The sequence below is a fragment of the Ectopseudomonas composti genome, from assembly GCF_900115475.1.
GTDB lineage: Bacteria > Pseudomonadota > Gammaproteobacteria > Pseudomonadales > Pseudomonadaceae > Aquipseudomonas > Aquipseudomonas composti.
Window position 1 is genome coordinate 1 of the sequence record NZ_FOWP01000002.1, and the last position, 54,370, is coordinate 54,370.

Genomic DNA, 54,370 nt, shown 5'->3' on the forward strand with positions numbered 1-54,370 from the left:
CCAGTCCTGGGACTGACGCCATACCGGCGACAAAGCTCCCGCACATTGCTTTCGGGTTGCCCCGCCAACAGAACAAATTCACGCCTTATCGACATAGTGCTGCGCTCCGGCCACGGCATCACTCGATCTCCCGATTCGATGAACCCCGTAAGCCTAAATGCGTTACCTATGTCTCCCGACACCCGTTACCTATGTCCCCCGGCTGAACACATGGCGCACCCTACGGCGTATCGCGGTTTGGGTAGGGGGCGCCGCGCGCACCGGATGTTTGCCTCAGTATCCTAGAACCGGGTGCCGACTCGCTCCAGCGGTCGGTAATGCGGAGGGAAGAGGGCCACTATTTCTTCCAACGGTACCGGTTTGCTGAACAGATAGCCTTGGACCTGATCGCAGTCGCGCTCCTGTAGGAACGCCAGTTGCTCGGCGGTTTCCACGCCTTCGGCGACGACCTTCAGGTGCAGGGCATGGGCCATGGCGATGATGGCGTGGACGATCTCGCGGTCCTGATTGGAGTTGGCCACGTCCTGAATGAAGGAGCGGTCGACCTTCAGCGTATCCAGCGGTAAGCGGCGCAGGTAAGCGAGCGAGGAGTAACCGGTGCCGAAGTCGTCGATGGACAGGCTGACACCCAGTGCGCGGATGTTTTCCAGCAGACCGATGGCGCGGTTGATGTTGCTCAGCAGCGCGCTCTCGGTGACCTCCAGCTCCAGGCAATGAGCAGGGCAACGCGTCGAATTCAACAACTGCTCGATACGGCCAGGTAATTGATCATTGGCCAGGTTCAGCGCTGAGCAGTTGACCGCGATCTTCAGCCCCGGATAGCCCATGTGATCCAGGCTGTTGAGGTCGAGACAGGCGCGGCGCAGCACCCAGTTGTCGAGCTGATCGATGAAGCCGTTGGCTTCGGCGATGGCGATGAAGCGTTCGGGGGTCAGTAGACCGTGCTGAGGGTGATTCCAGCGTACCAGGGCTTCGAGCTTGCTCAGTGCACCACTGCGCAGATCGATGATCGGCTGGTAGTAAAGCATCAGGCCATTGTCCTGCTGCAGAGCCTGGCGCAGGTCTTCTTCCAGCTGCAGTTCGATCGAGGCTTTCTGCTTCAGGTGCGGGTTGAAGAAATGCACCACGTTGCGGCCGCTGCCTTTGGATTGATACAGCGCCAGGTCGGCATGCTTGAGCAGTTCGTCGGCGCTATTGCCGTCCTGTGGGAACAGGCTGATACCGACGCTGGTGGTCATCACGATCTTGCGCCCCGCCAGGCCGATGGGTTCCTTCATATGCTCCAGCATGCGCGCCGCCAGTGCGCGCGGGTCGGCGTTGCTGTCGAGGCTGGCAACCACGCAGAACTCGTCGCCGCCGAAGCGCGCGATGATGTCGCGCTCACGCAGCGCGCTGCGGATACGCTGCGCCACCACACGCAGCAGCTCGTCGCCAGCATCGTGGCCGAGACTGTCATTGATGCGCTTGAAGTGATCGATATCGAGAAACATCACCGCCAGGCTGCGGCCGGTCACCGCGTGCTCCTCCAGGGTGGCGGCGAATACCCGGTTGAAACCGCGGCGGTTGAGCAGCTCGGTCAGGGGGTCGAAATGTGCTGCCTGTTCCAGCGAGGCCTTGGCCTGGTCGAGCTGCACCAACAACGTGTTGACCCGCTGCAGGTCGCGCTCCTTGTCGTCGAGCTTGCGCCCGATCCAGGCCGCGACCAGGCTCAGGCTGAGAATCAGCAGGGTGATGGAGGCGACGATCAACACCAGTTGCACGCTGTTGTCGGCACTGCGCATCTGCAGCGGCGTGCCGTCCGCCACCACCAGGTTGAGCGCGGCCATGCCGGTGTAGTGCATCGAGGCGATGGCAGCGCCCATCACCAGCGCGGCCGAATATTTCATCCAGCGCTGACGCCGCTGCGAGCCGTGGCGCACATAGCGGTTGAGCAGCAGCGCGGCGAAGCTGGCGCTGATGGCGATGACGATGGACAGGGTGAACAGGCCGCCGTGGTAGTAGGCCTGAGTCTCCGAGCGGATCGCCGCCATGCCGGTGTAGTGCATGGCGCTGATGCCCAGGCCGATGATGACTGCTGCCAATAACTGGCGTCCCAGGCCCGGGCGCGGCATAGCCATGTAGTAGAGGGCGAGGAGGGCGGCTGCCAGAGCCACCAGCAGCGACAGTACCGTGGTGGCGAGGTCGTAGCGGATGGCGACCGGCGCCTGGAACGCCAGCATGCCGATGAAGTGCATGGACCAGATGGCACCGGCCAGGCACAGCCCGCCGAGCAACCCCCAGACCAGACGCATGCTGCGCCTTAGCACCTGATCGAGGTGTTTGGCGATGGTCAGGGTGCTGAGGCTGCCGACGCTGGCGATGACGTATGACAGTGTCACGAGCCAGGGATCGTGTTCGCAGTTGAGCAGCATCTGGCCCTGCTCGGGCAGATCCGCGAGAAAGCGAATCGAGAGTCCGTCCATAGTCACCCTGCTTGGCGGCGGCTAGCGTGCCTTTTTCAGTGAAGCACAGGCACGCCAGTTCCACCTATTTTCCGTAATCGTTGAGCGAGATCACTCGGGTCTTGCCGATGCGATGGCGGTAGATCTCGCGCAGGTACTTGATCGCCTGCTTGACGCTTTCGCGCGACAGGCGGATGTCGTTGATCGAGACGAACTTCTCGGCGTCGTGGATCAGCTCACGGTACTTCTTCTCGTACATCGGCTTGATCGCATACCAGTTGGTATCGAGGATCTTCGCCGGGTCTTCGTGCTCGTTGAGCATGGCGTCGAGTTGCGCCTCGTTGAAGCGCTCGGAGACGATAAATTCGAGCATGGCGTCGTCCAGGCTGTCGTCGAAGCGGTACTGGTCACGGGCGAAGCAGCGCTTGATGTAGGCGACGATCAAGGTCAGGAAATCGTCCGACAGGCACGGGCTCTTGACGATCAGGGTGGTCAGCGACAGGTTCGCCGAGGCGCCGATCACCAGTGCGTAGCGCTTGAGTGTGGTGTTGGGGAAGAGGTTGTTGAGGTGGGTCTTGAGCCGGTTCAGGTCCATGTAGGACAGCTTGTAGTCCTTGGGCAGCGAGACGATCGACACCACCGAAGAGCAGTTCTTGAAGAAGTGCAGGTCGCTCAGTTGGGCGGCGTCGTAGCCGCTGGCCTTGTATTGCTCCAGCGCCTGGCGATAGCGCTTGGACTCGATCGGCAGCAGGCTGATGCCCTCGATGGCCTGGGTGACCTTGTTGTAGTGCGGCAGGTCAATGGAGCGGAAGAACAGATCGTCGATGTTCAGCCGTGGCGGGTGCTGTTCCTTGTCCAGCACGCGGAATTTTTCCGAGAGCTGGGCCGCCTGCTCGGGCACCACGGATTCTGCGTAGGCCACGGCTACCGGGCCGGCCAGGCTCATGAACAGGTCGTTGGCGTCGAGGCGGATGGTCTCGCCGATATCGATACCGGCGCGGCGGAAGTAGTTCTGGTCGTAGTCGCTGGTCACTGCCTGGGCGGTGAGGATGTTGAAGATCTGCTGCGAGATGTACTGGTTGGCGTGGCGCTCCATGGCGGTCACGTCGATGTTGTGGATGCTGCCGTCACCGCTTTCTTCGGCGTAGCGCATGATGTCGTTGGAGATCAGCATCATCGCGTTCCATGGGCGTATGCGGCGCATCACGCTTTCGGCGCTGTTCTGCTCGTTGTCGAAGTTGTAGGAGAAATCCCATTCCTCGGCCAGGTACTTGCACAGCAGGCGCCCGGCGTTGATGTGCAGGGCTTCGGACATTTCGCTGCGCTGGTCGGAGATGTTCGGCAGGATGCAGATGCCGCTGGTGAAGATCGGTTCGAAGACGAAACCGCGGTCGCGCTCGGCTTCGCCGTCCTCCGGCGGCTTGCTGTCGAAGGTCTTGCTCATGTAGGCGAACTGCTGCGCCAGGCCGAATTCCGACGCCATGCCCGAACCCGTGCCACCGCCGGCACTGAAGATATAGAAGTACAGCCGCGACTGGTTGGCCTTGATGCCGCACGAGTCGATCAGGTAGCTGTGGATGAACTTCCAGTCTTCGTTGGAGAAACGCTGGGTGTCCTTGTTGAGGATGATCTTGGCCAGGTACTGACCGAGGATCGGCGCGTTACCGGCACCACCGGCGTGCACCTCGGACAGGTCCATGATCTTCATCTTGCTGTAATCGTCGAGAAAGCCGCTCACTTCGCCTTTGCGCGAGAAGCGAATGCGCCCGGCGATGTCCTTGTCCAGATCGCCCAGCATCACCAGCGGCTCGATCAGAAACACCGGCTTGCTGCTCTTGCGCGGGGCGCGCAACAGGTTGCTGCGAATCCAGCGGCTGGGACGCGAGGCCTGCTCGATGGCGGCGGTGGCCTCGCTGTGGAACTCTTCCAGATAGAACTGCCGGGCGTTGTAGACCAGGGAGGCGACGTCCAGGGCGATGTTCGAGCCGCAGCGGCCAAGGCCGATCAGGCACACCGAGGGAAATTGCTGGATACGGCTCGACTCGCCTTCGTCCAGTGGCTCGCCCAGCGGAAACACCATGTTGCGCAGGCCGTCGAGGTTATCGAGGATGCGTTCGATATCGCGTTCGGTGAAATACAGATACTGCTCGCCGGTTTCACTCGACACCGGCAGCGCGGGCGGCGCCAGCAGGTTGTCGGCGAGATCGGCCAGGGTGGCTTCCTTGGTGGGGGCTACGGCGTCTTTTTTTGTTTTCATCAGTGACAGTCCGGCGAGTCAGTGGGGTATTGGCCATTGGCCACAAAATGACCAACCCCATTGGTTCTAGCACGGAAAAAAGCACTTTGCCTTATTCCCGCCGGATATGAGGCAGATTGGCATCTAGCGCCATCCATCTGCATAAACCAAGCGAATGGTCGCAGACAAAATCGGGCAAAGGCTCTAGATTGCGCGTCACCCAGCGTTCGGTGGGGGGGCCAAGGTAGGCGCCACCGCAGTAGGCCGCACGCGGATAACAAAAAGGAGACCTTGTCGTGCAGCCCAACCAGCAAGCCTCGAATGCCTGGCGCATTCTTTTCCTGCTTTTTCTGGCCAACCTGTTCAACTTCTTCGATCGCACCATCCCTGCCATCATCATCGAGCCAATCCGCCTGGAATGGGGCCTGAGCGACCTGCAGCTCGGTCTGATCGGCACGGCTTTCACCATCGTCTATGCCCTGGCCGGCATCCCGCTCGGGCGCATGGCCGACACTGGCGCACGGCGCAAGATCATGGGCTGGGGCCTGGCAGCCTGGAGCGGCCTGACCGCGCTCAACGGCCTGGCCTGGAATTTCTGGAGCTTCCTGCTGATTCGCATGGGCGTCGGTATCGGCGAGGCCAGTTACGCGCCGGCGGCCAACTCGCTGATCGGCGACCTGTTCCCGGCGCACAAGCGCTCCCGGGCCATGGGCATCTTCATGCTCGGCTTGCCGCTGGGGCTGCTGCTGGCATTCTTCACCATTGGTGCCATGGTGCAGGCCTTCGGTAGCTGGCGCGCGCCGTTTCTGATTGCCGCTGTGCCGGGACTGATCCTGGCGCTGTTTCTGTTTTTCATCCGTGAGCCGGCGCGTGGTGCCGCAGAGGCCGTACGCGTCAGCAGCGCGCCGGTGGACAAGCCGCTGCGCAAGGTGCTGGCGATCCGTACCTTCTGGTGGCTGGTGCTGGCCGGGCTGGCGTTCAATTTCGCCTCCTATGCCTGCAACTCCTTCATGGTGCCGATGCTGCAGCGCTATTTCGGCCTGGGCCTGCAGAATGCAGCCATGGCCACCGGGGTGATCGTCGGGCTTACCGGGTTGCTCGGCCTGACGGCAGGTGGCTGGATCGCCGACAAGGTGCATCAGCGCTGGGGCAATGGTCGGTTGCTGTTCGCGGCTTTCAGCATGTTGGTGGCCTGTGTGTGCACGGGCTGGGCGCTGAGTGCCGGGCGGATCGAGACCGCTGTTTTCGTCGGGGTATTCAGCCTGGGATGGCTGTTCTCCTACAACTTCTATACCTGCGTCTATACGGCGATTCAGGACGTCATCGAGCCGCGCTTGCGGGCCACGGCCATGGCGTTGTTCTTCGCCGGTCTGTATCTGCTGGGCGGTGGCCTTGGCCCACTGGCAGTCGGTTGGCTATCGGATCACTACGCGCAGGCCGCGATGCACGCGGCGGGCGCGAGCGAGATGACCGAAGCGTTCAAGGCCGTCGGGCTGCATGACGCCATGATCCTGATTCCGTTGGCGCTGTTCCTCACCCTGCTGGCGCTGCTGCAGGCGGCACGTTGCTTTCAGCGTGATGCGCTGCGTATGCGTGAGGGCTTGGCAGCAGCTGTGGCTTGATGGCGGGACGATGCACCCTACGGGAGTAAGGCCAGCGTGCTAGCAGGTAGGGTGCGCAGTGCGCACCAGTTGCTGAAATCCCAGGTTGCAGGAGCTCGGGCCGCTCTGTTCGTGGTAGGCATTGGTGCGCGCAGCACACTCTACGGCTTCAGAGTGAGGCCGTAGGACGGATGTCGTTTTTTACATCCACCAGCGCCGTGGGTCGGTAACGCGTGATCTACGGCTCTGGGTGGGTGCGCAGTTATTACTGCAGGCCTCAGGGCACCAGCAGGATCTTGCCGTCACGCTCGCCGCTGGCAGCAGCGGCCACGGCATCCTTGATGTGCTCCAGGTCGTAGGTGGCCGCGACGCGGGTCTTCAGTTTGCCGCTGGCGATCAGTTGTACCAGTTCGCCGAACACTTTCATCTGTTGCGCCGGGCTGGCCTGCTGGAACCACTTGGCCAGCCAGAAACCGCGCAGGGTCACGTCACGGAACACGAACGAGGAGGGCGAGACCTGGCAGGACTGGCCGCTCATCATGCCGTAGTTCACCAGTACGCCGCCGTTGGCCAGGGTCGCTGCCAGGTTATCGGTGCTGACGCCGCCGACGGCATCGATACCCAGGCGGACTTCGGCGCCGCCCGTGGCTGCACGCACTCGCTTGGCCAGGTCCGGGCCATCGACCAGCACCAGATCACCACCTTCGGCCTCTACGCCGGCGATAGCCGAGTCACGGCGTACCACGTTGATGGTCTTGAAACCACGCAGCTTGGCGAGCTGGATCAGGTAGCTGCCGACCCCAGAGTTGGCGGCGTTCTGGATCACCCAGTCGCCCGGCTTGAGGTCGACGAACTCGCTGAGCAGCAGCGAGGCGGTTGGCGGGTTGACCGTGAGCATGGCCAGTTGCAACGGGTCGGCATCCGGCAGCGGGATGAGTTTTTCCGCCGGAGCATTCAGGGCCGTGACCCAGGTACCGCAACCGACTGGCAGCAGCACGGTCTGGCCTACCTTGAAGTTGCTCACGCCTTCACCGAGCGCCTCGACCTTGCCCACACCTTCGTTGCCGCCCACGGCCGGCAGCGGCGGCAGCATGCCGTAGGCGCCGGTCAGGGTCAGCACGTCGGACGGATTGATCGGCGCAGCCAGCACCTTGACCCGCACCTGCCCGGCAGCGGGCGCCGGCAGTTGCAGTGGCACCGCGCTGATCACGTCCTGCGGCACCGGGCCACGTTGTTGGTATTCGGCTTTGAGCATGGTCTTGATCTCCTGAAGGCAGGCGCAAAATGCGTGCAGCCAGTCTAGCCTCGATAGGGCAAAGCGGAATGAATCGGCCGGCATCCACTCTGGTTATGAAGGTGGCCAGGCGTCTATGCTCTGGCGGGTCCGATAACGGGGTAGATGATGGTCAGATGGTGGCTGGGACTGATGTTGGCGTGCCTGAGCGCGACGGCTGCGGCGCAGGTGCTGCACGTCGGCTTCGGCACGCACAAACCGCCCTATGTCTTCGAGGGTGAGCCGCGTGGCCTGGAATATGAGCTGGTGGAGCGCGCTGCGCATAACGCTGGTTTCGAGCTGACCGCCTATTACGCGCCAATCGAGCGTCTGCATCTGATGCTGCGTCGCGGCGAGATCGACGCCATCACCACCACTCACGAGCGCAGTGGCGTGCAGGCCTTCTACTCGGACGTCTACATCCATTATCAGAATGTGGCGGTGGCGCTGGCCAAGCGTGGTTATCACATCGAGCAGATCGCTGATCTTGGCAATTACTCCGTCAGCGCCTTTCAGCGCGCGCGACTGCTGATGGGGCCGGAGTTCGAGAGCATGGCGATGAACAACCCGCGCTATCGCGAGGAGGCGCTGCAGATCAATCGTAACCGCCTGCTCTACAGCGGCCGCACCGATGTGGTGGTGGGCGACAAGCGCATCATCCGCTACCTGGACCGCGAGGTTGACGATCAGGTCGACGTGACCCAGCCACTGGCCTGGTTCGAGATCTTCCCGCCCACGCCCTACCGAGTCGGCTTTCGCCGTGACGAACAACGCCAGCGTTTCGACGAGGGGCTGCGTCTGTTGCGTGAGTCTGGCGAGTACCAGCGCATCGAGCAGCGTTACCTGACGGACTGAAACCTGAGGAAACTTTTGCGAGGCTGCCACGGCGGAGGTGCTGTTGCACTATGGTCGCTTGTCTGACGCTTGGAGACTTCACGATGCCGCGCCTGAAACCCCTCGCCGCCTTCGGTCTGGTCGCCTTGTTCGGCTATCAGCACAGCTTCGCCGAAGACCGGCAACTGAGCTCCGAACTGGGGCCATTGACCGTCCACACCGTCGCTGAAGGCCTGGCCAACCCCTGGGCCGTCGCCTTTTTGCCGGACGGGCAAGGCTACTTGGTCAGCGAGCGGCCGGGTGCGTTGCGCCGGGTAAGCGCCGAGGGTGAGGTATCCGCGCCACTGCGCGGCGTGCCCGAGGTGTTCGCGGTTGGTCAGGGTGGTTTGCTCGACGTGGTGCTATCGCCTGACTTTGCCGAGGACCGCCTGGTCTATCTGTCTTACGCCGAGGAGGGCGATGGCGCCGCCGGCACGGCTGTCGGGCGCGGCAAGCTGTCGGCTGATGCCTCTGCCCTGGAAGGCTTCGAGGTGATCTTCCGCCAGCAACCCAAGCTGTCCAGCGGCACGCACTTCGGTTCTCGCCTGGTGTTTGACCGCGACGGCTATCTGTTCATCGCCCTGGGCGACAACAACAATCGCCCCACCGCGCAGGACCTCGACAAGCTGCAGGGCAAACTGGTGCGTATCTTCCCGGACGGGCGCATCCCCGAAGACAATCCTCTCGTCAGTCGTGACGGCGTGCGTGAGGAAATCTGGTCCTACGGCCATCGCAATCAGCAGGGCGCAGCGCTCAACCCTTGGAGCGGCCACTTGTGGACTCACGAGCATGGCCCGCGTGGTGGCGACGAAATCAACATTCCCGGGGCCGGCAAGAACTACGGCTGGCCGCTGGCGACCCACGGCATCAACTACTCGATGCTGGCGATTCCCGAGGCCAAGGGCAAAACTGTGGAAGGCACCGAGCCGCCGCATCACGTCTGGGAAAAGTCACCGGCGATCAGCGGCATGGCTTTCTACGATGCTGAACGTTTCCCTGCTTGGCAGCACAACCTGTTCATCGGCGCGCTTTCCGGCCAGGCGCTGATTCGCCTGCAGCTCGATGGCGACAAGATCGTGCATGAGGAACGTTTGCTGGAGTCGTTAAACGCACGGGTACGCGACGTACGGCAGGGGGCGGACGGCTATATCTATGTGCTGACGGATGCGCCGAAAGGGCAATTGCTGCGCCTGGGTCTGGCGAGCGAGTAACGCGGAGGAGTAACGCGAGTAAAGCGGGGGAGAGGCTGGGTGCGCGATGCGCACCCGAGGCGATCACTTCTTGCTGATGGTGATCTGACGCGTGCCGCCATAAGTCTGGCCGCTGACGCCCTTGGCGATCTGCTGGATCTCGCCGCCGCCCTGCAGGAAGGCAGCAATCTGCGCCTCGATGGACTCGCGGGTTTCCACGGCAGGGGCTGGTTTGCTGACTTTGCTGGAGGAAGACTTCACGCGCAGGGTGGCCATGACCTTGATCTCTTTCAGAAGGGCGGCCGGCCATTATGCCTCATTGAGCCTCGTTCTGCTTGGTTAATCGCCCTGATGCATACCACAACGCCGCGCATGGGCGGCTTTTCGCAGCATTTATGGCTTGTTTCCCAGGCACTTACGCCACCGCACGACCGGCCGTCGATTCGCCACGCCGCCAGCCCGGTCGCCGATTAACTCGGGTAGAATGGCCGGCTGTTTTGGTGAGGTGAAACGCGATGGCCTTGATTGGGCGGATGAATTCTTTGCAGGTGGTCAAGCACACCGACTTCGGTCTGTACCTGGACGGTGGTGCGGACGGCGAAATCCTCCTGCCCAAGCGCTACATCCCCAAGGACACGCCGAGCGAAGTCGAAGACTGGCTCAACGTGTTTCTTTACCTCGACAGCGAAGACAAGCTGATCGCCACCACGCTGAAGCCGAAGATCCAGCTTGGTGAGTTCGCCAGCCTCAAGGTGGTGGACATCAACCGCGTCGGCCTGTTCTTCGACTGGGGCCTGCCCAAGGATCTGCTGCTGCCACACTCCGAAGAGAAGCGCCCGCTGCAGATCGGCGACTACTGCGTGATCTACCTCTACCTGGACAAACGCACCCGCCGCCTCACCGCTACCGCACGCCTGGATCGCCACCTGGACAAGGTGCCGGCCGACTATCAGGTGGGTCAGGAAGTCGATCTGTTGGTGGTCGAGCGTACCGATCTCGGTTTCAAGGCCATCATCGATGGCAAGCACTGGGGCCTGATCCACAAGAACGAGCTGTTCAAGTTCATCCGCAGTGGCATGCGCGAGAAGGGCTACATCAAGGAACTGCGCGCCGACGGCAAGATCAGCCTGAGTTTGCAGCCCATCGGTCATGAAGCCGCCAGCGGCCTGGCCGAGCAGATCATCGAGCGTTTACGTGCGCAGAATGGCGTGCTGGCACTGGGCGACAAGAGTCCGCCAGAGCTGATCTCCGAGCATTTCCGGGTCAGCAAGGGCAACTTCAAGAAGGCCATCGGCGGCCTCTACAAGCAGGGCCTGATCCGCATTCACGACGACCGTATCGAACTGCTCGACAGTTGATGTTGCAGTGACTTGAGCGCAAGCGCGGCAACTCGCATAATGCCGGCGTTTCCCGCCGGTGTAGCTCAGTCGGTAGAGCAGCGCACTCGTAACGCGAAGGTCGTAGGTTCGATTCCTATCTCCGGCACCATTTCCAGCAAAGGGTCAGCTTCGGCTGACCCTTTGTCGTTTCAGCGCTGAAAATTCTCTCGCGCTGTTGTCAAAGCCGGTGTGATGATGATTTTCGGGTTTCAGGCGTGAGACGTCTGGCCCTGGCTCAGATGGGAGTTGCTCATGTTCATTCGTTCGCTTGTGTTGATCTTGGCTGCGACGTTGGCCAGTGTTGCGTTCGCCGACCAGCCGCAGACCATTCGCGTCATTCCCAAGGTCTACGTCAGCCCAGGAGCCAGCGGCAGCGTTTCGGGTTCGTCGAGCTATGAGCAGCACAACCTCTATGGCGGGCAACGTCTGCCGCAGGGCAGTGTGCGCCAGGAAAGCAGCTATGGCAGCTATTCCAGCGAAACCCGTGGTGGTATCCGGCAGAGCACGGAGTATCCGGGCGGGCTGATCATCGAACGCCAGCCTGGCGGCGGCAGTTATCAACAACAACGCAGCCGCTGACGCCTCAGTGGCTGGCGGTAGTCTTGCTCTGGCCGCTGGGGGTGTCTGCGATCACCGCGCGATTGCGCCCCTCGCTCTTGGCTCGGTAGAGACATTCATCGGCGCGTTGCAGCCAGCTTTCCCAGTGCTCGCCACCGTGCAGGATGGCGCCGCCGATGGAGACGGTCACGGGGCCGCCCGGGCTTTCCAGCTCATTGGCTACCCTGCTCAGCAGGTTCTGCGCTGCGGCGCGCAGGCCCTCGGCCTCGGTGTTGGGCAGCAGCAGCAGGAATTCCTCGCCGCCGAAGCGGAACAACCGGTCTTGCTTGCGTGAACAGCGCATGATCAGTTCGACGAACGCCACCAGCACTTGGTCGCCGACGTGGTGGCCGAAGCGGTCGTTGATCTGTTTGAAATGGTCCAGGTCCATCACCAGCAGGCCGTAGCTATCGCTGTGGCGGCGATGGCTGGCCATGGCGATCTTCAGTTCTTCGTTCATCGCCCGGCGGTTGCGTGCGCCGGTAAGCGGGTCATGAATGGCCAGCAATTGCAGTTGATCGCGCTGGGTGCGGGTGCGGAAGGCGAAGATGAAGCTGAGCACGCTGGCCATCATGCAGGTGACCAGGAACGACACCATCTGGTAGTGGCTTTCGAACACGCTGTCGGGCACCAGCAGGGCGTGGCTGACCAGGCAGGCCAGTACCAATGACGTCGCCAGCAGGGCCTTGCCGGGCGTGACCATGAAAAAATTGAAGAGGATCAGCGGGTAGATCCAGAACAGGCCGTTGACCCCGAGGTTGATGGCGATCAGCGTGGAGCCGACGGAGAACACCGCAGCCAGGTAGATACCGGGTTTGACCGTGTCACGGGTGAACCAGGCGTAGAGCACGGCAAACAGTGTGGAAAAGACGATAACGGTGTCGGCGATGCCGACCAGATAGTTGCCGTTGAGCAAGCGGTAGACGGCGTAAGGAGAGATGCCGATAACGCCGAACAGCCCCATCAGGGTGATGATCGATAGCTGGAAATCATTGCGCAGGCGCTTCAGCAAGCGAGCAGTCTGGGTAGCCATAGCGTTTCTTTTCGTTGTTATGGAACAAGCATGCAGAGCTTTGACCGCTAATGGCAAGGGGCATTCCTGAGCAAAGTGCCAGTATTTTTGCCCAAGGCGACAGACTGCTTAGTGGGCGCGCAACGATAGTAATGACTTGCTGCGTTGATAGCGGGCCAGCCGTTCGGCTAGTTCGGCCGGAAGGGGTTGGTCGGCCCTGAAACCCAGGTGCTGATAGAAGCTCTGCAGGTCAGGGTGGCAGAACAGCCAGATCGGCTCGGGATGCTGGGCCAGGGCGTGATCGAGCAAGGCTGCGGCCACACCCTGGCGGCGCCGCGCGGGGGCGACGAACAGACCGGTGAGCCACTGCCCGTCTGCTACTGCCCGCAGGCTAAGAGCCGCAACGATTTCCCCCGCCAGCTCGGCGACCCAGATCTCGTCGCCAGCCTGGCTGCGCATCGGTGAGCGTTGGCTGCGGTAGAACTTGTCGACCAGTGGGCGCAGCAGGGGCGGAAGGCGGCGATAACAGAGTGGGCTCATCGGCACAGGGCAAGCGGGGCAATGGGCTATTTAAGCAGAATCAGGCAGTAGGGTGCGCCGTGCGCACCGAGGTTTTTGGCGCGCACCGGTGCGCGCCAAGAACCCTACCGGGCGATTCAGGCTGGCGCCAGGCGGCGTCGCTCGGCGCGGATCTCCGGCAGGTCGCTACGGCGCAGATAGACGCGCAGCGGCTCGCTGAGATTCACTCGATCATCGATGCGCTGATCCTGCAACCAGGCCAGGCGCTGGCGATCCAGGCGCATCAACTCGCCTTCGTCTGCGTGCCAGACGTACTCGCAGGTGGGCGTGATGGTGTCGGCCGGTACATCGAGGCCGAAGCTGTCTTCGGAGAAACGCAGCAGGTACTGCTCGGTCTTGGCGTTGTAGCCGACGAAGCCTTGCAGTTGGTCGGCGGCCTGGCAGATCTGGGCGGACGTGATACTCATGGCAAACCTCGTTTCCTGTGGGGTTTGCAGACAAGGCGAATGGTTCTGTTTATCGGCGCAGCCTAATCGCTGGCGATGTCACCCGCGTTGTCGTGGATCAAGAAACTACCGGGAGCGATTCTGACGTCACGTGCGACGGCCCTACAGGGTTGGCAGGCCACAGTGACGCCGTGCCAGCGCCGGCAATACCTGATCGCGCAGTAGCGGTGCCAGGTCGTCGGGCAGCGGTGCGGTGGTGTCGAGCCAGCGCAGTTCTTCCAGCTCGGCGGCGGGCTGAACGGCATGAGGCAGGGCGGCGCGAAAGATGTCAGCCTGCACCCAGGTGTCGGCCTCGTTGGCGGCGGGCGCCTGGAACTGGCCGACAGGCTGCAACGCTTCGGCGTGTAGTCGCAGCTCAAGTTCTTCGAGCAACTCTCGTTCGAGCGCTGACAGTGCGTCTTCGCCCGGCTCGCGTTTGCCTCCAGGTAGCATGAAGAAGCGTGTGTTGCGCTTGCGCACGAGCAGCAGGCGGCCTCGCTCGTCGAACAGACAGGCAGCGGCGATATGCAGGGTGGTTTTCATGGAGGCAGCTGTAGGCGCCCGATCCGGGCGCCCCATGCACATTAGCCGGCCAGGCCGACATAGACGTTCTGCACGTCGTCGTGACCGTCGATGGCTTCGAGGAAGGCCTCGACTTCTTCCATCTGCTCCGGCGTCAGGTTGCCTACCGGGTTCTTCGGACGGTAGCCGAGCTTGGCCGAGTTGACGGTGAAACCCTGCTCCGGCAGCGCCTTGCACACGGCGTCGAGGTCGGTCGGGTCGGTGATGAACAGAGTGGCACCCTCGTCATCAGGTACGAAGTCCTGTGCACCGGCTTCGATGGCGGCCAGTTCCGGGTCGGAGTCATCTTCGCTGCTGGCTTCGATCAGGCCAACGTGGTCGAAATCCCAGCTGACCGAGCCGGACGCACCGAGCTGGCCCTTGCGAAACAGCACGCGGATTTCGGCGACAGTGCGGTTGACGTTATCGGTCAGGCACTCGACGATCACCGGTACCTGATGCGGGGCGAAGCCTTCGTACTGGGTACGTTCGTAGTTGATCACCTCACCAGACAGCCCGGCGCCTTTCTTGATGGCGCGCTCCAGGGTGTCCTTGGGCATCGAGGCTTTCTTGGCTTGATGCACGGCCAGGCGCAGCTTGGGGTTCATGTCCGGGTCGGCGCCGTTACGCGCGGCGAGCATGATTTCCTTCACCAGCTTGCCGAAGATCTTGCCTCGGGCATTGGCGGCGGCTTCTTTGGGTTTGGCTTTCCACTGGGCGCCCATCTGGGGTCTCCTGGCCGATAGGTGATACGGCGTCGCGCCAGTCGAGGCGTGACGATCGGATAGGCTGCGGATTCTAGTGCGTTGTGCGGTCGACGGCACCTGCAATTTCCGTCGACGCTGATGCAGAGCCCGGCACAGTGGACCTGTACCGGGCGAAGGGGGCGGTCAGGCTTGGGCCGAGTGGCTACCCAGCAAAGTCTGGCCCTGTTTCTTTGCACGCTTGGCTTCGCGTTTTTCGTGCGCATTCTTCTGCGGCTTCTTCTTGCTTTCCTTGTGCGAATCTTGACTCTTGCTCATGGTGGTTACTCCGGAAAATGGATCATTGACTGGACATATACGTACTGGTCACTACCACCTCCTCGGCCACCGGGCCGTCTGCAGAGCACATTCACTGTATGCAGCATAGTTGCTGGAGAGTAATAGGTTGTAGCGAATCGTCGGTCGATATTTGGGCGGGCTTCTCTATGCTGATGTTTTCGCCTGGAGCAGGGGGCTGCCATGTTTCGTCTCGTTCATCGTCTGGGCGTCGTCCTGGTCTGTTCATGGCTGCTGCTGGGCGCCGGGTCGAGCCTGGCGCAAGAGGCGCCACAGCGTATCGGTATCATCGGTGCCGGCAATATTGGCGCTCCGTTGGCACGGCTGTGGGTCGAAGCTGGGCATGAAGTGATGATCTCCTCGCGCCATCCGGAGCGTCTGCAGCCGTTGGCCGACGAGCTGGGTGAGCGGGCGAAAGTGGGAACACCACGCGAGGCGGCGGCCTTTGGCGAGGTGATCCTGCTGGCGGTGCCTTATGCGGCAACGCCGCAGGTCGGCCGTGACTACGCCACGGAGCTGGCTGGCAAGGTACTGCTGGACGCTGGTAATCCGCGGCCTGGGCGTGACGGGCCGATGGCCGAAGAGGCTGTCGAAATGGGCGCGGGGTTGGCCTCGCAGCAGTTTTTGCCCGGCGTGCGCCTGGTGCGCGCCTTCAACGCCATCGCCGCCTACAACCTGCGCAGCCAGGCTCATCGTCAGGGTGAGAAGCTTGCCATTCCGCTGGCTGCCGATGATCAGGCGGCGCTCGAAGTGGCGGCACGCCTGGTGACGGATGCCGGCTTCGACCCGGTGATCGTCGGGCCGCTCTCCAGTGCCAAATCCTTCGACTTCAACAGTGGCGTGTCGGCGCGCATGCCCACGGCCCGAGAGCTGCGCGAGCTGCTTGATCTCTGACGAGGCTTGCCTGGCACGGCCTGGCGCAGGAACATGGCGACCCTGCGCATTCGTCAGAAGGAGTTGCTCATGTCGCGTTGGACGCTGATCAGCGGGTTGCTGCTGGTCTCGGGGGCCGCCCAGGCGGCCCCAGAACAGGTGCCGCTGTACCGGGAAATCAAGGATTGGGTAGTGGCCTGCGACAACCTGCGTGGTTGCCAGGCACTGAGCGCCCGCGACAGTTTCGAATACACCCCTCTGGTTCTGCACTTGCAGCGTGACGCGGGTGCTCAGGCACCGGTGCGGCTGTATGTGCGTGACGTCGAGCAGCGTGGCTTCTCGCCACTGCTGCTCGATGGCAAACCCCTGGCGAACGCCAAGGCCTTGCAGCGGGTGGAACAGAGCGACGAGACGTTGCTGGTCGCCGAGGGTGTCGATGCGCAGGCGCTGTTGGCCGAGTTGCGCAATGGTGAGCAACTGCGCATGCCGGCTGAGCGTGAATATGACGCCGTGGTGTCGCTCAGCGGACTTTCCGCTGCCTTGCTGCTGATGGATGCCGTACAGGGGCGGGTGGATACCCGTGGTGCGCTGTATCGTCCGGGAACACGGTCGGACAGCGAGGTGCCGCCTGCACCCTCGGCACCGCTGCTGCCTGTCTATCCAGGCACCACGCCGCTGCAGGAGGCCGAGAGCCAGGCCATCGCCCAGGCCGTGATGGCGCAGACGCGCGATGCATGGAGCGAGGAGGACATGGGCGGCGAGCCGGAGGCCGAGGCCTTCGCCCTCAACGACCGCGAGGCGTTGGTGATCATTCGCACCTGGTGCGCGGCCTACAACTGCGATTTCGCTGTCTATCGTGTCGACCGGCAACCGCCCTATGCCGAGCACGACCTGCAACTCGATGCTCTGCCGCTGGGTCATGAAGGCTTGTCGGGCTGGGTCAGCTATGCGTCGGACACCGGTGAGCTGGGCTATCTGTACAAGGGACGGGGGATTGCCGACTGCGGCGAGACGGGCGCTTGGCGCTTCGATGGCGAGCGTTTTCAGCTGGCCTCGTTCAGCTACATGGGGCGCTGTGCGGGCGGCAACCCGGGTGAGTGGCCTGAGCTATGGCGCGTGGCTGGGCCCTGATCTGGCGTATCGGGAGCGCTGGTGTGCATGGCGCGCCCTACCAACCGGTGTTTACAGGTAGCGCCAGATCAGTTGGATACCGGCCAGCAGAATGCCCAGTCGGGCGATGCGGTAGAACCACAGGTGGTTGACCCGCGACTGCAGCCACAGGCCGCTCCACACGCCCAGCGGCACGATGGGCGCGAGCATCAGGCTGAGCAGCAGGTTTTCCTGGGTGAACTGGCCCAGAGCCGCGTAGGGAAACAGCTTCGCGGCGTTGGTCAGCAGGAAGAACAGATTGATGGTGGCGACGAAGCGCACCTTGTCCAGTTGCTGCGGCATCAGGTGCATCATCACCGGCGGGCCGCCGGCGTGGGCGACGAAACTGGTGAACCCGGCCAGGCTCGACAGCAGTGTGCCACGCCCCTTGTGCAGCGGGCGTGGCGCCTGGTTGCCGAGCAGCAGTCCGAGTCCGACGAAGAGGATGGCGATGGCGCCGATCAACAAGCCAATGGCACGTTCGTCGAACAAACCGAAGGTCAGCGAGCCGATGGCGATGCCGATCACCGCGCCGGGCAGCATGACCTTGAGGTTGGCCGTATCCCATTTGCCCCAGTAGGCCTTGAGGCCCACCACATCGGCCAGGCAGAGAATCGGCAGCATCACTGCCACCGCCTGTTTCGGTGACGTGGCCAGTGCCAGCAGCGGCACGGCGATGCCGCCCAGGGCGCCACCGAAGCCGCCCTTGGACAGCCCGGTGAGAAACACCGCCGGCAGGGCGAACAGAAGGAAATCGTGCAGGGTCATGGGCTTGGCGTAACGCGACAGAAGCGCGCAGGTTAGCAGCCGCACGTGGCTGTGTGGCTTTTTTCCTCGGTCTCTGTGTCTGTCTGCTGCGCTGGGAGGCTGCTCTAATGCCTGCTCACTCAAGGCGAGGTTTGTGCTCATGTCACCCAAGGATCTGCTACTGGCGCTGCTGGTGATCGTCGTCTGGGGGCTGAACTTCGTGGTGATCAAGGTCGGCCTGCACGGCATGCCACCGATGCTGATGGGGGCTCTGCGTTTCATGCTCGCGGCATTCCCGGCGATCCTCTTCGTGCGTCGGCCGCAGGTGCCGCTGCGCTGGATGCTGGCCTATGGCATGACCATTTCGCTGGGGCAGTTCGCCTTTCTCTTCTATGCCATGTACGTCGGCATGCCGGCTGGGCTGGCATCGCTGGTGCTGCAGTCGCAGGCGTTCTTCACCCTGTTCTTCGCCGCGCTGTTTCTCGGCGAGCGTCTGCGCGGCAGCAACCTGTTCGGTTTGCTGGTGGCGGCCAGCGGCCTGGTACTGATCGGTTTGCAGGGCGGGCAGGCGATGACCCTGGCCGGCTTCGCCCTGACCATCGCTGCCGCCTCGATGTGGGCACTGGGCAACGTGGTGACGCGCAAGTTGGGCAAGGTCAACCTGGTCGGGTTGGTGGTCTGGGGCAGCCTGATCCCGCCGCTGCCGTTTCTGGCCCTGTCGCTGTGGCTGGAGGGGCCGGCGCTGATCAGCCAGTCGTTGCGCTCGCTCGGCCTGGATTCGATGCTGGTGCTGGCCTACTTGGCGTTTGGCGCCACCATTCTCGGCTATGGGCTATGGAGTCGCCTGCTGTCGCGTTATCCAGCCAGCCAGGTGGCGCCATTTTCGCTGCTGGTACCGGTGGTGGGCATCAGCTCCTCGGGGCTGTTGCTGGGCGAGCGTCTTGGCGCCTTGCAGATGGCCGGCGCGGCGCTGGTCATGGCCGGCTTACTGATCAACGTCTGGGGCGGGCGCCTGCTCGATAGCTGGCGCCAACGCGAGCCGACGCTGCCGTAGGGTGTGCTGCGCCCCTGGCCTGATCATGCCTGGCGCTCTGGTGCGCACGGCGCACCCTGCGGTGCAAATGCGCTCCGTGTCGGCTCAGTCTTGCGGGCGTTTTTCCGGTAGGCGTTCGAGAATCTGATCAAGGCGTTGCTGGATGCGTTGGTCGATCTTCTCGTGCAGGCGCATGATTTCCAGCTCGGCGCGCAGGTTAACCTCGAAGTCCAGACTCGCGGCCAGGCGATCCTTCGCCGCCTGGCGGTTCTGGCTCATCATGATGATCGGCGCCTGGATCGCGGCCAGGGTCGACAGCATCAGGTTGAGGAAGATGTAAGGGTAGGGGTCGAAGGCCATGCCGAAGTGCGACAGCACATCGGTGTTGATCAGCATCCAGCCAAGCATGGTCAGCGCGAAGCAGATGATGAAGGTCCAGGAGCCACCGACGGCCGCGACCTTGTCCGACAGCCGTTCGCCGAAACTCGACTGTTCGTCCGAGGCATCGGCGACGTCACGGCTGATGGGGCGGCGCTGGTGGATCTGTTCGAGCACATGGCTTTCTTCCGGCTCGAGTTCGTGGATTGCCTTGCCAAGTAGGTTCTGGGCAAGTTGTTGTAGCGTGTGTGGGGTGTTGTTGCTCATCGTGGCCATTCATCCGAGGCAGAGACGTCGAAGCGATGCTGAACCGCTTCAGGTGTCTTGTCATCCCTGATGTTGGCTCTCGACCTCGGTGCTTTTCATGCAGTTACGGCCGTTACTCTTGGCCCGATAAAGGGCTTGATCAGCTGCTTCGATCAACGCCAGCGCCAATACCGAGCTGTCCCGTTGATCCGGCGTCAGGTTGGCTACGCCAGCACTGACGGTGACCCTTGCGAAAGGGCTCGCTTCATGACGTAGGTGGCGCTGCTCCAGCGCCTGCATGAACGCTTGTGCCACGGCCGTGGCACCTTCGCCCGTGGTGTTCGGCAAGATCACCGCCAGTTCCTCGCCGCCGTAGCGTGCGGCCAGATCGCCGGGCCTGCGCACGCATTGTTTGAGCAGCGCCGCCACCGTGCGCAGGCAGTCATCGCCGGCTACATGGCCGTAGCGATCGTTGTAGCGCTTGAACAGATCGATATCGAGCAGCAGCAGTGACAGCGAAGAGCCACGGCGCTGGGCACGGCGAATCTCCACTTCGAGGGTCTGGTCGAAACTGCGGCGGTTGGCCAGGCCAGTCAAGCCGTCCTGGGAGGCAAGCACTTCCAGTCGTGCATTGGCATCGAGCAGTTCTTCCTTGGCGCTGAGCAACTGGCGCTCGGCGCGCATGCGGCGGCGGATGTCGACGATCAGGCGCTGGCCGATGATCCCGACGGCCACCAGCAACAGCAGAATCAGGCTGGCGAACAACTGGGCATTGTGGCGCCAGGGTTCCAGAGCGTCTTCTCGGCCAAGGGCGACGATGGTGATCAGCGGCAGGCGATCATTGCGCCGGAAGGCGTAGACACGCTCGACACCGTCGATGCGGGACGTCTGTACGATAGTACCTTCACGGTGGTCGTGCAGCCTTTGCAGAATGGGCGATTCAGACCAGTCCATGCCGACATCCTGCTCACGGAATGGTTGGCGAAACAGCAGCTTGGCGTCGCCGGTAGAAAGGCTCATCGAGCCGTGCTCGCCAAGATCCAGGCTGCCGAAGAAACTCAGAAAGCGCTCGACGTCCAGCGTCACCGCGACCACACCAGCGAAGCGCCCCTGACCATCGTTCAGCCGCCGGCTGACGGTAAAGACCCAGTCACCGGTGATGCGGCTTTTGATGGTGGGGCCAATGAAGGTGTCGGTAGAGGGATCGTCGCGGTGATGAATGAAAAAAGCGCGATCAGCGGCGTTAAGGCCCTGTTCGGGAGGGAGGGGCGATGACAGTTGGCGATTGCCTAGCTGGTCATAGATGACGATGGCATTGGCCAGGCCAAGCACTTCACTCTGCTTCTGCAATAGCGCCTCGAGGCGCTCTGGTTGTTGAGTCGCCGGGCCGTTCTGCAGGCGATCGCTCAACTCGATTAAGACCAGTTCGGATTGCCGAATGACCCCTTCCGCGTAGTTGTCCAGCGCCTGAACCAGGTTGAGGTTGGCGACGTTCAACTCATGCAACGCGCGCTCACGAGAGAACCAGACCTGCCAGGCGGTGAGCAACGCCAGCGACAGGCAAATGAATACCAGCAGAATGGAGGTGAGCCGAATACCGCGTTTCATGTCTGAAACCCAGAGCCCTACTGCAGGAATGTTGGAAAAGGCTTGGGAAAAAGAAGAGCCGCAGTGGCGGCCCTTCCGTTATGTACCATCAGTCCTGGCGGCTGGTGACTTCCAGCAGGTGATAGCCGAACTGGGTCTTCACCGGACCTTGCACCACGCCAACCGGCGCGCTGAAGACCACGGTGTCGAATTCCTTGACCATCTGGCCGGGGCCGAACGAGCCCAGGTCGCCGCCGCTACGGCCGGACGGGCAGGAGGAGTTGTCTTTGGCCAACTGGGCGAAGTCGGCGCCGCCTTCGATGGCGGTTTTCAGTTCGTTGCACTTGTCTTCGCTGGCAACCAGGATGTGGCGGGCAGTGGCGCGGGCCATGGGAGTACCTCCTATCAATGAAGGTGCAGAGCCTAGCGCAATCGCCTCGACAAGCAAACGGTAGGCCGTTCGTCCATCTGTCAGGAGTCGTTTCGGCATCCGGCTTGTCCCAACTTCTGTAAGCGGGCATTGGCCCTTAACTCAGGCTCCACCGAGGAGACTTGCAGATGAACACCCTGAGCATCGACGGTTGGCGCAAGGCCGATAACGACAGTAAATCCGTCCCCATCGGTACCCTGCAGTTCCATGTCAGTGAGGCGGAGCACCTGCGCCTGGAACAGACCGAGGAGGAGCTGCAGCGCAGCGGGGTCAGAGACGCGATGATCGACGCCGACATGCAGACCTTGGCGCTGGTCATGCCGGATGGCTTCGGCCCGCTAAGTGAATGCAAGTGGCGCGTGTACATTGGCGGCGAGGCGTCGCGTGGCCAGTTTCATCTGCTCGGCTACAGCGCCGCAGATGGCTGCCTGATCTACAGCAACGCGGTAATGGTCGATCTGCTGGGTTGACCGCCGCGGGCAAAACCTTGCCTCGGAGTGGCAAGCCGCTGCCACGATGTACTGCGCAGGCCTCGTATTCACTGGCCTGCAGCGGCTGGCCCGGAATCTGCTTTGCATGAGCAAACGGATTTCGCGGAGGCCCCATGACCAGTATCAACAACAGCACGCCTGCCATGCTCAGTTACTACGGCAGCCAGCTCAACAATCGTTCGAGTTCGACCAGCGGCGAGGCCGATGGGCAGGCCAGCCAGGATCCGATTGCCGATCTACGGCGTTTTGCCAAGCAGGTGGTGGCGCGCAGCGAGGGCGGCTTGTTGCGCGCCATGAACGGTGGCGCATCGAACTCCAGCAGCGCCGTGCAGCGCAGCGCCGACAGCCAGCCGGCGAAACCTTCGGTGATTCAGTTGCCGGACGTGATGCAGCTGGATCGTGACGATGCCGCCAAGCTGCTGCAGCAGGTGCAGAAGATGGTGGATGCCGGTCTCGATGGCAGTGTGCGCATCGCTGGGCACAATGGCGACCAGCAGACCGACTCGCTGGAAACCTATCGCCAGTGGTTGCAGGAAAAAGGCGGAGTCAGCGTCTACGCCTGATCTGCCTCCGCTCAGTCCAGGGCGGGCGCCATGTTCTCTTGAGTGATCACCCGGTTACGCCCGGCGCGCTTGGCCGCGTAGGTGCGCCTGTCTGCCGCTTGCATCAGCTCGTCCAGTGATTGCCCGTCCACCCCGAAACAGGCCACGCCAGCGCTCAGCGTCATGTGCAGTGTGCTGTCATCCACGACCAGCGGCTCGGCAGCCAGGCGCTCGCGCAGGCTCTCGGCAATGTCACGCGCCTGCGCCGTCTTGCTGCCTGACAACAGCACGGCAAACTCCTCGCCGCCCAGGCGACAGAACAGATCATTGATGCGCAGGCGCTGCGCCAGCACCTTGGCGAAGTGAGCCAGGGCGCGGTCGCCGACTTCATGGCCGAAGCGGTCGTTGATCTGCTTGAAGTGATCGATATCGATGAACACCAGCGAAAGCGGCGTACCGTTGCGCAGGGCGTGGGCGCGCTCGCGCTCGAAAACCTCCGCCAGCTTCAGCCGGTTCGGCAGGCCGGTCAGGGCATCGGTAGTGGCCTGCTCGGTCAGGCGTTTTTCGTTGAGAATGCGGCTGCGTTCATAAATGTGCGCGAAGATCATCACTGCCAGACTGGCCAGGCCGAGGTTGGCGATGATCTCCACGTTCTGCAGGATTTCGTCGGAAGAAAACCGCCGACTGAAGACGAACAGGCCGATGCCCACGAACAGAATCGAGCCGTACATCCCCAGGCGCAGCCCCAATAGCAGGTAGCAGATGATCGGAATTGTCTGTATCCAGGCGAACACCGCGAAGCTAGTGGTGGTCTGAGCCAGCGCCACAATCATGATGCTGAAGAACGGCAGCAGGTAAATCGCGGTCAATAGCTGCAGATTGCTCGTTTTATCGATGATGGTCAGCAGATACAGCGACACGCCGGCGTAGCCGATCTCCAGACCAGCCAGCAGCCAGTTGTCGTGCATCAGATTGACCACCGAGAAGAACAAACCGCCGATCATGGTGATCCATAGCAAGGCTTTGAGGACCAGGCGGCGATGTTGTTCGGTCTTTGCGAAGTAACCGGGCATCAGTGTTCTCGAGCGGGAGAGGCGAGTGCGTAAGGTGTGTGATGACGATAGATGGCGTCATGCAGGAACCCTGCCGTTCGTCCGCGATGCCAGTGCACGCGGGCGTTCGAAGGGACTAGGAAGCCGGCAGTGATCCTGTGCCGGGAAATGCGTCAGAATCACGACGTTAGTTGGGAGAGGGCTGTATGACAACAACAACGAGCAAATGGGGATGGCAAGCCTGCCTGCTGGCGCTGCTGTTTATGGGCGTATGGAGCGCGGCTCAGGCCGCTGAGGATCAGGTGCTGATCGAGACGATCAACGCCTATCGCAGTGAGGTGCAACGCTGTGGCGTGCAGGCCTCCGAGCCTCTGCCGCCGTTGGCCAACGACCCACGCCTGATACTGTCTGCCAATGGCACTGCAGATCTGCAGGATTCGTTGAGCGCTGCCGGTTATCCACTGGTCAACGTCCAGGCCATCACGCTCTCGGGGCCGCGCAACGCACAGGCCGCCATGCAGGCGCTGAGCGAAAGCTTCTGCCGTGTGCTGCTCGACCCGCAGTTCATCGATATTGGCGTCAGCCAGCATGACCGCGACTGGCGCATCGTTCTCGCCCGCCCGCTGCTCAGCGGGCGCCTGCAAACCTGGCAGACCGAGGGGGAAAGTCTGTTGCTGCAGATCAACTCGGCCCGCGCCGAGGCACGCCAATGTGGTGACCAGCGCTTTGCTGCCGCCGCGCCACTGGTATGGAACGCCGAGTTGGGCAGCGCCGCCGAGAGCCATAGCCGGGCTATGGCCAACGGCAACTTCTTCGCTCACCAGGGGCCTGACGGTCTGACGCCGGGTGACCGAGCCGAGCTGGCGGGTTACAGCGGTACCAAGGTCGGTGAGAACATCGCTGCCGCACTGGATACCACCGCCAAGGTGGTCGAGGGTTGGCTGGCCAGTTCCGGGCACTGCGCCAACATCATGAACCCGGAGTTCAGCGAGCTAGGCGCCGCCTATGCCAACGACCCGCAGAGCGACGCTGGCATCTATTGGACGGCGTTGTTCGGCGGTGAGTGAGTGTTTGCGTCAGTTGACGCCGAACACCTTGGCCAGGTGCTGTTCGTAGCGCGCCACGTCGTGCTCGATGCTCGGCACTTTCATCACGTCATTGCAGATGAAGGTGGGCAGGCCAGTCATTCCGAGGAATTCGTTGGCCTTGTGGAAGGGGAAGTACACTGCATCCACGCCTTTGCCTTCGAAGAAGTCGGTCGGGTCTTCGAAGGCCTGCACCGGGGCGTTCCAGGTCAGCGACAGCATGTACTGTTTGCCCTGGATCAGCCCGCCGCTGCCGTACTTCTGCGACGCATCGGAGCGGGTACGGCCGTCGTTGGCGTACAGGCTGCCGTGGCCTTCGGTGAACACCTCGTCCAGATACTTCTTGACCGTCCAGGGCGCCCCCATCCACCAGCCGGGCATCTGGTAGATCACCACGTCGGCCCAGAGGAATTTCTGCACTTCTTCTTCCACGTCGTAGCCACCGTCGATGAAGGTGGTCTTGACGTCGAAACCGGCGCGATCGAGAAAGGCCACCGCCGCATCATGCAGGGTGGTGTTGTATTGGCCGTGGGAATGGGCGAATGCTTTGCCGCCGTTGAGCAGGAGGATCTTTTTCATCGGGGTTCTCCAGAAAATGTGGCGGCAGGTTATCGAGCCCTGCGCGTGCGAAACACCCCGGAACGGTCAAATCATTGTTGACTGAAAGTCATGAAAGGTTCGGCGAATGCTGCGATATGGTGAGGCATCTTCCCATGTCGAGAAACCTACCTCATGTACGGCTTCATCCTTCACGCCCATACCAAGCCCGAGCAGGCTGATGCCTTCGAGCAGCTGTTTCGCAGCTATGTCGAACCCAGCCGCGCCGAGCCCGGCTGCATCGAATATCACATGCTGCGCGATGCGCAGGATCCGACGCTGTTCATCTTCTACGAGGTGTGGGCATCACCGGAGGCTTTCGAGCTGCACGTGGCCCTGCCGCATATGCGCGAATTTCACGACAAGCGCATGGACTACCTGCGCCGTGATTTCGAGATCCGCGAGATCGAGATGCTCAGCCCGGCCCGTCGAGTGAGTCGCTGAAAACCCGGTGCGCATGGCGCACCCTACTGGGTACATCGTTCTTGGTGCGCACGACCTGGGCGGCCCCGCGACACCCTACGGTGCGCGTCGCTGTTGTAGGGTGCGCTGTGCGCACCGAGGCCAAGACGATGCAGCCGCAGGCCCGAGCGCAAGCCGGCAACACCGGCACTGCGGCCGTTCAAGCCCGTTCGGCAGCGGCAGGGCGCTTTCGGCCCATCTGCTTGCTGGCCAGGCTCATCAGGCGCTGGAAGGTGGGGCAGCTCAGGTGGTTGTCGGCCGGGCACAGCGCCGCATGGCGCAGCCCGTCGCGAATGGCGGATAGGCGGCGAATAGTGTGATCCAACTGCTCTGCCTTGCGCTCCAGTTGCTCACGGTCGATGGCAGGGCCGCCCTCTGCCGCCAGCATCTCCGCGATAGCGTCCAGCGAGAAGCCAGCCGTGCGCCCGAGTGCGATCAGCGACAGGCGCTGCAGCACCGACTCGGCGAAGACCCGCTTCAGGCCATTGCGGCCGATGGAGTGGATCAGCCCTTTTTCTTCGTAGTAACGCAAGGTCGAGGCCGGCAGACCTGACCAGCGCGCGACCTTGCCGATATCCAGCTCTTTCATGCTTGACCTCAAGTCGACTTTAACTGGCAGCCTTGTTTTGAAAGCTTTCCAGATAGGGTAGATGGAGGTGTGTATGGCAGTCGAGATCATCATGCTGGGTATTGGCGCAACGCTGTTGATGGACCTGTGGGCGCTGGCGCGCAAACGCTGGTTCGGTGTGGCGGCGCTGGATTACGCCTGGGTCGGGCGTTGGCTGGGGCACATGCGTCATGGGCAGTTGCGCCATGCGGCGATTGGCGAGGCGCCCACAGTGCGCGGTGAGCATGCGCTGGGCTGGATCTTTCATTACCTGACCGGATTGTTGTTCGCCGCGTTGTTCCTGGCCTGGGTTGGCGACGCTTGGCTGCAGCGTCCCACGCTTGCACCGGCGCTGGCCTTTGCTGCGCTCAGCGTCGCCGCGCCACTGCTGCTGATGCAGCCTGCGTTCGGCATGGGCATGGCCGCTTCACGCACGCCGCAGCCCTGGCGGGTGCGTGTGCGTGCGTTACTGACCCATCTGGTATTCGGTCTGGGCCTGTACCTGATGGGCCTGTTGGCTCAATGGCTGTAACCCGGCTTCTGGCGAATGGTCTTGAGCAGGTCGTCCGGGCTGATCTGGCCGACCACCTGGGTTGCCGCGCTGCCTGGGTGTGGCAGGTCAAGGATGTGGCCCTTCATCTTGCCGATCACGTGCATCTCGCACGGCTTGCAGTCGAACTTCAGCGTCAGCACTTCATCGCCATGTACCAGCTGCATCGGTGCGACCTTGGTCTTCACGCCGGTCACGCCCTTGGCCTGTTTCGGACACAGGTTGAAGGAGAAGCGCAGGCAGTGCTTGGTGATCATCACCGGCACTTCGCCTTTTTCTTCGTGGGCCTCGTAGGCGGCGTCGATCAGTTGCACGCCATGGCGATGGTAGAAGTCGCGGGCCTTCTGGTTGTAGACGTTGGCCAGAAACGACAGGTGCGACTCCGGGTACACCGGCGCCGGGTCGGTCTCGGCCTTGCGGCTGCCACGTGGGTGGGCGGTAATGCGCGCTTCGGTCAGCGCCTCGATGGCCTCGCGGCGCAGCGCCTTGAGTTGCGAGTTGGGCACGAAGAACGCCTGCGGCGCGTCGAGGGTGACGCCCTGGGCGTGGTAGATGGTGGTGCCAAGCTGGGTGAGCAGGTCGCGCAGGCCATCGAGCGCCTGTTCCGGCTTGTTGGCGGCGCCGAACGGGCCGGGCAGGGCGACCTCGACGCTGATGCCTTCTTCGCTGGTGGCCGTCAGCGTGAGTGCGTTCTCGCGCAGCACGGCCTTCCAGCTCACACCGATGCGGCGTTCGGCGCTGGTGCGTTGCAGCGCCTGCTGCCAGTTGTGGTCGAGGTTGCGCGACAGCGGATGATTCGGGCGCAGGCGGAACAGGCCTTCGGGCATCTCGTTGGGCTCGACGCGGTAGCGATAGCGCTTCTCGCCGTCTTCTTCGAACTCACCCTTGAGTTCGGCGATGTTGGCGCGGAAACCCACCACTTCACGCTTGACCAGCACATTGAGGCCGTCGCCGTTGGACAAGGGCTCATGGGTGACGGCGATCAGGTCGCGCTTGTTGACCTTCTCGACATGGCCGACGGAAAGCCCGGTGAAGGTCGGCGAATCGAAGGCGCCGATGTCCACCTTGCGCTCGGTGACGAAGTAGTCGGTGCTGCCACGGTGGAAGGTCTTGTCCGGATCGGGCACGAAGAAGTGCGCGGTACGGCCGCTGGAGGCGCGGGCCAGGTCCGGGCGGTCTTCAAGAATGGCGTCGAGCTCGCGGCGGTAGTGGGCGGTGATGTTCTTCACGTAGGCCACATCCTTGTAGCGGCCCTCGATCTTGAACGAGCGCACACCGGCCTCGACCAGAGCGCGCAGGTTGGCGCTCTGGTTGTTGTCCTTCATCGACAGCAGGTGTTTCTCGTAGGCGATCACGCCGCCTTGCTCATCCTTGAGGGTATAGGGCAGGCGGCAGGCTTGGGAGCAGTCGCCGCGGTTGGCGCTGCGCCCGGTCTGCGCATGGGAAATGTTGCACTGGCCGGAGAAGGCCACGCACAGCGCGCCGTGGATGAAGAACTCAATGGCCGCGTCTGTGGCATCGGCAATCTGGCGGATTTCCTGCAGGTTCAGCTCGCGCGCCAGCACCAGTTGGGAGAAGCCGGCCTGGTCGAGAAATTTGGCTCGTGCCAGGGTGCGAATGTCGGTCTGGGTGCTGGCATGCAGCTCGATGGGCGGAATATCCAGCTCCATCACCCCCATGTCCTGCACGATCAACGCATCCACGCCTGCGTCGTAGAGCTGGTGGATCAGCGTGCGCGCCGGCTCCAGCTCGTCGTCATGCAAGATGGTGTTGATCGTGGTGAATACCCGCGCATGGTAGCGGCGGGCGAACTCCACCAGGCTGGCGATATCGCTCACTTCGTTGCAGGCGTTGTGCCGCGCGCCGAAGCTCGGGCCGCCGATATAGATGGCGTCGGCGCCATGCAGGATGGCCTCGCGGGCGATTTCGACGTCACGCGCAGGGCTGAGCAGTTCCAGGTGGTGTTTGGGCAGGGACATGATTTTTTCTTTATCAGGCGGCACGGGCAAGCTGCGCATTGTACCGGCGCTGCGCTGGTTCGGCATCCGCCACTAGTCCCGCTGGCGGGCCTTCAGCGATAAAACGTCGAGGGTGCCACGCCGAACTGGCGGCGGAAGGCCGCGGCGAAGGCGCTCTGACTGTCATAGCCATGCTGCAGCGCCACCTGCAGCACCGGCAGGCCCTGCGCCAATGCCTCCAGCGAGAGCAGTAGGCGCGCCTGCTGGCGCCAACGGCCGAAGGTGATGCCGGTGCTGCGCTGGAAATGGCGGTGGAAGGTCTTGCTGCTCATCGCCAGTTGCGCCGCCCAGTGTTCGGCCGAGTCGTTCTGAGCCGGGTTGTCCGCGAGGCTCTGGCACACCCGGGCGATGCGCGAGTCACTCGGCCAGGGCAGGTGTAGCGGCAGCACCGCCAGGCTGCTCAGTTCATCCAGCAGAAAACGCATCAGGCGGCCGTCGCGGCTGTCGGTGCTGTACTGCGCCGGCACCAGGGTGGCGGCCTGGATCAGCTCGCGCAGCAGAGGGTTGACGTCAATCACGCGGTTGCCAGCCGGCAGCCCGGGTGCGGCGTCGGGGTTGACGAACAGGCTGCGCACTCGGGTGACGCCGCGCATGTGCAAGGCATGTTCGCAGCCGGCCTGCAGCCATACGCCGCGGTTCGGCGGCGTCACCCAGCGCCCGGCCGGGGTATCGACCACCAGCACGCCTTCGATGGCGTAGATCAGTTGCGCGCGCGGGTGGCTGTGCGACGGCACCCGGTGGCCGCTGGGGTAGTCGACGGCCACGCCGGTGACCGGCATGGCCAGTGATTCATAGGGCAGTTCGGTGTGATCGACCATGGCGGGTTGTGCGGCTGGAGGGCGAGTCAGCCTAGCGCTGCGGCGCCAGGTTGTCCATTTCGCGACAGTGATAGGCCATTTGGCGTGAGGTGGTCGATATCGCGCGCACTAAGCTGAGCACTCATTCATGCAGGTATCGCCATGAGCATCTTCGCCCAGCTTCTATCCGCCCTGAGCCTCGGCCGGGGTCCGATCCGGTGTGTGATCGTCACGCACCGCTGATCTCCCCCTGATCCCGGCCTCGATCAGCCTGCTGCGCAGGCAGGGGAGATCACCTTGTTCTGCTCCCTATCGAGGCTTTGTCATGTTGCGCAATCCGCACACCAAGTACCGCGCGTTTCCCCCTGTCGATCTGCCCGAGCGCCGCTGGCCACAGCAGCGTTTGCAGCAGGCACCCGTGTGGCTGTCCACCGACCTGCGTGACGGCAACCAGGCGTTGTTCGAGCCGATGAACCGCGAGCGCAAGCTGCGTCTGTTCGGCGAGCTGGTGCGCCTGGGCTTCAAGGAAATCGAGGTGGGCTTTCCTGCTGCCTCGCGCACCGATTTCGACATCATCCGCCAGCTTATCGACGAGGGCGGCATCCCGGACGACGTCACACCGATGGTGATGACCCAGCTGCGCGAAGATCTCATCGAACAGACCGTGCAGGCAGTAGCCGGCGCGCGGCGGGTGATCGTGCACCTGTACAACGCTATCGCCCCGGTGTGGCGCGAGGTGGTGTTCAAGCTCTCGGTCGATGAGATCGAGGCGTTGGTGGTGCGCCACATCCAGCTGTTGAAGACGCTGGCGGCGGCCCATCCCGAGACCGAGTGGGTGCTGCAGTACTCGCCGGAAACCTTCTGCATGGCCGAACTGGAGGTGTCGTTGCGCATCTGCAACGCCGCCATACGCGCCTGGGATGCCGGCCCCGAGCGGCCGATCATCATCAATCTGCCGACTACCGTGGAAGTCAGCACGGCCAACGTCTTCGCCGACCAGATCGAGTGGATGCATCGGCGCCTGGCGCGGCGCGAGCACGTGGTGCTATCGGTGCATCCGCACAACGACCGTGGCACCGGCGTGGCCTGCGCCGAGCAGGCGCTGCTGGCCGGTGCGCAGCGGGTCGAGGGGTGTCTGTTCGGCAATGGCGAGCGCAGCGGCAATCTCGATCTGGTGACGTTGGCGCTCAACCTCTACACCCAAGGCATCGATCCGGGGCTGGATTTCTCCGACATCGCTGGCGTGGCGCGCATCGCCGAAGCCTGCACCGGCTTGCCGGTTCATCCGCGCCATCCTTATGTCGGCGACCTGGTGTTCACCGCGTTCTCCGGCTCGCATCAGGACGCCATCGCCAAGGGCTTTGCCGCGCAGAATCCTGAGGGCTTGTGGCGGGTGCCGTACCTGCCGATCGACCCGCAGGATCTCGGCCGCACCTACGACAGCATCGTGCGGGTCAACAGCCAGTCCGGCAAAGGCGGAATCGCCTATCTGTTGCAGCGTGATCACGGCGTGCAGATGACGCGTCGGCAGCAGGTGGAGTTCAGCGCCGTGGTGCAGAAGCAGGCCGACAGCAGCGAGACCGAGCTGTCTTCGGCCGAACTGTGGCAGCTGTACCAGCAAACCTATCTGGCGCCGGCGCAGGTGGGTGGCACGCTGGTCTATCGCGGTCATCGTCTACAGGACGAAGGCGAGCGGCAGCACATCGAATTGGAAATCGAGTTGGCCGGCCGCCGCCTGATGCTGCATGGCGCTGGCAGCGGACCGCTGGCTGCGGCGGTGGCCGCGCTGGATCTGCCGCTGCGCATCGACGATTACCACGAGCACAGCCTCGGCGGCGGTAGCGAGGCCAGTGCGCTGGCGCTGGTGGAAGTCAGCTGGCGGGGGCAGAGCGGCTCGCGCTTCGGTGCCGGGCGCGATGGCAATCTGCTGCGCGCCTCGCTGCAGGCGCTGCTGGCGGCGGTCGCACGCTTTACCCCGGCGCAGGCACAGTTGCAGGCCCGCCTGGGATGAGCGCGAAGGCTGGCGGTGAGCTCAGGCTGTCTGCCGCCGGCCAGATATGGGAAAATAGCGCCCTTTTCAGTGGGAACATGGCGATGGACAACAGAGGGTTGGAGAAGCTCGATCAGTGGCTGCTCAAGTACGGCAACGATGACTCGATTCTGTCCGCCAGCGAGCTGGACGGTTTTTTCGCCGCCATCGTCTCCGGCCCGCGCCAGGTTGCGCCTGCCGTCTGGTATTCGGCGATCTGGGCCGACCAGCCGCCGCAATGGCCGAGCGACAAGGATGGCGAGCGCTTCATGAAGCTGGCCGTCGAGCTGATGAGCGAGGCGGCCTACATGCTCAGCGAGGAGCCGGATGATTACGAGGCGATCTTCCTTGCTGACAGCAACGGCAAGGGCGAGAAGTTGATCGTCTCCGAGTGGTGCGCGGGCTATCTGCGCGGCGCTACGGTTGCCGGTTGGCTGGAGGAAGCACTGCCAGAGTCGGTGGCAGCAGCCCGTGCGCTGATCACCCTGCACGGCGATGAAAGCGGCAGCGCGACGCTCAAGGCCATGTCCGACGCCGAGTATGACGCCAGCACGGCGCTGCTCGAACCGGCGGCTGTCGAGCTTTACGAGTACTGGCAGCAAAACCTGCAGCCAGTACTGCCGGTACGCCGTGATGACGCCAAGGTGGGTCGCAACGACCCGTGCACCTGCGGCAGTGGCAAGAAATACAAACAGTGCTGCATGCGCTGAGCTCAGCGCTGCAAGAGTGGTGTCGCTGGCGATGGACGCATTCAGGCCATCGCTGCTCAAGTGACTATCAGTACACCAGCCCGGACGGGCTGGTGTACGGCAGTAGTGCTTACTGAAGCGGCGCCACGCTGGTTTCACCTGCGGCGGACCACACGCGATAGCGCACTTCGACATCCTTGGGTGCGTAGATCACCAGCGGCAGCTTGCTGTTGTAGCGCACCAGTTGCGGCTCACCACCGACGCGCACGAACGCTGGCTTGCGGCTGCCATCCGGGCAGGCCATCAGGGTGCTCATGGCCGGGCCGACCTGGCCCAGTTCGTAGTAGTTATAGCCCCAACCTTCCACGGTTTTTTCCTGCCACTGGCCGCCCAGGCGTTGCTGGTTGCAGTCCACTTCCAGGGTTTTGCCGGCGATGATTTCCACCTTGTGCTCGGCTTCGTTGGCCTGTGCCGGTAGCTCGATCACGTGGCGGCTGTAGCCGTCGGCAGCGGCGGGGTAGGGCTTGAGCGCCTCGGGCGTGGCTGCGCAGGCGGCCAGCGGCAGGGCGCAGACGAGGGAGAGCAGTGGCAGTTTGAGTCGGTTCATGAGAGTTCCTTGCTGAAAGACCTTGTGGGTCGTCCGTGGTTGGGAAACCGCCGGATCGGCGGCGCAGCACTGACCGTTGTGGATAGGCCAAGTTCCTGCGTTTTACAAGCCATCTCAGCGCGCCTCGGTTGAGGGTTGCAACTCGGCGGGCAGGGCGTGTTGCAGGTAATCGATGAACAGACGCACCTTGGGCGTCAGCTCATAGCGGTCACGCACACACAGGTAAAAGTCCAGTGGTGCGCTGCTCGCACGGCTGTCTGTGGGCGTGGCCGAAGAGAACAGTTCGACCAGGTCACCGCGGGCCAGGTAGGGATCGGCGACAAAGGAAGCCAGGCGGGTGATGCCGCCGCCTGACGCAGCGCACTGTGCCAAGGCATCGATATCGTTGCTGCTCATGCCCACTCTGACCTGAGCATCGAAGTGCACGTCGTCGCGAACGAAGCCCCAGCGCAAGAGGCGCCCGTCGGTGGCGAAACGAAACAGCAGGCAGTCGTGGTCGCGCAATTGTTCGGGTTCGCTGGGGTGCCCGGCGCGTTGCAGGTAGGCAGGTGCGGCGCAGAAGCGGGTCTGTGCAGTGGCGATGCGTCTGGCCACCAGGCCGCTCTGCAGTTGCTGCTCGATGTGGATACTGATGTCCACGCCTTCCTGCACGTGATCGACGCTGCCGTCGGTGGTCAGCAGTTCGCAGCGGATGCGCGGGTGCTGCGCCATGAAACCGGGAATCAGTGGAGCCAATACATGACGACCGAACGCCGCACTGGTAGCGATGCGCAACTGCCCGCGTGGCTCGTCCTGCAAGTCGGCGATGGCGGCGCGGGCGAGTTCCAGCTCCTGAAGGGCAGCCTGCACGCGTTCGAAGTACAGCGAGCCGGCGTCGGTGAGTGCCAACCTTCGAGTGGTACGGGTGAGCAGGCGAAGGCCCAGGCTCTGCTCCAGGCGGGCGATATTCTGGCTCGCTGCGGCTGCGCTGATACCCAGCAGGCGTGCGCCGGCAGCGATGCTGCCGCTTTCTACGGCCTTCACGAAACTCTCCAGGCCGCGCAGGGTATCTGTGCTTTTACTTTCCAATGTGCCATTCATTCGTAAGTTGATCTTGATATTCAACTTACCTTCCACCCTCTACCGCTGCAATCACCTTCATCGCTAGAGTGTTCGGTACTTTCATCGAACAGAGAACCTGAGCAATGTCCGATCTCGACCTCGCTGCAACCGCCACGCGCAGCTGGAAGCTGCCTGCCCGTGCCATGCCCGTGGCCTTCGCCTTCTTCATGTCGAGCATCATGGCCATGCTCATGACGCTGTTGATTACCGCAGCAAACCGGGGCATCGGCCCGGGTTATCTGCAGGCGGTGCTGAGTGCTTACTGCCTGGCGATGCCGGTAGCGTTCGTTTGCGTGATGCTGGTGCGGCCGATCGTGCTCAAACTGGTGAGCCTCACGGTGCGGGCGCCCTGAAGAGCGTTACGCAGCCATCCAGAGTGAGGGCTGCAGGATTGACGCGGTAGCGGGTTGCCTGGCCTTCGAACAAGGCAAGGGGGTTCGGTGGGCGCCGTAGTGGACGCGCACCGATACGAGGTGCTGCGATCAGGCGAACACGAAGTACTTGCGCACCGTTTCCACCACTTCCCAGGTGCCCTTCATGCCCGGCTCGACCACGAAGATGTCGCCGGCCTTGAGATGGATCGGCTCCATGCCGTCCGGGGTGATGATGCAGTAGCCCTCCTGAAAGTGGCAGTACTCCCACTTCACGTACTCCACGCGCCATTTGCCGGGCGTGCAGATCCAGGTACCCATGATCTTGCTGCCGTCTTCGGAGGTGTAGGCATTGAGGTTGACGGTGTGCGGGTCACCTTCGATGCGCTCCCACTTGCAGGCATCGACGACGGGCATCGGCTGGGTATCGCGCAGAACGGTGATCGGTTTGTTGGCCATGGGGCGCTCCGGTGAATGATCAAGAGGGGCGTTCACCATAGAGCGGGGGCGGGGTGGTCGATTGCCTGGGGTCGACACGGGGCTACTCATTCGCGCAGTGAGCGCACGGTTTCTTTACCCCTGAAAAAGCCAAGGCCGGCTTATCAGGCCGGCCTTGTGGGGCTGTGCTTGCCATCGAGTCATACGACGTTCTCGATCAGGTCATCAGGAAGGTGTCAGGCGGTGCGGTTTTCGATCAGGCGATCCGAGCCACCTTCGGCAACGCGGTTTTCGATCAGACGGTCGGAGCCACCTTCGGCAACGCGGTTTTCGATCAGACGGTCGGAGCCACCTTCGGCAACGCGGTTTTCGATCAGACGGTCGGAGCCACCTTCGGCAACGCGGTTTTCGATCAGACGGTCGGAGCCACCTTCGGCAACGCGGTTTTCGATCAGACGGTCGGAGCCACCTTCAGCAACGCGGTTTTCGATCAGACGGTCGGAGCCACCTTCAGCAACGCGGTTTTCGATCAGACGGTCGGAGCCACCTTCAGCGACGCGGTTTTCGATCAGGCGGTCCGAACCACCTTCGGCGACTACAGGTTGGGTGGAAGAAGCGGCGAATACGTTGGCTGCCAGTACGGAGAAAGCGAAGCTGAGGATGAGTTGGCGTTTCATGATGTTTTGCTCCAGCGGTGTTGTGGTTGGGTATGGAGCAGATGTTACGCACTGGATTTTTTCAGAGAACTTCATTGGCATGATGGTGAACATCGATGCGACTGATGCTTGCTGTAATGACCGAGATAGAAGGGTTTAAGCGCATTTTGGGGCTGTCCGGCCCTGAGGCAGGGAAGGCCACGGCCGGATCGGCCGTGGCGCATGGGTTACCTGACGAAGGTAGCACCGCGTGCGTTGACGAACAGGGAATAGATGCCGTGGCTGCTGGCCATGAACAGGCGATTACCTTTCTCGCCGCCAAAGCACAGGTTGGCGCAGCGCTCTGGCAGTGAGATATGGCCGATGGCCTTGCCCTGTGGGTTGAACACGCGCACGCCATCGAGCTTTTCCGGGTCGCTCTCGGCTGAACCGTTGCTGCCCCAGCCGCACCACAGGTTGCCGAACTCGTCGCATTTGATGCCATCCAGCGCGCCGGTGTCGGTGGCTTCGATGTGTTTGCGGCGTTGGCCGAGGCTGCCGTCATCGTTCACCTGATAAGCCCACACCAGGCGATGCGGCTTGGCGCGGCCCTCGACGATGTACAGGGTCTTTTCGTCCGGCGAGAAGCACAGGCCGTTAGGGCCGGCCAGATCGTCGATCACTCGGGTGACTTGCTGCGTTTCGCCGTCGATGCGGTAGACGCCGTGGGGCAACTCCGGCTCGATCTTGTAGCCTTCGTAGAAATTGCCGGTCTGGAAGGGCGGGTCGGTGAACCACACCGAGCCGTCGCGCTTGACCACCAGGTCGTTCGGCGAATTGAAGCGCTTGCCCTCGAATTTATCGGCCAGCACGGTGATGCTGCCGTCGTGTTCGGTGCGGGTGATGCGCCGGCCAACGTCTTGAGTGGTCGATCCTTCGCAGGCGATCAGCCGGCCCTGGCGGTCGCGCACCAGGCCATTGGAATAGTTCGATGGCTGGCGGTAGACGGCCAGCGACTGGCTGATTTCGTCCCAGCGCATGATGCGGTTGTTGGGGATGTCGCTGACCAGCAGGTAGCGACCATCGCCGAACCACACCGGGCCTTCGGCCCAGCGGATGCCATCGGCGAGCTTTTCGACACTGGCGTTGAACAGGCGCAGTTGCAAGAAACTGTCATCCAGCGCCTTGACCGCACCGGATGGATAGCGCATATCCAGAGGCTGCGTGGCGTTGGCCAGTTGCGGCAGCAGCGAGGCAGCGCTGGCGGCAGCAGCGGAATAGACCAGCGATTGCTTGAGAAAATGACGGCGCGAACCGTCGGGGCGTTGTTCGTCATTCATCGTGAGGTTCCTTGTTGTTCTTGTTGATCGCAGATGCGACTTCGTGAACTTATACGATGTGTGATGACTGTGAAAGTGCTTCAGCGCTGCCGTAACAGTTTAACTGCGCAAAATCATCTGCCGCACGCGCACCAGGCGGGTCAGGCATTGGGTGGAGGCGGCTGTGTTTCTATGGTGTCGTATGATGACTGGCTCGAGGTGCCTGCTTGCTTGAATGAAAGTGGCTGATTCAAGGCATGCCACGTCAAGTCAATGCTCAGCGGCATCGGTCATGAGCTATGATGCGCGCCCTCCGTCCTCGTGCCCCTGTCATCATGTCCGGCAATGCTCTCTATACCGACCTGTCGGGTTACTACGATCTGATGTGCGCGGACATCGACTACGCCGCCCAGAGCCATTGCGTGCACCGCCTGCAACAGCTGTTCGGCAACGGTGGCAAGCGTCATCTCGATCTGGCCTGTGGCACCGGCCCGCATGTGCGCCACTTTCTCGATGCCGGTTATGTCAGCAGCGGCCTGGACATCAACCTGCCGATGCTCGACCGCGCCGCTCAGCGCTGCCCAGAGGCGCGCTTTGCCCGGCAGGACATGTGTGGCTTTCAGGTTGACGAGCCGCTGGACCTGATCACCTGCTTTCTCTACTCCATCCACTACAGCGCCAGCATCGAGCGTCTGAAAGCTTGCATCGTCAGCGTGCACGAGGCCCTGGCGCCGGGCGGGGTGTTCTGCTTCAACGCCGTGGACAAGCAGCGCATCGACAACGCCTCGTTCGTTTCCCACTGCGCGCAGCATGCCGACGGGCAGTTCCGCTTCAGCTCCGGCTGGTACTACCGCGGTGAAGGCGAGCAGCAGGCGCTGCGCCTGCGAATCGAGCGCACCGTCGCCTCGCAGAGCGAGGTCTGGCACGACGAACACCCGATGGTGGCGGTGAACTTCGCCGAGCTGCAGAGCCTGCTGGCGTCGCACTTCGAGGTGCAGGTGCTGGAGCACGACTATCAGCGGCTGGCGCCGTGGGATGGCAGCTCCGGCAACGCGCTGTTTGCCTGCACCAAGCGCTGACGCGAGGCTGCGTCACCCTCAGCCTGGCCATTGCCTCATGCCGGCTCCTCGACGCGCTCGGTTTGCAATGAACGCTGCAGTTCGGCCACCAGCGCATCGACCTTGGCCAAGGCCTGTTTGACTGATGCGGCGAGCAGTTCACCGCCGACTTCCTGGCCCTCGATGGCAATTTGGTGCACGCGGGTGATGCCGATGAAGCCGAGTGCAGTGATCAGGTTCGGCTCCAGATGGTTCATATGCGCCATCTCGCCACCCAGGTCGAAACCGACACCGCCGCGCGCCGTGAGGATTACCGCATGGCGTGGCCGGTCGGCCAGCTTGGGAATGTATGGATCGAGCGGGTTGCTTTCATCCACGTCCACGGTGCGGCCGGGGCGCACCACCTGGTCGACCCACGCCTTGAGCGCGGCGGGCATGCCGAAGTTGTAAAGCGGCGTGCCGATCACCACTACGTCGGCGGCGATCAGTTCATCCACCAGGCGATCACTTTCGGCCAGGGTGTCGTGCATCCAGGCTTCGCGTTTCGGCTCGGGCGTGAAGGATGAGGCGATCCAGTCATGACTGATGATCGACGGCGGGTTCTGACCGATGTCGCGGTAGGTGACGACGTCCTGTGGGCGGCGCGCCTGCCACTGGCTGATGAAACGATGGCTGAGGTTGCGGCTGTGCGAACCGTGCAGGTCCTTGCCGGCGAGGCCGGGACGGGCGCTGGCGTCGAGATGCAGAATATGGGTCATGATGAGTCTCCTGCTTGAATTTGAATTCATCTGTGATTAGCAACAGACTCAGGCTAAATTCGCCCAGTGCGGGCGACAAACGATCAATATTTTTCGCAATGGATGAGGAATATTCAGGCATGAGCCGGCGCCGACTCCCTCCGCTGTCCGCCTTGCGCGCCTTCGAGGCGGCCGCCCGTCACGAAAGCGCCAAGCAGGCCGCGGAAGAACTTTCCGTTACCGCCACAGCGATCAGTCACCAGATTCGCGCGCTGGAAGACGCCCTCGGCGTTGCGCTGTTCGTGCGCAAACCGCGTCAGTTGGAATTGACCATGGCCGGGCGTGAACTGCAGCAGGTGCTGGAGAGCGCCTTCGACAGCATCGGCGCCACGGTCGAACGGCTCAGCGCAACGCCCAGCCGACAGGCCATTACCCTCAGCACCACGCCGGCCGTGGCCGTACGCTGGCTGCTGCCCTGGGTGTGCATGCTGCGCGACTCCCACCCCACTATCGACCTGCGTATCCACGCCTCGCACGAGCCGGTGGCACTCGATGGCGTCACGGCGGATATCGCCATTCGCTACGGCGACGGCCGCTGGCCCGGCCTGGTCGCCGAAAAACTCTTCGACAACACCTTCGTTCCGGCCTGCAGCCCGCTATTGGAGCTGCACGATGCTGCTGAGCTGCCCAGGCATACGCTGATTCACTTTCGCAACCAGGCAGTGATTTCCTCACCGATGGATTGGGCCGTCTGGCAGAAAAAAGCTCAGGTGCCGGGGCTGGATGTCGGTGCCGGATTGGTGTTCTCCGACGAAACCCACGCCGTTTCGGCGGCCGTTGGCGCCCAGGGCGTGGCGCTGATGAGCCGGCAACTGATCGAGGATGAGCTGAGAGAGGGACGACTGGTGCAACCCTTCGGCCCGGAACTGGAAGGCAAGCCGTTCTTTCTGGTGTACCCGGAGAGCCGCAGAAACGATCCGACCATTCTCGCGGTGCGGGAGTGGGTCATGGCGGTGCCGGGTGGGTTGTGTTCGGTGTGACGACTGTCCAAGGAGCCGCAGTCGTGGCACCCGCTAAGCATCCGTGCCAAGATTTGCCGGTACACAAGCGAGAGGTGAAGCCATGGATCTGCAAAAGATCGAGGATGAAGCCCTGCATCTTTCCAAGAAGGAGCGGGCATCGCTGATCCAGTCAATGCAACGCGCGTGAAGGCAGGCGTTCGTCGACCAGTTGCTGCGCCTGGAGCGCGAGCGCATCGAGGTGCTGGTCGCGCTGCTTTTCCGCCTGTTGCATGGCGCGCTGGCCGTGCTGCTTGAGCAAGTAGGCGTGAATCTGCCTGACCTCGGTGGAGGCAAACACCGGCGCCAGGTCGGCGACCGCGACCATGCCGCTGGAGCGATAGTCGCGGCTGCTCATCAGCACCTGCGCACCCTGAGCAGCCAGCACCTGCAAGCCTAGGGCCTCGAACAGCGGCACCTTGTCTGCTGCACAGGCCAGCTCCAGGTGCGGGCGATGTGCCAACACGCGTTGCAGCAGCGCTCGACCGATGCCCTGACGGCGGTGTCCGGCATCTACCGCCAGGTAGGCGAGGGAGCAGGCGGCCGCATCATCCGGGCTCGGCAGGTACAGGGCAAAACCCAGCACGCGGGACGGGTCTTCATCGTCCAGCGCCAGCAGCAACTGCACCGGGCCTTCGGTCTCAGCGTTCATGCTCTGCAGGTGCAGATGCACCTCGTAGCCGATCACATACTGGTACAACTGATACAGCGGGTTGCTCGGCAGTAGCGGCACCACGCTGACGTCACCGAAGTAGTCCACCACCATCTGCAGCACCTGGCTCTTCAGGGACTCGGGCGGCGTGCTGTTGAGGTGGGAGAGGGTAAACATCGGCAGGTGGGCTCCGCTGGGCAAGTGGGCCAGGATTGTAACCCGTGGGCCGCCTTGCTCGGGCGTCGCGATTGCCAGCGTTCGCCTCGGGTAATATGACGGCGCCCCGAACGCCGAGCTGGAAGAACCCTATGCCATCGCCGAAACGAAAATATTCAGGCATCGAGCGCGAGCTGATTCGCGCGCTGACCCAGGCCTGTGAAACGGCGAAAAGCGAAATCGTCGGCTTCCAGTGGTTGACCCATGAGGTGGACTACGAGCGGTTTCCGCAGAGCCTGCGCGTGACCTGGATGTTCGATAGCGAGGCGAGCAGGGCGCGCGCACTCGCCAGTGCGGACAAGGCGCGAATGCTGGCGCTGACCCAGGCCGCTTTCGAGGACGTGGGCATCAGCGTTTCCAGCATCGCTGAACATGTGGCGTTTTCGGTCGAGCGGCAGGCAAGGGGCAAGCGTGGCCAAGGACATTGAGAACCCCTGCGTGTCGCTGTGCCAGCTCAACAGCGAGCTGTGCGTCAGTTGTGGGCGCACGCGCGAGGAAATCCGCAAATGGCGCGGCATGAAACGGCCCGAGAAGATGGCCGTCGTGCAGAAAGCCGCAGCGCGAATGAAGGCGATTGCCAAGAAGAAAGGCAAGGGTTAATGGCTAGGCTCTGTACGAAAAGTCGTCGAGCGAAGGTCAGGCAAGGCGAAATCGCTCGAAGAAGCGCAGTTTACGTGCTGTAAATGAGCATTCTGAGAGTGATTTCAACGCAGTATCACTGAGCGCAGGCACTTTTCGTACAAAGCCTAGCCTCGTAGGCTGGATGACGCTCTTTGCATCTACCCTTGCGGCGGTTGTCCGGCTACTCGCTTGTCGTAAAGGCGAAATCAGTGGTCTTGGGCAACGAGGATAATAAATCTGCCCCCTTTTCGCATGGGGGGGTGAGAAATTAGTAACCAGATGCCGAGCTTTTCAACGTGGCTGAGTGTTTTTAGATTTTAGTATTAGCCGTTTTTATTTTTGAGTGAATTATGATTAATCAACTGCAGCAAAAATATCAGCTTTCGATGTTGGCGTTACTCGGTGCAGTTGCTGTGTTGGGTGTTTCGCCCTTTGTGGTTATCCGGTATCAGGAAGGTGACTTCATTGCAATGCTCGTTGATGTGCTGCTGATTGTTGGGCTCATAAGTATTGTTGCTTGCGCGTACTGTTTCAAAAAAATTCGAATTGTTAGTGCAATAGCTGCCGTATTTATTAACGCTGGCGCAGTGACCGTTGCTATTAATAATGGGGTGGATGGTGTTTTGTGGGTTTACCCCGTATGCGCCAGTACGTTTATTCTCGTAAGGCCTGTTGAAGCCCTGTTTATAAATGCAGTCGCCGGTGCAGTGGTGGTGGCTTTGGCAGATGTATTTAATATTGTCTCGCTGAATTCTTTTATTGTCACAAGTATAATGTTGTCAATGAGTGCCTACGTGTATGCCCGTCATAGTTTGAAGCAGTTTGATTTGCTGGAAACCCTGAATACTATTGATCCTTTGACGGGTGCCTTTAATCGACGGTCGTTGCGCTCAGGTATGGCAGCGGCATTATCCAGTGCGGAACGTAATGGCACTCAACAGTTATTGGCTATTGTGGATATCGATCACTTTAAGATGGTGAATGATAATTATGGTCATGCTGTTGGTGATCAAGTCTTGAGGGATTTTTCCGCCATTACTATGGCCAATATCCGCAAATATGATCAATTTTACCGGTTCGGTGGGGAGGAGTTTGTCCTGCTCATTCCTGAGGTCAGCCTTCAGCAGCAACAGGCCTGTATCAACAACCTTAGAGAGGCCATCAAAAACAACCTGAAAACGCCCGATGGTAAGGAAGTAACGGTGTCATTTGGCGTGGCACCTTGGCTGCAGGGAATGACTGCTGATATCTGGCTGAAGCGTGCGGATGAAGCGCTTTATTCAGCCAAGGCGCGTGGACGTGACTGCGCGGTGTTCAGTGACGATTCTGCTGCAATCGGTTAACGCGGTTTTGGCTGTCAGATGATTGATTGAGTAGGGTGGATGACGCTTTTTTCATCCACTATCAGCGGTTGTCCGGTCTACTCGCTACGGAGTGAATCCGCCGCTGATGTGTGGCTCTTCATACCGGTTCCGCTCTTACAGCGGCTCACTTTTGGCAAACGCCCCAAAAGTAAGCAAAAGGTCTTGCCCCTACCATCCGGCCCGACTTCGTCGGGTTCCCTCGCTTCATCGTCGTTCCAGGGGCCCGCCGCGAAGGGCCATCCCTGGCCCATCGCGGCTCTCGCGGCATCCATGCCGCTCAACCCCTTACACAACGATTCCACTCTGCCTCCTGACGGGGCGTTTGGCGTCGCCTGCGAGATTGATGTTCCAGCACTAAACGAAGCAAGAGCATCGCGGCGTTAGCCGTGATGATCTTGCCTGCCTTTGCCTTTACTCCGCCGTCCACAAAACGTTCAAACGCCGCGATCCCCGAATCCCGTCAGGAGGCCGAGTGGAGGTGCTGTGGAGAGGGGCGTTTGGCATGGATGCCAAACGAGGAACGATGGCCGGGGCCGCCTAGGTAGGGATGGCCCTCCGTGACGACCTTCGGAACAGCACCGGAGCGAGGGGAGTTTCGCGCAGCGAAACCCGGATGCCGGGCGCGCTTTCTCTTTGGTTACTTTCTGCGCGAGTAAAGAGAAACGGAGCGAAGCGGAGTAACAGCCGCAGGCTGGCCCGAAGGGCGAGCGAAGCGAGTCAAGTGACTCGCCGTAAGGGCGAAAAGGTGCATGGGTGGCGACGGTGAATCGTGGTCTGTCCCCGATTGTCCTCAAGAGAAAGTGACTCGCCGTAAGGGCGAAAAGGTGCATGGGTGGCGCCGGTAAATCGTGGTCTGTCCCCGATTATCTGTCCCTGATTATCCTTTCTCTTTCGCGCGAGCAAAGAGAAAGTAACTCGCCGTAAGGGCGAAACCAGTAGTAGAGGGCGACAGAGAAAATAAATCTGTCCCCAATATCTCAATGGCTGTATCTGAAGCATGGTGGACAAGCTTCGCGTTGTCCACCCTACACGGTATGTCGGCGACCTGTAGGGTTGATGACGCTCTTTTCATCCACCGTCAGCGATTGTCCGGGCTACTCGCTTGAATTATCCGTTGATCACTTTTTTAAGAGCGTCGCGTGTGTCTCTCATTTTTGAAACTCTATGAGTTATTTCGTCTTCTTGCCCTATGACTACTAGTGCCTCTTTTATGGAGTCTATTGTTCTCTGGAAGACTTTTGTTGATTCCTCAATGTTTTGCATAAACTTGTCTATTGCTTCGCAGTATTCGCGAGTGTATTTTTCTTTTTCGTTGAGGCCTAGATCCTTCTGTATTGTAAGTCTTACGGCCATTAACATTTGAAACCTGAATGGCTTGTATTTTTTGTCTATTCTGTTGTTGCGGAATAGCCACTCTAGTCTAAAGGAGGCGTAAGCGGCAGTGTAGTAGGGGTACATTCTGTCGCTTTCTTTAAATATACTATGGCCAACCATGGGGATTAAATCCCCATAATGCCTGCCGACTTTGTTTGCCTCGTCAAGGAACATTGAAGCGTAAGACTTTAGTAGGCTTTCTTTTGTGATGATTCTTACTTTTTCAACTTCGATGTCTGCGTTGTATTGTCCGGCTCTGCGCTCATAAAATAGTTTCAGGTCGCCGTTTTTGGCTGACATGAATATCTCGATGTCTTTATGTATTGACTTGAGTGACCAAAACATTTCTTCATTGACTTCATTCTGCTGGTTTGAAGAAATGATGACGCGGGCGGTAACTTCTTCGTCGTCAGTGCAGATTATTTTTATGGGAATTTGCACTGCGTCTGTCAGGTGGTTTGAGTTTTCTTGTAGAACGTGACTGGTTTGGCAGCCATTTACAATTTGAAAGTCTTCCAATGTGAAGTTGTCGCCGACTCGCTGGAGATAGCGTGTAACGATAGTTATCCCGTTGTTGCGGATAGGGAACTCGATATTTTGGCCAGATCGTAAGGTTTCCCCAATTTTTAAATTTATATCGGATTTGGGTTCGAAGTCTCGAATGTTGTCGAAGAAAAGACTCTTTCGTACACTTCCGTCTGGCTCGGTTATTATTTTTAGGAATTCCACGGCGGATATTATCGCCAAGTAAGACTCTTTGACATTTGGTATGGGTGGTAATGTTATGTTTTTCCCCACTGTGGCTGTCACGGAAATGGAATTTTTGCTGTAGGTGTATTTTCGCTGTACTTCTTTTGCACCTAAAGCATGCCATCCCACGGAGCCAAAGATGGCTTTCTCATCGAGGCGCTCTTTGCATTTCTCCAGTAGCTCGCACAGGATGGGGTCGTTTTTCCATACTCCGGTAGTGACGTAGTATAAAGATACGCTTGGTAGATTTTTTCGGCACTTATTTGAGTTATCTATGATGAGGTCAAATATTTTTCTTGCTTCGTTAATCTTTGGTATTAAATTGTGCTTTCTTTGATTTGCAAAGAAATCTTCGACAGCACTTGTGAATTTTAGTATGTCGCCGCCATCAAATTTTTCTGAGGTTTTGGCTTGGCAGAATAGAAATTCAACTTCAATGGTGTTGCTGGCGTTAATTATGTCGCTGGCTTGTTCTTCATTGTCGACCAGTTTTTCATTGATAATTATTCCAATGCCGTCTATGCCGAATTCGCCTTCGCCAGTCGAGAGTATGTCGACATCGAAGGTGTCTGGAATTTTAGGGTATGCAATGATGTAGTTTGCGAATATTTCAAATTCGCTTTGTTTGTCTTTTGCTTTTATTTTTTGTGTTTCAATGAATTCTTGAAGAAGGTTTCCGATTACAGGATTCATTGTTCTTCCTTGTAAGAAAAAGGGGCAACTACGTTGCCCCTTCTTGTAAATGTGATGTTTTCAGTGGCCACTCATTTTCGTTAATTGGCGAAACCTTGATCCCGGAACTCAGGGCCTCTAGGTCGATTTCTCACTGGGGGCGAAACTTATTTTTCGCTATTTTGCGAATTTCTAACCGGTTTTTGCGCTAATTTGCGAAATGGGTTTTTAAGATTTTAAAAATTTGTGTTCGCAGTAACAGAACGCTACTGTTTTTTACGGATGAGTGGCTACTTTATCTCGTTGATATCATTGCGGCGCACAAGGCAAACCGTAGAGATATAGCCGGCTTCATTAGAATGGAGAGGGGTAAGTTTTTTCATTCTTATAAGGTTGGCGGTGTGGCCAATGGGCGCGCCAAGAATTTCGTCTGCCTCGCACAGGCTAACGAATAGTTCGCGGTGCTCTTGGATGCGATGGAGTTGCTCTACCGGCACTAGGGTTTTGCTACCTATGCGAATGTACTTCAGATAGTCGCTTTGGATATATCTCCTGGAAAACGTCTGGGAAGACATGCCGAGCTGGGCTGAAAAGCACTTGAGTGAGATCATAGTCTTAAGCAGTGCTTGAGCATTTGTCACTGAACTGTTGGTGAAGTAGCGACCTTTCTTAAGATTCTTTGATCGGACGAGGTAGCCATTTCGTTCGAGATGCTTAAGGTCGTGCACGCCGACGCCCAGCGCGCGTGCCGTGTCTGTGCTTGATGTCGCTGCCTCTCCCGAGCGGCTAGAGCAGCCTGCCGGTTTCCTACCTGCATTTGATTTGTAGTGAGCGAGATTGTGTAGAGCGCTCCGTACCTCGCCGGTTACGTCATCACGGCGATAGATGGGGATCAAGCCTTCATCAAACCCATGCCGAGAAACGGGAGTTATTCCGAGGTGAAGGAGTTTTGCGGAAAGAGTTGTCCTAGGAAGATTCAGTTCCGTAGCAAGCTGACCTACGAAAGCAAATGTCGCCGAGAAGTGCTCTACCGCAGCCGCCAGGAGCAGCCTCCTGCCATGAGCATCTTTCCTAGCGAAGGCGCTTATGAAACCCTGCGAGTAGGCACTGCGGACTGCATCTGGGTATACGCCCAATCGGACAGCAGCCTCATCAATGGAGAGGTATGTGCTGCAACCTTGGTTTGAAGGGCTCAAGGCGGGCGCTTGCATAACTGCCGTGCTGGGCGTGGTCGACTGCTCAAGCAGCATGCATAGCTTCTTGGCGGAGTACTTCCATCTAGCTTCCTTCCCCTTCACGCGCTGAACCAAATCACGAGTCAGAAATGATCTGAGCTTCGTCGGTGAGATCTTGAGGGCATAAACCATTTCGTCCTGATAAAGTTGAAGTTCTGAGCAATTGCACGTTCCGCTAGCATCGGCGATATCGGTTTTGGAATTAAGCAAGTGGTGTACTTGGCTTTTGATCCATGAATCTTCCGAGGCTATCCAAGGAGCGAGAAGCGGCTTGGTCGGAAGACAAGGGTGAAGCAACATGGACGCTTCCAATAGCTCCTTGAATACTTCTTCGTCACAATCGGCGACACGTGCAGCGTTCTCTACAATACTCTGCGCTTGCTCGCGGGCTGGGGCATACCGAAGGGCTTTCAGCGCAAAAATGAATCGATCTAGAGCTGGCTGGTCTTGTCGCCTGAAAATTCTCAGAATTCGATGGGAACTATCTGCGCGCATGAAGGTTCTCGGCGTATTGCGTAGATCAAATCCGCACTGACAATAGGGGCCGGAAAGCTGGGTCCAGCGGATCTCGCGAGAGCATGCAGGGCACGCCGACTCTAGCTTGCAGGTATGGTAGGGGCAGCTTCTTAGCCAGTTGAGATCCAGTATCGATGGATGATTGTCTGCCCGGATGCAGTCTGGGCAAAAGCTATACGCATCAGTCCGAATATTGGCCGCTGGCACGGCCAATCCCATGACCTCAACGGGGCTCTCACTAGTGCGCCCGAGCTGCTTGTAGAAGCTCGCGAGAAACTGTTTCCCATTGAGGTGTTCATGGCTGGCCAATTGGCCTACAAGTTTCGACTGCTGCATCTGCCAAGCGAGTGGTTGGCGCGACTCCTTTGCTCCGAAAGCTCTGGCGATTGCCGAAACCGAGCCAAAGCCATTCGCATATGCGGTACGCATCATTACGCTTCGGGGACTCTCTTCATCACGGGCGTGGGCGAGGTGGAAAATATTCATTTTACTTTCCCCCCGGAGATGATCTTAGTGAGCGACTCGTCGGTGAGACGAAAGGCATTGCCGCGATAAAGCGCGGTGGGAATGACAGAGAGATCAGCGGCGCTGATCAGGTCGATAAGCTCGAAGCTTCCGTTATTACGCAGCAGCGCGAGCCGGAAAGCATCGTTTAGGATCTGGCGAATTCCATTCATATTTCCGCCTGTCGAGAGATACATGGCTTTAAGCGGCTGCTCCGTGTTCAAGCTGATGCACTTATCGAACCCACCTATTTTCTTGATCGCCCCACCGAGTGCTCGCAGTGTTTTGCTGAATACTGAGGCTGGGTCAAGGGCGGCGTAACTGAAATGGTTCATCTTGTGCCGATACGGATACCTTCGGGAGAGCTGAGGGTGCGCGTTGATGATTTCTTCGCAGCTGGGAATACCCTCTATCGCCACCGGGACCAATGTTTCGTTCAACAGGGTGCGCACCCAGTCGCATACCTGTTCACGGGATTTTTCTGCTCCCTTGCGAAGCAGGTTGTCGAATTCATCGAGAACGATGAGCTTGGTCTGGCAGGTCTGAAGAAGAGTGACAAGGCGCTTGAATAGCGCCGAGCTATTGCCGGTTACGTTGCTGGATCCCAGTTCCTGCAACATCGACGTCGTCAGGCTCTTGGTCGTGGCACCTGCTTGTAGTGAACAGTAGAACGCCGGAACGATTTCAGTCGTACCTACTTCCGTGTTAACAATTCGCCTCCCACCGAACTGGCTCAATGCGATCTTGCAGGCCGTAGATTTACCGGTGCCAGGCTCTCCAGTCAGGAGCGCCGATGCCGGCTCTCCTCTTGTCGTCGTGGCTTCAATACTGCGCGCAATGCAGCTAAGCGCATCGGCATATTCAGGGTGGTTCACAACAAATTGTGCAAACTGCACCAGCTTGTCTTTGATCTCGTCGTTCATCATTACTTCCTAGGTAGTTCGAAGGTTTCGTAGTCGTCATCGTCATCAAGCGTGTCGTTAATAAGTTCAAGATCGATTTCCTCAGCAAGTTCGATGTGTTCGTTGATGTGTTGAGCGTCATCACTCAAGTTATTAGGCGCGGTAATGTTCTGTGTCGGGTTATTTCGAACATCACGGAGATGGGCACGTTTACGTCGCGCATTGTTCGCTGTGCTCTCGCTCAGGGCCTGCCAGATCCGGCGCAATGTCTGCCGAGCTTCTTCGCCTGTAAAGAGCTTTGCCTCTTCCTTAAGTTTTTTTTGTACCAGTTCGTGTTCATACATGGACAGGCCAAACTGATAGCTATGCACTCCATCTGCTTGATAGAACGTACCGCTACTCGGATCTCGCACGTAGACAGTACCGAGGTCCGTTCGGTCGTATAGAACTTCGACCTTTTGTGAGGTCTTCAAATTATTTTCAATGATGGGTAGCCCCGGACCGGACCATGCCAAGTTCTTGAACCGAACTCGACCGCGATTGATAGTGCAGAAGTGAGTCGAAATACAGATAAAACTCAGAGCCTCAACTGTAAAAACTTTCGGCGGATTCATTTTGTCCATGTATCGCTCCCACAGCACGTTTGCTGGCAGATAGCGATGGCCGTGACTCGTTTTGTTGTAGTAGTTCAGAATCCAGTCATCGACGATCGCGCGAAACTCATCTAGCGTCATTACCGCTTCGCCCTCGGAGTCATAGTCTCCCCGCATCGTCGTATTGGACTTCGTGGTTCCGTTCAACCCATGAATGAGTTGTAGATTCAAGGTGCGGAAAAAACTCTCAACGTGGGGTTTTTGGTTAGGTTGGCCCTTCGAGCAGAAGCGAACGGTGAACCCAAGGCGGTTGGCCAGGGCAAGCAGGGAGGCGTTGTAGAACTCTGGCCCGTTATCTACGACTAGCTCTTCCATGAGCCCGGCTGGGGAGCCATCTTCGCGCATGCGCAACGCATGACTCAGCGCGCTTGCGGTTTTTTCGAAACAAGGCGGAGTGAACGAAAGGCTCCAGCCAATAACCGAACTGGTTAGTACTTCTAGCAATACGGTTAGGTAGGCACGTCCTATGTAGATGCCATCCTCACCAACTAGGTGAACGTCCACTTCCTGAGTGTCAGCCTCGACCCGGCTCAGTAGCCTTTCAGGGACGTGGATCCCCTTGCCGAAGCCATGCTTTTTAGCTGCGGCTTTTGCACCCAGCCGGGCGCGATCCACGTCGTAGCTGTTCAGTGCTTCTAGCGCCCGGTAAAAGGTCGAAGGGGAGGGAATGTCCAGTTTGCTGTCAGAATGCAGGTTTAGCTCTTCCAAGTGAGCCACGAACAATTTGTAGACCATCAGTGCGGGCGGCTTCGTGGTCTTCAAATAGTGATGGCGTATGTAGTCCTGCATGACTTCCAGGGACTCTTGGCTCAACCGCTTGGGTCGCAGCTGCTTACTTGTCGCGTGATCGACGAGTGCGAGCGTGTTTTTTCCGTTGGCTAGGAAGAGCTTCATTTGCTCGTACAACTTGGTGTACTTCGGCGGTTTCGGATCCCCCCGATCAGCGGCCATAATTGCAACCGCAGCCATGGTTTTTTTTCGTGGGAGCGAACCATGAAACATCTCTATCAGATTCTGGATGTAGTAGGACATGTGGTCGAGCTTGAGACGCTGAGCTGCGTCTAGCCTCACAAGCTGTAGGGCCTTTTGTTGATCCATCAGGGCGCTGCTGATTGGTACGAAACGGCCTTGGCGGATGAGCTGATCCACTTCTGTCTCAGGAAGGTACAAGGCGCCTTTATGGTTCACACCACGCATGAATATGCGTCCGTTGGCCTGATTGATGACCTCGACCAAATCCCCGTTCAGTTCGTACCGTGCCCCGATTTGTACAGTGTGCTGGTTCGGCATGCTTTACCCCCAGAAAACCCGGCTGCTGGTAGAAATTGGTTTGTTCCAGTTACAGCGCAACTCCTGCTCAAAAAGCGCCGCGGACAGCGAGGCGGGAGATGGAGGTGAGGGCAACGCCAGAAGATCGCCAATTTGCATGGGGGCTTTCAGCATGCTGAGCTGATCGCGCAGATAGGCCCGCTCAAGCGGTGTCACGCCACGGGCCTGCGAGTAGGTCTTGATTAGGTTATTCAGCCGAGGCTGCTGGCGAATTTGGCTATCAGTGAGCAGTTGGAAGCGCTGCCCGCGCTTATGGAGGAATTCTTCTGCCGCGCGATAAAGGGCTAGGTATTTGGGTTTGCGGTAGACGTTGTCTGGTTTGACCTCAACAAATGTGGTCGAGCCGTCCGAATAGAGAACCTCGAAGTCCGGTACATATGTACGAATCTTGCCCTCAACTTCCAGGACAAGCCGTTCGGGTTGCGGGCGATAGCTGATGACGTCCTTATCGTGCTCCCAGTGGAAGCATGCATCTGCTTCCAAGCGTACTTCACAGACAATGGATTCGCCGTTCTTTCGAGAGGGGAAAATGGTAGTTTGTTTGCCAAACTGGCTGCGTTTTATATTTCTTAGGGGCGAAGCTGTTTCGCCGCCATTAATCCGGAGTTTTTTCATGATGTTTGCTCGATATGAGTGGACTAGAGGTTGGTAGCTGTTTTAGGGCTTGTCAAACAGGTAGCTGGATTAATCGGCATAACATCATGGGTTTTCTCCTTGCTGCACGTTTGCTGTATTGACAACTTGCAAGTTGCACAAGTTAATCAATAGCTTAGACAGTTTTATTGTGTTGTCCCGCAGGGAGTTTCCGAGTTTTAATTCTGACGAACGGGTACAGGAAAAATCAGCGTAAATGTACTGTTCGAGAATAGAAGCGTTCGGAAGATAGTAGATGGCCGACGATGGCCGAACATCCCAGTGAGGGATTCAGAAGAGGCGTAATAATGAGAGGAGGGAGTAGCAAGAGTGGTGCATCAGAGGGCTTCGCATTTGCTGGTCGGATTGACCTGATGCCTACGCATACTAACAACTGTTTTCCGAAAAGTCAATAGCTAAGTTGCTCCCGATGTGACCTGTCGACTGCGCGCTTGCCCGCGCCAGACGGCCTGAAGTGCCCGTGCTATGTGGCTTTAACTCGCAAGGCGAGCTAGGTCAGCTAGGTCTTTGAGGCCTCTGATGTGGCTCTGCCGTGAAAGGCTATTGCTACCTTGAGGCTCTTTGTGCAGTCCTTCTTCAGTGAAAAAAGAAACGCTCACTGATGATGCGACTTTTTAGTTGGTCGTGAGTTGACACACAGATTTGATCGACTAGTTTCTTTTTGTATTTTCCAAATCTTGAAGTTGGTAGCAGACCCAAAGTGCGACTACTCAACTGCATTCACATTGTATGCCTCGCCATCTGTTTGGGGTGTCGGTGCCTCAAATCAGTGGTAGGGGCTTTTGAGCCCATTTAGCGTGCTCTTGGTGTTGGACGTTGTTGTATGGTTGGCGATGGTTAGGAGGGGAGATGCTTAGGCCAGGCAAAACAGCACTACTTGTTAATGCGCTGCTGGAAGAATACCCAGAGTATGTGATCACCGGATATTTGACAGATGTTTACATAAGCGCCTACTGCGCTGTTGGTTACGTCTACAAGCACGCTCAATATGAAAACGGCAGAAAGATGTTGACCGAAGAGATCAGCAAGGTCATCGAGTTTGAGCACAGGTACATGATTGAGACTGTTGATGGCGAGCGGCTTCTGCTTGTGAATTTTCATTCGTGCGGTGGGCGAAAGTCGCTGATGTTCCTTCTGGAGCTATTCAGTAGCGGCGCCATGTCTGGGTCGAGGTACTGCGTGCAATGACAGAGTGCAATCGAACGGAGATACGCATAACACTGTTTCGGTCGGATGGCGGGATGACCCCTCTACCTCAAACGCCCGGAGTGATCGTGATGGAGAATCCGAGTCGGAACGGCGTTATTCACTGCGCGGTGTGCGACAGTGACACGCGTGTGCTTGGCTATGCATGAACAACTAGATGCGCTGCTGTGTCAGCGATATCCCGCGATTTTTTCAGTTGATGATTTCAGTGCTCTGCCGGTGTTCGGCTTTGAGTGCAGTGATGGCTGGTTCACGCTAATCGAGGCGGCGTGTGCATTGATTCAGCATCACGTCGATACTACGGGCGCTCAGCAACTGGTGGCGACGCAGGTGAAGGAAAAATTTGGTGGGCTGCGCTTCTATTGCCGACACGGGGGCGATTACGCAATACCTGTAATCGGGCTTGTTGAGCTGCTATCGACGCACGTGTGTGAGGTATGTGGCGCCTTGGGCGAGGGCGTGTCGCTCTTTGGTTGGATGCAGACGCGTTGCCTTGAGCATGCGAAAGCGATTGTGTATGAGGAACCGCTCATGGCGGTCATTAGGGAAAATCTCGTACTAGCCCCGCCGATGGGCGCACTGCTGGGGGCCTCGCTGGAATGCTTCGCCCTCGATGACCAAGCTGCCGCCCGCTGGTTGACCAAGCCTGCCCTGGCTTTGGGGAGTATCGCGCCTTTGGCGCTGGCTGGGTCTCTCGATGGGCAACGGCAAGTACTGACGCTGATCGGCCGCCTGGAGCACGGCATCACGCTGTGATGCTCTGGTTGTAAACCTACTACATTGCGTAAACCTGTTCGATTTACGCAATGTAGTAGGTTTACAACCAGAAACTGGAATACCTAGAGGGCGGTCACGTTGTTCGCGGGCCGGCTCAGAGTTCGCTGTTGGTTTCTCACTAAGGCGTTGACGCCGCCGCTCGTTCACCCGGCAGGTCTGGGACGGGCGTTGGCGGTAGTGATGGAGTTGGTGACCGCCGATGCCCTTAGTCTAGAGCGGGAGCAACTTGACTCTGCGTGCGAGGTGCTTGGGAGTAATCGGAGCGCTAGGTGTAGCCATACACCCGATATGACACCCATTTACACCCATTACTCTAGTTTCTGAACCGTGAAGCCTACGTCTGTGTCGTTACTACTCTGCGAGAACTGCACAATGCTTATTACCAGGACCTTGTGGCCCAAGGTGGTGGAGCTTGTGCTATCTACAGCCGTGGGCTGGTATGACACGCTAGCTATCGTTCGGGTTGTTCACGAGCCCCTAGCATTCTTCGCAAACGACCTTTTGGGTGCATCGTATTGGTTCTCGTCCTCTGTAATCGGTCTTTGGGCAGCATCCGCTCGATCTTGTGCAAAGCCAAACGGGGCGCCAATAGATCCTTAAACTGCTCGGTAGATTGGCACATGGCGTGCTTTCATGATCCGCGACAGTCTGTTGTGTCAGGGGGGACACGCGAGTCAGGGTGTCCCGTTACAGCTGATCCTCCCTGCTGCTTGCTCAATCAATACCAGCATCTGTCGTTGCCAATTTTCCATAAACTGCTCGAAGGCGTCAGCAGCAAGCCTGTTCTGGATTGATGCACTGCTAGGTCGGATAGCTGTTTGGAGCCGCCATAGTGTGTGGCAGGGTTTGCTTGGTATAAGTCCTAACCAATGCAGCATTTGTGCTTCATTTTGAGTCTAATGCAGCATACGTGCGTCAAAATACGCGAATTGCATCATATATGCTGCGTAGGCGGATGCGGATTAAGCGACCTGTAGCGGATTTTCAAGTGGTTATTGCAGTTGCAAGGTAAGGTTTCCGATGAGAACAACATTGCTTGATCAGATTCTTAG

At 59.8% G+C, this 54,370-nt stretch carries 55 protein-coding genes, 1 tRNA gene and 1 pseudogene (1 of these 57 cut by a window edge); 25 read left to right on the forward strand and 32 right to left on the reverse strand.

Annotated elements, in window-relative coordinates; all coding sequences use genetic code 11:
- The 3 genes and pseudogenes from BM059_RS25585 to BM059_RS03700 all read right to left on the reverse strand — a co-directional run.
- Positions 1-119 (reverse strand): annotated as a pseudogene (locus BM059_RS25585) (IS481 family transposase); the annotation flags it as partial.
- 162 nt (positions 120-281) lie between these two features.
- Positions 282-2,462, reverse strand: a complete 2,181-nt coding sequence (locus BM059_RS03695) for a putative bifunctional diguanylate cyclase/phosphodiesterase (protein WP_074936819.1) — start codon at positions 2,460-2,462, stop codon at positions 282-284.
- 64 nt (positions 2,463-2,526) lie between these two features.
- On the reverse strand, positions 2,527-4,698 hold the full coding sequence (locus tag BM059_RS03700; RefSeq protein ID WP_037004382.1) for a hypothetical protein: 2,172 nt from the start codon (positions 4,696-4,698) through the stop codon (positions 2,527-2,529).
- 275 nt (positions 4,699-4,973) lie between these two features.
- Between BM059_RS03700 and BM059_RS03705 the strand changes: the two genes are divergently transcribed.
- Positions 4,974-6,299 (forward strand): spinster family MFS transporter, encoded by a 1,326-nt coding sequence (locus tag BM059_RS03705; RefSeq protein WP_074936821.1) that lies wholly within the window; start codon positions 4,974-4,976, stop codon positions 6,297-6,299.
- 256 nt (positions 6,300-6,555) lie between these two features.
- Here BM059_RS03705 and BM059_RS03710 read toward each other — a convergent pair whose 3' ends face one another.
- Positions 6,556-7,533 carry a zinc-dependent alcohol dehydrogenase family protein gene (locus BM059_RS03710; RefSeq protein WP_074936823.1) on the reverse strand — a complete coding sequence of 326 codons (978 nt, stop codon included), beginning with the start codon at positions 7,531-7,533 and terminating at the stop codon, positions 6,556-6,558.
- A 171-nt stretch (positions 7,534-7,704) separates the two neighbouring features.
- Here BM059_RS03710 and BM059_RS03715 point away from each other — a divergent pair, with 171 nt between their 5' ends.
- Positions 7,705-8,406, forward strand: a complete 702-nt coding sequence (locus BM059_RS03715) for a substrate-binding periplasmic protein (protein WP_083413222.1) — start codon at positions 7,705-7,707, stop codon at positions 8,404-8,406.
- A gap of 83 nt (positions 8,407-8,489) precedes the next feature.
- Positions 8,490-9,635: a PQQ-dependent sugar dehydrogenase gene (locus BM059_RS03720; RefSeq protein ID WP_074936827.1), complete on the forward strand. Its 1,146-nt coding sequence runs from the start codon at positions 8,490-8,492 to the stop codon at positions 9,633-9,635.
- A gap of 63 nt (positions 9,636-9,698) precedes the next feature.
- Here the strand turns inward: BM059_RS03720 and BM059_RS03725 are convergent, their stop codons facing one another.
- Entirely contained in the window at positions 9,699-9,890 is a 192-nt protein-coding gene (locus tag BM059_RS03725; protein ID WP_003462311.1) for a hypothetical protein, read from the reverse strand.
- 239 nt (positions 9,891-10,129) lie between these two features.
- On the opposite strand from BM059_RS03725, the gene BM059_RS03730 reads away from it, so the two are divergent.
- From BM059_RS03730 to BM059_RS03740, 3 genes are all read left to right on the forward strand, one after another.
- On the forward strand, positions 10,130-10,972 hold the full coding sequence (locus tag BM059_RS03730) for a CvfB family protein (RefSeq protein ID WP_037004371.1): 843 nt from the start codon (positions 10,130-10,132) through the stop codon (positions 10,970-10,972).
- Positions 10,973-11,026: 54 nt separating this feature from the next.
- Positions 11,027-11,102: transfer RNA gene (locus BM059_RS03735), tRNA-Thr, on the forward strand.
- Between the two features lie 143 nt (positions 11,103-11,245).
- Positions 11,246-11,572, forward strand: coding sequence for a hypothetical protein (locus tag BM059_RS03740; RefSeq protein WP_074936829.1), 327 nt, complete (start codon positions 11,246-11,248; stop codon positions 11,570-11,572).
- Positions 11,573-11,576: 4 nt separating this feature from the next.
- Here the strand turns inward: BM059_RS03740 and BM059_RS03745 are convergent, their stop codons facing one another.
- The 6 genes from BM059_RS03745 to BM059_RS25705 all read right to left on the reverse strand — a co-directional run bounded on the left by BM059_RS03745 (position 11,577) and on the right by BM059_RS25705 (position 15,189).
- Positions 11,577-12,623: a GGDEF domain-containing protein gene (locus tag BM059_RS03745; RefSeq protein ID WP_037004368.1), complete on the reverse strand. Its 1,047-nt coding sequence runs from the start codon at positions 12,621-12,623 to the stop codon at positions 11,577-11,579.
- Between the two features lie 108 nt (positions 12,624-12,731).
- Positions 12,732-13,142, reverse strand: coding sequence for a GNAT family N-acetyltransferase (locus BM059_RS03750; protein ID WP_037004366.1), 411 nt, complete (start codon positions 13,140-13,142; stop codon positions 12,732-12,734).
- Between the two features lie 116 nt (positions 13,143-13,258).
- Positions 13,259-13,588, reverse strand: a complete 330-nt coding sequence (locus BM059_RS03755) for a DUF2025 family protein (protein WP_037004364.1) — start codon at positions 13,586-13,588, stop codon at positions 13,259-13,261.
- A gap of 141 nt (positions 13,589-13,729) precedes the next feature.
- Entirely contained in the window at positions 13,730-14,149 is a 420-nt protein-coding gene (locus tag BM059_RS03760; RefSeq protein WP_074936832.1) for an NUDIX hydrolase, read from the reverse strand.
- Positions 14,150-14,190: 41 nt separating this feature from the next.
- Positions 14,191-14,892, reverse strand: a complete 702-nt coding sequence (locus tag BM059_RS03765) for a YebC/PmpR family DNA-binding transcriptional regulator (RefSeq protein WP_037004360.1) — start codon at positions 14,890-14,892, stop codon at positions 14,191-14,193.
- 165 nt (positions 14,893-15,057) lie between these two features.
- Positions 15,058-15,189, reverse strand: coding sequence for a hypothetical protein (locus tag BM059_RS25705; protein ID WP_260619723.1), 132 nt, complete (start codon positions 15,187-15,189; stop codon positions 15,058-15,060).
- Between the two features lie 201 nt (positions 15,190-15,390).
- Between BM059_RS25705 and BM059_RS03770 the strand changes: the two genes are divergently transcribed.
- Positions 15,391-16,101: an NADPH-dependent F420 reductase gene (locus BM059_RS03770; protein ID WP_074936834.1), complete on the forward strand. Its 711-nt coding sequence runs from the start codon at positions 15,391-15,393 to the stop codon at positions 16,099-16,101.
- Positions 16,102-16,170: 69 nt separating this feature from the next.
- Positions 16,171-17,211, forward strand: coding sequence for a DUF1176 domain-containing protein (locus tag BM059_RS03775; protein WP_074937411.1), 1,041 nt, complete (start codon positions 16,171-16,173; stop codon positions 17,209-17,211).
- Between the two features lie 51 nt (positions 17,212-17,262).
- Here BM059_RS03775 and BM059_RS03780 read toward each other — a convergent pair whose 3' ends face one another.
- A complete protein-coding gene (locus BM059_RS03780) occupies positions 17,263-17,997 on the reverse strand; it encodes a sulfite exporter TauE/SafE family protein (protein WP_037004393.1) in 735 nt (244 codons plus the stop codon).
- 139 nt (positions 17,998-18,136) lie between these two features.
- On the opposite strand from BM059_RS03780, the gene BM059_RS03785 reads away from it, so the two are divergent.
- Positions 18,137-19,030, forward strand: a complete 894-nt coding sequence (locus BM059_RS03785; RefSeq protein ID WP_074936836.1) for an EamA family transporter — start codon at positions 18,137-18,139, stop codon at positions 19,028-19,030.
- An 84-nt stretch (positions 19,031-19,114) separates the two neighbouring features.
- Here BM059_RS03785 and BM059_RS03790 read toward each other — a convergent pair whose 3' ends face one another.
- From BM059_RS03790 to BM059_RS03800, 3 genes are all read right to left on the reverse strand, one after another.
- Positions 19,115-19,654: a DUF1003 domain-containing protein gene (locus tag BM059_RS03790; protein ID WP_037004354.1), complete on the reverse strand. Its 540-nt coding sequence runs from the start codon at positions 19,652-19,654 to the stop codon at positions 19,115-19,117.
- A 60-nt stretch (positions 19,655-19,714) separates the two neighbouring features.
- Positions 19,715-21,241 carry a sensor domain-containing diguanylate cyclase gene (locus BM059_RS03795; protein WP_074936838.1) on the reverse strand — a complete coding sequence of 509 codons (1,527 nt, stop codon included), beginning with the start codon at positions 21,239-21,241 and terminating at the stop codon, positions 19,715-19,717.
- An 88-nt stretch (positions 21,242-21,329) separates the two neighbouring features.
- Entirely contained in the window at positions 21,330-21,611 is a 282-nt protein-coding gene (locus BM059_RS03800; protein WP_037004350.1) for a peptidylprolyl isomerase, read from the reverse strand.
- Positions 21,612-21,778: 167 nt separating this feature from the next.
- Between BM059_RS03800 and BM059_RS03805 the strand changes: the two genes are divergently transcribed.
- Both BM059_RS03805 and BM059_RS03810 read left to right on the forward strand, forming a co-directional pair.
- Entirely contained in the window at positions 21,779-22,120 is a 342-nt protein-coding gene (locus BM059_RS03805; protein WP_037004348.1) for a hypothetical protein, read from the forward strand.
- 134 nt (positions 22,121-22,254) lie between these two features.
- The gene (locus BM059_RS03810) at positions 22,255-22,704 is read left to right on the forward strand and encodes a hypothetical protein (RefSeq protein WP_074936840.1); all 450 of its coding nucleotides are present in this window, start codon (positions 22,255-22,257) and stop codon (positions 22,702-22,704) included.
- A gap of 11 nt (positions 22,705-22,715) precedes the next feature.
- On the opposite strand, the gene BM059_RS03815 is transcribed toward BM059_RS03810, so the two are convergent.
- The gene (locus BM059_RS03815) at positions 22,716-23,756 is read right to left on the reverse strand and encodes a GGDEF domain-containing protein (protein ID WP_074936842.1); all 1,041 of its coding nucleotides are present in this window, start codon (positions 23,754-23,756) and stop codon (positions 22,716-22,718) included.
- A 242-nt stretch (positions 23,757-23,998) separates the two neighbouring features.
- Between BM059_RS03815 and BM059_RS03820 the strand changes: the two genes are divergently transcribed.
- Positions 23,999-24,802, forward strand: coding sequence for a CAP domain-containing protein (locus BM059_RS03820; RefSeq protein WP_074936843.1), 804 nt, complete (start codon positions 23,999-24,001; stop codon positions 24,800-24,802).
- Positions 24,803-24,811: 9 nt separating this feature from the next.
- On the opposite strand, the gene BM059_RS03825 is transcribed toward BM059_RS03820, so the two are convergent.
- A complete protein-coding gene (locus tag BM059_RS03825) occupies positions 24,812-25,399 on the reverse strand; it encodes an NADPH:quinone oxidoreductase MdaB (RefSeq protein WP_037004341.1) in 588 nt (195 codons plus the stop codon).
- 153 nt (positions 25,400-25,552) lie between these two features.
- On the opposite strand from BM059_RS03825, the gene BM059_RS03830 reads away from it, so the two are divergent.
- On the forward strand, positions 25,553-25,861 hold the full coding sequence (locus tag BM059_RS03830) for a putative quinol monooxygenase (protein ID WP_074936845.1): 309 nt from the start codon (positions 25,553-25,555) through the stop codon (positions 25,859-25,861).
- A gap of 178 nt (positions 25,862-26,039) precedes the next feature.
- Here BM059_RS03830 and BM059_RS03835 read toward each other — a convergent pair whose 3' ends face one another.
- Positions 26,040-26,468: a helix-turn-helix domain-containing protein gene (locus tag BM059_RS03835; RefSeq protein WP_074936847.1), complete on the reverse strand. Its 429-nt coding sequence runs from the start codon at positions 26,466-26,468 to the stop codon at positions 26,040-26,042.
- 73 nt (positions 26,469-26,541) lie between these two features.
- Here BM059_RS03835 and BM059_RS03840 point away from each other — a divergent pair, with 73 nt between their 5' ends.
- Positions 26,542-27,018, forward strand: coding sequence for a DUF2938 family protein (locus BM059_RS03840; protein WP_244154374.1), 477 nt, complete (start codon positions 26,542-26,544; stop codon positions 27,016-27,018).
- Here BM059_RS03840 and BM059_RS03845 read toward each other — a convergent pair.
- Both BM059_RS03845 and BM059_RS03850 read right to left on the reverse strand, forming a co-directional pair.
- Positions 27,006-29,015, reverse strand: a complete 2,010-nt coding sequence (locus BM059_RS03845; protein WP_074936850.1) for a peptidase U32 family protein — start codon at positions 29,013-29,015, stop codon at positions 27,006-27,008. The two genes, BM059_RS03840 and BM059_RS03845, sit on opposite strands and share 13 nt — an antisense overlap.
- 92 nt (positions 29,016-29,107) lie before the next feature.
- The gene (locus BM059_RS03850; RefSeq protein WP_074936852.1) at positions 29,108-29,872 is read right to left on the reverse strand and encodes an AraC family transcriptional regulator; all 765 of its coding nucleotides are present in this window, start codon (positions 29,870-29,872) and stop codon (positions 29,108-29,110) included.
- 304 nt (positions 29,873-30,176) lie between these two features.
- Here BM059_RS03850 and leuA point away from each other — a divergent pair, with 304 nt between their 5' ends.
- Together leuA and BM059_RS03860 are read left to right on the forward strand one after the other, a co-directional pair.
- Positions 30,177-31,862, forward strand: coding sequence for a 2-isopropylmalate synthase (leuA, locus tag BM059_RS03855; protein WP_074936854.1), 1,686 nt, complete (start codon positions 30,177-30,179; stop codon positions 31,860-31,862).
- Between the two features lie 83 nt (positions 31,863-31,945).
- Positions 31,946-32,590: a YecA/YgfB family protein gene (locus BM059_RS03860; protein WP_037000264.1), complete on the forward strand. Its 645-nt coding sequence runs from the start codon at positions 31,946-31,948 to the stop codon at positions 32,588-32,590.
- Between the two features lie 109 nt (positions 32,591-32,699).
- Here BM059_RS03860 and eco read toward each other — a convergent pair whose 3' ends face one another.
- Positions 32,700-33,176: a serine protease inhibitor ecotin gene (eco, locus tag BM059_RS03865; protein WP_074936856.1), complete on the reverse strand. Its 477-nt coding sequence runs from the start codon at positions 33,174-33,176 to the stop codon at positions 32,700-32,702.
- A 114-nt stretch (positions 33,177-33,290) separates the two neighbouring features.
- On the reverse strand, positions 33,291-34,256 hold the full coding sequence (locus BM059_RS03870) for a LysR family transcriptional regulator (protein ID WP_074936858.1): 966 nt from the start codon (positions 34,254-34,256) through the stop codon (positions 33,291-33,293).
- A 104-nt stretch (positions 34,257-34,360) separates the two neighbouring features.
- Between BM059_RS03870 and BM059_RS03875 the strand changes: the two genes are divergently transcribed.
- The gene (locus BM059_RS03875) at positions 34,361-34,630 is read left to right on the forward strand and encodes a DUF2798 domain-containing protein (protein ID WP_037000260.1); all 270 of its coding nucleotides are present in this window, start codon (positions 34,361-34,363) and stop codon (positions 34,628-34,630) included.
- A gap of 129 nt (positions 34,631-34,759) precedes the next feature.
- On the opposite strand, the gene BM059_RS03880 is transcribed toward BM059_RS03875, so the two are convergent.
- The 3 genes from BM059_RS03880 to BM059_RS03890 all read right to left on the reverse strand — a co-directional run bounded on the left by BM059_RS03880 (position 34,760) and on the right by BM059_RS03890 (position 37,061).
- A complete protein-coding gene (locus BM059_RS03880; RefSeq protein ID WP_003241790.1) occupies positions 34,760-35,107 on the reverse strand; it encodes a cupin domain-containing protein in 348 nt (115 codons plus the stop codon).
- 215 nt (positions 35,108-35,322) lie between these two features.
- The gene (locus BM059_RS03885; RefSeq protein ID WP_037000255.1) at positions 35,323-35,763 is read right to left on the reverse strand and encodes a hypothetical protein; all 441 of its coding nucleotides are present in this window, start codon (positions 35,761-35,763) and stop codon (positions 35,323-35,325) included.
- A gap of 206 nt (positions 35,764-35,969) precedes the next feature.
- On the reverse strand, positions 35,970-37,061 hold the full coding sequence (locus BM059_RS03890; RefSeq protein WP_074936860.1) for an SMP-30/gluconolactonase/LRE family protein: 1,092 nt from the start codon (positions 37,059-37,061) through the stop codon (positions 35,970-35,972).
- A 314-nt stretch (positions 37,062-37,375) separates the two neighbouring features.
- Here BM059_RS03890 and BM059_RS03895 point away from each other — a divergent pair, with 314 nt between their 5' ends.
- Positions 37,376-38,119: a class I SAM-dependent DNA methyltransferase gene (locus BM059_RS03895; RefSeq protein ID WP_074937412.1), complete on the forward strand. Its 744-nt coding sequence runs from the start codon at positions 37,376-37,378 to the stop codon at positions 38,117-38,119.
- 35 nt (positions 38,120-38,154) lie between these two features.
- Here BM059_RS03895 and BM059_RS03900 read toward each other — a convergent pair whose 3' ends face one another.
- Entirely contained in the window at positions 38,155-38,856 is a 702-nt protein-coding gene (locus BM059_RS03900) for an FMN-dependent NADH-azoreductase (RefSeq protein ID WP_074936862.1), read from the reverse strand.
- Positions 38,857-38,975: 119 nt separating this feature from the next.
- Between BM059_RS03900 and gcvA the strand changes: the two genes are divergently transcribed.
- Positions 38,976-39,875: a transcriptional regulator GcvA gene (gene gcvA, locus BM059_RS03905; protein ID WP_074936864.1), complete on the forward strand. Its 900-nt coding sequence runs from the start codon at positions 38,976-38,978 to the stop codon at positions 39,873-39,875.
- Positions 39,876-40,026: 151 nt separating this feature from the next.
- Here the strand turns inward: gcvA and BM059_RS03910 are convergent, their stop codons facing one another.
- Positions 40,027-40,722, reverse strand: coding sequence for a GNAT family N-acetyltransferase (locus tag BM059_RS03910; protein ID WP_074936866.1), 696 nt, complete (start codon positions 40,720-40,722; stop codon positions 40,027-40,029).
- Positions 40,723-40,853: 131 nt separating this feature from the next.
- Between BM059_RS03910 and BM059_RS03915 the strand changes: the two genes are divergently transcribed.
- The 3 genes from BM059_RS03915 to BM059_RS03930 all read left to right on the forward strand — a co-directional run bounded on the left by BM059_RS03915 (position 40,854) and on the right by BM059_RS03930 (position 42,725).
- Entirely contained in the window at positions 40,854-41,189 is a 336-nt protein-coding gene (locus BM059_RS03915; RefSeq protein WP_074936867.1) for a hypothetical protein, read from the forward strand.
- Positions 41,173-41,361 carry a DUF1289 domain-containing protein gene (locus BM059_RS03920; RefSeq protein WP_074936869.1) on the forward strand — a complete coding sequence of 63 codons (189 nt, stop codon included), beginning with the start codon at positions 41,173-41,175 and terminating at the stop codon, positions 41,359-41,361. Before BM059_RS03915 ends, BM059_RS03920 begins: the two co-directional genes overlap by 17 nt.
- Before the next feature lie 371 nt (positions 41,362-41,732).
- Positions 41,733-42,725, forward strand: a complete 993-nt coding sequence (locus BM059_RS03930; protein ID WP_074936871.1) for a GGDEF domain-containing protein — start codon at positions 41,733-41,735, stop codon at positions 42,723-42,725.
- Between the two features lie 1,128 nt (positions 42,726-43,853).
- Here BM059_RS03930 and BM059_RS03940 read toward each other — a convergent pair.
- The 5 genes from BM059_RS03940 to BM059_RS03960 form a co-directional block, all read right to left on the reverse strand.
- The gene (locus BM059_RS03940) at positions 43,854-45,563 is read right to left on the reverse strand and encodes an AIPR family protein (protein ID WP_074936873.1); all 1,710 of its coding nucleotides are present in this window, start codon (positions 45,561-45,563) and stop codon (positions 43,854-43,856) included.
- Positions 45,564-45,832: 269 nt separating this feature from the next.
- Positions 45,833-47,779 carry a TniQ family protein gene (locus tag BM059_RS03945; RefSeq protein WP_074936875.1) on the reverse strand — a complete coding sequence of 649 codons (1,947 nt, stop codon included), beginning with the start codon at positions 47,777-47,779 and terminating at the stop codon, positions 45,833-45,835.
- The gene (locus BM059_RS03950) at positions 47,776-48,720 is read right to left on the reverse strand and encodes a TniB family NTP-binding protein (RefSeq protein WP_074936876.1); all 945 of its coding nucleotides are present in this window, start codon (positions 48,718-48,720) and stop codon (positions 47,776-47,778) included. Before BM059_RS03950 ends, BM059_RS03945 begins: the two co-directional genes overlap by 4 nt.
- 2 nt (positions 48,721-48,722) lie before the next feature.
- Positions 48,723-50,642, reverse strand: coding sequence for a DDE-type integrase/transposase/recombinase (locus BM059_RS03955; RefSeq protein WP_074936878.1), 1,920 nt, complete (start codon positions 50,640-50,642; stop codon positions 48,723-48,725).
- Between the two features lie 3 nt (positions 50,643-50,645).
- Positions 50,646-51,296: a TnsA endonuclease N-terminal domain-containing protein gene (locus BM059_RS03960; RefSeq protein WP_074936880.1), complete on the reverse strand. Its 651-nt coding sequence runs from the start codon at positions 51,294-51,296 to the stop codon at positions 50,646-50,648.
- Positions 51,297-52,184: 888 nt separating this feature from the next.
- Between BM059_RS03960 and BM059_RS03965 the strand changes: the two genes are divergently transcribed.
- The 3 genes from BM059_RS03965 to BM059_RS03975 form a co-directional block, all read left to right on the forward strand.
- Positions 52,185-52,523 (forward strand): hypothetical protein, encoded by a 339-nt coding sequence (locus tag BM059_RS03965; RefSeq protein WP_074936882.1) that lies wholly within the window; start codon positions 52,185-52,187, stop codon positions 52,521-52,523.
- A gap of 159 nt (positions 52,524-52,682) precedes the next feature.
- Positions 52,683-53,297 carry an MbcA/ParS/Xre antitoxin family protein gene (locus tag BM059_RS03970; RefSeq protein WP_074936884.1) on the forward strand — a complete coding sequence of 205 codons (615 nt, stop codon included), beginning with the start codon at positions 52,683-52,685 and terminating at the stop codon, positions 53,295-53,297.
- Positions 53,298-54,338: 1,041 nt separating this feature from the next.
- Positions 54,339-54,370 carry the start of a helix-turn-helix transcriptional regulator gene (locus BM059_RS03975; RefSeq protein WP_074936887.1) on the forward strand. The gene runs 349 nt beyond the window's last position, so only the first 32 of its 381 coding nucleotides appear in the window; it begins with the start codon at positions 54,339-54,341; its stop codon lies beyond the right edge, outside the window.

What these genes read in the sequence shown, in the direction of transcription:
- BM059_RS03760 (WP_074936832.1), bottom strand. Translation starts at nt 14,149, where the DNA reads ATGAAAACCACCCTGCATATCGCCGCTGCCTGTCTGTTCGACGAGCGA.
- BM059_RS03815 (WP_074936842.1), bottom strand. Translation starts at nt 23,756, where the DNA reads ATGCCCGGTTACTTCGCAAAGACCGAACAACATCGCCGCCTGGTCCTC.
- eco (WP_074936856.1), bottom strand. Translation starts at nt 33,176, where the DNA reads ATGAACCGACTCAAACTGCCACTGCTCTCCCTCGTCTGCGCCCTGCCG.
- BM059_RS03970 (WP_074936884.1), top strand. Translation starts at nt 52,683, where the DNA reads ATGCATGAACAACTAGATGCGCTGCTGTGTCAGCGATATCCCGCGATT.
- leuA (WP_074936854.1), top strand. Translation starts at nt 30,177, where the DNA reads ATGTTGCGCAATCCGCACACCAAGTACCGCGCGTTTCCCCCTGTCGAT.
- BM059_RS03715 (WP_083413222.1), top strand. Translation starts at nt 7,705, where the DNA reads ATGTTGGCGTGCCTGAGCGCGACGGCTGCGGCGCAGGTGCTGCACGTC.
- BM059_RS03770 (WP_074936834.1), top strand. Translation starts at nt 15,391, where the DNA reads ATGTTTCGTCTCGTTCATCGTCTGGGCGTCGTCCTGGTCTGTTCATGG.
- BM059_RS03755 (WP_037004364.1), bottom strand. Translation starts at nt 13,588, where the DNA reads ATGAGTATCACGTCCGCCCAGATCTGCCAGGCCGCCGACCAACTGCAA.
- BM059_RS03960 (WP_074936880.1), bottom strand. Translation starts at nt 51,296, where the DNA reads ATGAAAAAACTCCGGATTAATGGCGGCGAAACAGCTTCGCCCCTAAGA.
- BM059_RS03695 (WP_074936819.1), bottom strand. Translation starts at nt 2,462, where the DNA reads ATGGACGGACTCTCGATTCGCTTTCTCGCGGATCTGCCCGAGCAGGGC.
- BM059_RS03910 (WP_074936866.1), bottom strand. Translation starts at nt 40,722, where the DNA reads ATGTTTACCCTCTCCCACCTCAACAGCACGCCGCCCGAGTCCCTGAAG.
- BM059_RS03895 (WP_074937412.1), top strand. Translation starts at nt 37,376, where the DNA reads ATGTCCGGCAATGCTCTCTATACCGACCTGTCGGGTTACTACGATCTG.
- BM059_RS03890 (WP_074936860.1), bottom strand. Translation starts at nt 37,061, where the DNA reads ATGAATGACGAACAACGCCCCGACGGTTCGCGCCGTCATTTTCTCAAG.
- BM059_RS03940 (WP_074936873.1), bottom strand. Translation starts at nt 45,563, where the DNA reads ATGAATCCTGTAATCGGAAACCTTCTTCAAGAATTCATTGAAACACAA.
- BM059_RS03775 (WP_074937411.1), top strand. Translation starts at nt 16,171, where the DNA reads ATGTCGCGTTGGACGCTGATCAGCGGGTTGCTGCTGGTCTCGGGGGCC.
- BM059_RS03780 (WP_037004393.1), bottom strand. Translation starts at nt 17,997, where the DNA reads ATGACCCTGCACGATTTCCTTCTGTTCGCCCTGCCGGCGGTGTTTCTC.
- BM059_RS03860 (WP_037000264.1), top strand. Translation starts at nt 31,946, where the DNA reads ATGGACAACAGAGGGTTGGAGAAGCTCGATCAGTGGCTGCTCAAGTAC.
- BM059_RS03800 (WP_037004350.1), bottom strand. Translation starts at nt 21,611, where the DNA reads ATGGCCCGCGCCACTGCCCGCCACATCCTGGTTGCCAGCGAAGACAAG.
- BM059_RS03840 (WP_244154374.1), top strand. Translation starts at nt 26,542, where the DNA reads ATGGCAGTCGAGATCATCATGCTGGGTATTGGCGCAACGCTGTTGATG.
- BM059_RS03875 (WP_037000260.1), top strand. Translation starts at nt 34,361, where the DNA reads ATGTCCGATCTCGACCTCGCTGCAACCGCCACGCGCAGCTGGAAGCTG.
- BM059_RS03720 (WP_074936827.1), top strand. Translation starts at nt 8,490, where the DNA reads ATGCCGCGCCTGAAACCCCTCGCCGCCTTCGGTCTGGTCGCCTTGTTC.
- BM059_RS03790 (WP_037004354.1), bottom strand. Translation starts at nt 19,654, where the DNA reads ATGAGCAACAACACCCCACACACGCTACAACAACTTGCCCAGAACCTA.
- BM059_RS03950 (WP_074936876.1), bottom strand. Translation starts at nt 48,720, where the DNA reads ATGAACGACGAGATCAAAGACAAGCTGGTGCAGTTTGCACAATTTGTT.
- BM059_RS03785 (WP_074936836.1), top strand. Translation starts at nt 18,137, where the DNA reads ATGTCACCCAAGGATCTGCTACTGGCGCTGCTGGTGATCGTCGTCTGG.
- BM059_RS03945 (WP_074936875.1), bottom strand. Translation starts at nt 47,779, where the DNA reads ATGAATATTTTCCACCTCGCCCACGCCCGTGATGAAGAGAGTCCCCGA.
- BM059_RS03830 (WP_074936845.1), top strand. Translation starts at nt 25,553, where the DNA reads ATGTACGGCTTCATCCTTCACGCCCATACCAAGCCCGAGCAGGCTGAT.
- BM059_RS03880 (WP_003241790.1), bottom strand. Translation starts at nt 35,107, where the DNA reads ATGGCCAACAAACCGATCACCGTTCTGCGCGATACCCAGCCGATGCCC.
- BM059_RS03820 (WP_074936843.1), top strand. Translation starts at nt 23,999, where the DNA reads ATGGGCGTATGGAGCGCGGCTCAGGCCGCTGAGGATCAGGTGCTGATC.
- BM059_RS03730 (WP_037004371.1), top strand. Translation starts at nt 10,130, where the DNA reads ATGGCCTTGATTGGGCGGATGAATTCTTTGCAGGTGGTCAAGCACACC.
- BM059_RS03870 (WP_074936858.1), bottom strand. Translation starts at nt 34,256, where the DNA reads ATGAATGGCACATTGGAAAGTAAAAGCACAGATACCCTGCGCGGCCTG.
- BM059_RS03965 (WP_074936882.1), top strand. Translation starts at nt 52,185, where the DNA reads ATGCTTAGGCCAGGCAAAACAGCACTACTTGTTAATGCGCTGCTGGAA.
- BM059_RS03810 (WP_074936840.1), top strand. Translation starts at nt 22,255, where the DNA reads ATGACCAGTATCAACAACAGCACGCCTGCCATGCTCAGTTACTACGGC.
- BM059_RS03850 (WP_074936852.1), bottom strand. Translation starts at nt 29,872, where the DNA reads ATGGTCGATCACACCGAACTGCCCTATGAATCACTGGCCATGCCGGTC.
- BM059_RS03725 (WP_003462311.1), bottom strand. Translation starts at nt 9,890, where the DNA reads ATGGCCACCCTGCGCGTGAAGTCTTCCTCCAGCAAAGTCAGCAAACCA.
- BM059_RS03825 (WP_037004341.1), bottom strand. Translation starts at nt 25,399, where the DNA reads ATGAAAAAGATCCTCCTGCTCAACGGCGGCAAAGCATTCGCCCATTCC.
- gcvA (WP_074936864.1), top strand. Translation starts at nt 38,976, where the DNA reads ATGAGCCGGCGCCGACTCCCTCCGCTGTCCGCCTTGCGCGCCTTCGAG.
- BM059_RS03915 (WP_074936867.1), top strand. Translation starts at nt 40,854, where the DNA reads ATGCCATCGCCGAAACGAAAATATTCAGGCATCGAGCGCGAGCTGATT.
- BM059_RS03835 (WP_074936847.1), bottom strand. Translation starts at nt 26,468, where the DNA reads ATGAAAGAGCTGGATATCGGCAAGGTCGCGCGCTGGTCAGGTCTGCCG.
- BM059_RS03740 (WP_074936829.1), top strand. Translation starts at nt 11,246, where the DNA reads ATGTTCATTCGTTCGCTTGTGTTGATCTTGGCTGCGACGTTGGCCAGT.
- BM059_RS03955 (WP_074936878.1), bottom strand. Translation starts at nt 50,642, where the DNA reads ATGCCGAACCAGCACACTGTACAAATCGGGGCACGGTACGAACTGAAC.
- BM059_RS03710 (WP_074936823.1), bottom strand. Translation starts at nt 7,533, where the DNA reads ATGCTCAAAGCCGAATACCAACAACGTGGCCCGGTGCCGCAGGACGTG.
- BM059_RS03750 (WP_037004366.1), bottom strand. Translation starts at nt 13,142, where the DNA reads ATGAGCCCACTCTGTTATCGCCGCCTTCCGCCCCTGCTGCGCCCACTG.
- BM059_RS03795 (WP_074936838.1), bottom strand. Translation starts at nt 21,241, where the DNA reads ATGAAACGCGGTATTCGGCTCACCTCCATTCTGCTGGTATTCATTTGC.
- BM059_RS03765 (WP_037004360.1), bottom strand. Translation starts at nt 14,892, where the DNA reads ATGGGCGCCCAGTGGAAAGCCAAACCCAAAGAAGCCGCCGCCAATGCC.
- BM059_RS03930 (WP_074936871.1), top strand. Translation starts at nt 41,733, where the DNA reads ATGATTAATCAACTGCAGCAAAAATATCAGCTTTCGATGTTGGCGTTA.
- BM059_RS03745 (WP_037004368.1), bottom strand. Translation starts at nt 12,623, where the DNA reads ATGGCTACCCAGACTGCTCGCTTGCTGAAGCGCCTGCGCAATGATTTC.
- BM059_RS25705 (WP_260619723.1), bottom strand. Translation starts at nt 15,189, where the DNA reads ATGAGCAAGAGTCAAGATTCGCACAAGGAAAGCAAGAAGAAGCCGCAG.
- BM059_RS03885 (WP_037000255.1), bottom strand. Translation starts at nt 35,763, where the DNA reads ATGAAACGCCAACTCATCCTCAGCTTCGCTTTCTCCGTACTGGCAGCC.
- BM059_RS03900 (WP_074936862.1), bottom strand. Translation starts at nt 38,856, where the DNA reads ATGACCCATATTCTGCATCTCGACGCCAGCGCCCGTCCCGGCCTCGCC.
- BM059_RS03845 (WP_074936850.1), bottom strand. Translation starts at nt 29,015, where the DNA reads ATGTCCCTGCCCAAACACCACCTGGAACTGCTCAGCCCTGCGCGTGAC.
- BM059_RS03805 (WP_037004348.1), top strand. Translation starts at nt 21,779, where the DNA reads ATGAACACCCTGAGCATCGACGGTTGGCGCAAGGCCGATAACGACAGT.
- BM059_RS03700 (WP_037004382.1), bottom strand. Translation starts at nt 4,698, where the DNA reads ATGAAAACAAAAAAAGACGCCGTAGCCCCCACCAAGGAAGCCACCCTG.